Source organism: Sphingomonas sp. T1, assembly GCF_902506585.1.
Taxonomy (GTDB): domain Bacteria; phylum Pseudomonadota; class Alphaproteobacteria; order Sphingomonadales; family Sphingomonadaceae; genus Sphingomonas; species Sphingomonas aerolata.
In genome coordinates, this window is sequence record NZ_LR733875.1 from 2,435,577 (window position 1) to 2,490,672 (window position 55,096).

Here is a 55,096-nt window from a genome sequence, read left to right on the forward strand (position 1 = left end):
GCCCCTCGCCTCCGTCGCCGTCCCGTCCCTCACCCCTCACCCCCGCCGTTCGTGCTGAGCGAAGTCGAAGCACCTGGGCTTGGGGCAGCCCTTCGACTGCGCTCAGGGCGAACGGGAGGGGGGCGGACGTAAGCAGGGTGTGCGCACCAGCCCCCTCCGTCATCCTGGGCTCGACCCAGGATCCAGAGCCACGGACGCCCGGATGCGTGGCTCTGGATCCTGACTTTCGTCAGGATGACGGGAGGGGGGGTTACGCCGCGAAGAGCGCCGGTTCGATCGCGTAGAGCACCGCCGCGCTGGCGCTGGCGGCGGCGACGAGGCCCATGGCTTCGGGGACGATCTGCTCGAGGTAGAAGCGCACCGAGGCTGCCTTCATGCGTCCGAAATCGTCGGTGCCGGCGACCGCACCCTGGCGTTCCATCAGCCAGCCGCAGGTCGCTACCGACAGCATCGTCAGGAAGGGGTAGCTCGCGGCGAGCTTGTCGTCGGCGTCCGCGGTGGCGAGCCGGCGGCCGATCGCGTCGCAGGCGCCGACGAGCGCGAGCAGCCGCTCGTCCCTGGCTTCCGCGCGGATGTCGGCGATCAGCGTGGCGAACGCGCCGCCATTGTCGAGCGCGAGCTTGCGGCCGACCAGATCGGCGGCCTGGATGCCGTTGGTGCCTTCGTAGATCGGCGTGATGCGCGCATCGCGGAAATACTGCGCGGCACCGGTTTCCTCGACATAGCCCATGCCGCCGTGCACCTGGATGCCGAGCGAGGCGACTTCGTTGCCGATGTCGGTGCCGTGCGCCTTGGCCAGCGGGGTGACGAGTTCGAGGCGGTTGCGCGCCGCGGCGTCGCCCATATTGGCGCGGTCGACCTGCCCGGCGGCATAATAGACGAGCGCGCGCGCCGCCTGGGTCTGCGCCTTCATCCGCAACAGCATGCGGCGGACGTCGGGATGCTCGACGATCTTGACCGACTCCTTGTTCGGCGAGCCCGCGCGCGCCGACTGGACGCGGTCGAGCGCATAGGCGACCGCGCCCTGAGTCGCGCCCTCCGCGACCTGGACGCCCTGAAGCCCGACATTGAGCCGCGCATTGTTCATCATCGTGAACATCGCGCGGATGCCGCCGAGTTCCGCACCGATCAACTCGCCGACACAATCGTCATTGTCGCCGAAGCTGAGCACGCAGGTGGGGGACGCATGGAGCCCCATCTTGTGCTCGATCGAGACGACGCGGACGTCGTTGAAGTCGCCCGGCGTGCCGTCGTCGTTCAGGCGGTATTTCGGCACGAGGAAGAGCGAAATGCCCTTGGTACCCGCGGGGGCGCCGGGTGTCCGCGCGAGGACGAGGTGGACGATGTTCGGCGCCATGTCGTGATCGCCGAACGAGATGTAGATCTTGGTACCCTTGATCGACCATTTGCCGTCACCCAGCGGGGTGGCGGTGGCGCGCAGCGCGCCGACGTCGGAGCCGGCCTGCGGCTCGGTCAGGTTCATCGTGCCGGTCCATTCGCCGGTCGCGAGATGCGGGAGGTAGAGCGCCTGCTGCTCCGGGCTGCCGTGATGCGCGAGCGCCTCGATCGCGCCGACGGTCAGCGTCGGGCAGAGCGCGAAGCCCATGTTCGCGCTGCCCAGCGTGTCGAGCACCGCGGTCTGGATCGCAAAGGGCAGGCCCTGCCCGCCCCATTCCTCCTCGACGCCGATCGTGCCCCAGCCGCCCTCGACATAGTCCTTGTACGCCTGCGCGAAACCGTCGGGCATGACGACGCCGTCGGGGGTCCATTTCGCGCCGACAGTGTCCCCTGCGCGGTTGAGCGGCGCCCATTCGCCCGCGGCGAACTGTCCCACGCCTTCGAGCACCGCGTCGACGACGTCGTCGCTGGCGGCGGCGAACCGGTCGGTGGCGGCGAGTTCGCCGATCCGCACGACGTGATCGAGCACGAAACGCTGTTCGGTGGTTGCTGGGGTGAAGGCCATGGCATCCTCTTATCGCTATGCTTTGCGCCCGCTATAGGCCTTCAGAATGACGCGTCCACACCCCCTGATTTTACCCTACGGCACCGCGGCGGTCGCGCAGGCGGCGGCGGTGATTCGCGCCGGCGGACTCGTCGCGGTGCCGACCGAGACGGTCTACGGACTCGCCGCGGATGCGACCGACGCGCAGGCGGTGGCGGGGATCTATGCGGCCAAGGGGCGGCCGAGCTTCAACCCGCTGATCGTTCATGTCGCCGATCTCGCCGCGGCCGAACGGATCGCGGTGTTCGATGCGGATGCGCGCGCGCTGGCCGCGGCGTTCTGGCCGGGGCCGCTGACGCTGGTGCTGCCGGTGCGCAGCGATTCGGGGATCGCCGCGCTGGTGACCGCGGGGCTCGACACGATCGCGATCCGGGTGCCGCGGCACCGGGCGATGCAGGCGCTGATCGCAGCATCGGGGCGGCCGCTCGCGGCACCGTCGGCCAATGCGAGCGGGGGGATCTCGCCGACGACGGCGGCGCATGTCGCGGCGAGTCTGGGGGGGAACGTGCCGCTGATCCTCGACGATGGCGCAACCGAGGCGGGGCTCGAGTCGACGATCGTGGCGGGGCGGACGGTGTTGCGGCCGGGGCCGGTGACGGCGGACGCGCTTCTAGAACACCTCCCCGGCGGAGGCCGGGGCCCAGGTGGAAAGGTCGCTGTAACGGAGGGCGACGTGCACCACGATCGTCCCCCAACTGGGCCCCGGCCTTCGCCGGGGGGGCGTGCGGTTACGGCGCCCGGGCAGCTTGAAAGCCATTATGCGCCGAGCAAGTTGCTTCGGTTGAACGCGCTCGATGCCGAGGCCGACGAGTGGCTGATCGGGTTCGGGGCGATTGCAGGGGATGTCTCGCTGTCGACGTCAGGCGACCTCGTCGAAGCGGCGGCGAAGCTGTTCGACCTGCTCCACGCTGCCGATGCGAACGACCGTCCGAGAATCGCCGTCGCGCCCATTCCGTCCGAAGGCATCGGCGAGGCGATCAACGACCGCCTGCGCCGCGCCGCGCACCGCTGACCTGTTCCCCCGCGCAGGCGGGGGTCCAGGAGTCGCGTTGGCATCCGGTATTTAGCTGGACCCCCGCGTCCGCGGGGGAACGGCACCGTTACGCGCTCACCGCGGCCTTCGACCGTGCGGCGAAGCTCTTGCGGAGCTTCTGCAGCTTGGGGGGGATCACCGCCATGCAATAGGGGTTGGAGCGGCCTGAGGTTTCCCAATAATCCTGGTGATAGCCTTCGGCCTCGTACCAGGTGGTCATCGGCTCGATCGTCGTGACGATCGGCTTGGCGCTGTCCGCCTGTGCACGCTCGAGCGCGGCCTGCATCTCGACCTTCTGCGCGTCGTCGGCGGGGAACATTGCCGAGCGATATTGCGTGCCGACGTCGTTGCCCTGCCGGTTGAGCGTCGTCGCGTCATGCGTCGCGAAGAAGATGTCGAGCAGGTCGCCAAGCTTCAGCTGTTCGGGATCAAAGCCGATCCGGATCGCCTCGGCATGGCCGGTATCGCCGCCGCATACCTGTTTGTACGTCGGATCAGGCACATGCCCGCCGATATAGCCGCTCTCGGCGCTCTCGACGCCGATCACGTCCTTGAACACGGCCTCGGTGCACCAGAAGCACCCGCCCGCCAGCGTTACATAATCCGTCATCACGATCTCCTTTCCGCCAAGATAGGAAGCCGCTACCCCGCAACAAAGAGGAGACGCATGTGATCGACGGTCCAAGGCTTGATGGCAGGGTGATGGTAACGGGCGGCGCCGGCTATATCGGCAGCCATGCGGTCCTGGCGCTGCTCGACGCGGGGCATGAGGTGGTCGTGGTCGACAATCTGGTCACCGGCTTCGACTGGGCGGTTGATCCCCGCGCGACGCTGGTCGAGGCGAACGTTGCCGACGATGCGAAGGTCCGCGCGGCGATCCGCGATCACAAGGTCCGTGCGATCATGCATTTCGCAGGCTCGGTCGTGGTGCCCGAATCGGTCAGCGACCCGCTCAAATATTACCGCAACAACACCGCCGCGAGCCGGTCGCTGATCGAGAGCGCGGTGGCGGAAGGCGTGCCGCACTTCATCTTCTCGTCGACCGCGGCGACCTATGGCACGCCCGAAAAGGTGCCGGTCGCGGAGGGCGATCCGACGGTGCCGATCAATCCCTACGGCATGTCGAAGCTGATGACCGAGGCGATGCTGCGCGACGTCGCGGCGGCGCACCCGATCAACTATGCCGCGCTGCGCTACTTCAACGTCGCGGGCGCGGATCCGCAGGGGCGCAGCGGCCAGTCGACGGTCGGCGCGACTCACCTGATCAAGATCGCGGTCGAGGCGGCGACGGGCAAGCGCAGCCATGTCGGCGTCTATGGCACCGATTTCGCCACCCCCGACGGCACCGGCGTGCGCGACTATATCCATGTCAGCGACCTTGCCGCCGCGCATGTCGCGGCGCTCGACCTACTGGTCGCCGAGCCGGCGAAGAGCCATACGCTCAACGCGGGTTATGGCACGGGCTTCTCGGTGCTCGAGGTGCTGGATGCGGTCGACAAGGTCACCAACATGACGATCGACCGCCGTCTCGAGGGGCGTCGCGCGGGCGATCCGGCGATGCTGATCTCGGACAACAGCGCGATCCTTTCGACGCTCGACTGGACGCCGCGCCATGCCGATCTCGACGGGATCGTCCGCGATGCGCTGGCCTGGGAACGCACGCTCGCCGAGCGCCAGCGCTAGGAACAGGCCCGATCAGGCGTCGGCGGGCGGGCGGCCAAAGGCGTGGCGCTCGCCGCCGATCGCCGCCCGGGCGCGCGCGGTGGCGAGCCACCAACCGAGCGCCCACAGCGTTCCGAAGCTCCACCCGGCGAGCACGTCGCTCGGCCAGTGGACGCCGAGATAGACGCGGCTGCATCCGATCGCCCCGACCATCACGATCGCCATGACGAGGATGTAGCGCCGCGCTGCATTCGACACGGTGACCTGCGATGCGAGCCCGGCGAGCGTGAGATAGACGATCGCGCTGTTCGCCGAATGCCCGCTCGGGAAACTCATGTTCGACACCTGGACCAGATGGTCGACGATGTCGGGTCGCGGCCGGGCGACCTCGGTCTTGACCAGCGCGACGACCATCCCGCCGCTGATACTGGCGGCGAGCGTCGCCGCCGCGCTGAGCCAGAGTCGCTGGACCGCGAGCAGCCCCGCCGCCAGCACCACGATGATCGTCAGCACGACGCCGCCGCCGAGCGCGGTGACGTCGGCGGCGACCTTGGGCAGCCAGGACGGTCCGCCCCAGGCGCGCAGGTTGAGGATGATCGCGCGGTCGAAGTCGAACGGCCAGTGGCCGACCGCAAGACCGATCAGCAGGACGAGCGCGATCGCGACCGCGCCGACCGATGCGCCCGCGAGCACCACCGGCAGACGACGGCGATGCGCCTCGCCCGGGGTGGCGACGCCGGGCCTCACGCTGCGATCACCCTCGCCACGGCCGGCCGACGCCGTCATGCGGAATTATTCCAGATCGCCCTCGTCGATGACGATGAGCGATGCGGATGGCTTCTTCATCGCGGCTTCGGCGCAGACGTCGACGATCTCGTCGCTGAAACGCTCGAACAGCTCGAGCGCGTCGTCCTCGGGCTCGTCGCCGCTGAGTTCCTTCAGCACGGCATATTTCACCGCGAAATCACGGTCGTCGCCGTCGATCTCGGCGGTGAACTCGACCTGCCGCTCGCGGTCGTTGTCGGTAAGGCTGTTCTGGTCGATTACGAGGCTGCTGGCCATGTCTTGAACTCCCGGGGTTACGCGATCGTCCCTGCCCTCGCCCCTCGTGCAGGGCAAGCCGGTAAAACGCGTTTTGCGCTTCGCCGATACAGGGTTGGTCAGGCAGCGATAACCCGTGAGCCCGGCCTTCGATCCGGGAAAGGTCCACGCTGCGGTGTTTCACCACGCCCAGCGATCAGGCGCCCCATTCGGGCCCGTCCTCGTCGCGGTAGAAGCCGTCGTCGCGGTCGGGTTCGGGCGGGGGTGGCGGCGGGCCGGGATCGGCGATCGGCGGCGGCAGCGAAGGGTCGCCCCCGCCGAAGCGGATGCGGATATAGGCACCGCCCTGATGCATCGCCTGGAACAGCGCGCTCGTCTCCTCGGCCTGCAGCCGCCGGCCGATCATCGGCGCGCGTTCGGCGCTGATATAGCCGAGCTGGATGTCGCGTTCGCTCCACACGCCGACCGCATTCGAATCATGCGGATTCTTCGGTTCGCGGCGCAAGGTCACGCGGTCGCCCGGCGCACAGAGCAGGATTTCCATCCGCCGGTTGCTCCTGGTCTTGTCCGCATTGGGGAAGTCGATGCCGACGATCGAGGTGGTGAATTCGTCCATCGCACGACGATGCGCGCGCCGGCGCGGCCGATCAAGCGGTGCGAATGGGGGGGCGAATCGGGGGCTTGCGAGAGGAGGAGGTGCCGATGGTGGGTCCGCCGGGGCTCGAACCCGGGACCTCTCGATTAAAAGTCGCTTGCTCTACCAACTGAGCTACGGACCCGTACATCGGCTGCGAGCCACTAGGGGCGCAGCCGCGGTCGGTCAACCTTGTGCGCGAGATGGCGGACGCTTTGCCCGGTCAGCGGGTCGCGCCAGCGCGGCGCGATGCGCGCGAGCGGTGCCAGCACGAAGCCGCGGTCCCGGTAGGCGGCGTGCGGCACGTTCAGCCCCGGCCCCCGCCAAGCACCCCCCGACCACAGGATGATGTCGAGATCGATCACCCGCGATCCCCAGCGGCGCCCGCGCCGCCGCCCGAACGCGGTCTCGATTCGCTTCAGCCGCGCGAGCAGCACGGGCGGCGAGTCGCGCGTCTCGATCAGCGCGACCGCATTGGCATAGCGGCGGATCGACGGCCCGAGCGGCGCGCTCGCGATGATTGGCGACACGGCGACGACACCGCCGACCGCGGCCAGCGCGGCGCGGATCGTCGCGGCGGGCGCGCCGTGGATCCCGCGCCGATTCGAGCCGAGCGCGATCGCATAGGTTGTCCGCTCCATCCGACCCGCCTAACGCACCGCGATGAACTTCGCACCCTCCCCGCTGCCCGAAACCGAGCCGCCGCACGACTGTCCCAATTGCCCGCGCCTCGTCGCCTTTCGCAACGAACTGCGCGCCGAATTCCCGACCTGGTGGAACGCGCCCGTCCCCGCGTTCGGCGATCCCGATGCGTGGCTTGGCATCATCGGCCTCGCGCCCGGCAAGCACGGTGCCAACCGCACCGGCCGCCCGTTCACCGGCGATTTCGCGGGGCAGCTGCTCTACGACACGCTCGGCAAGTTCGGGCTGGCAGACGGCGTCTTCGCGGCGAAACCCGATGACGGGTTGAAGCTCAACGGCGCGATCATCATCAACGCGGTCAAGTGCCTGCCGCCGCAGAACAAGCCGACCCCGGAGGAAATCCGGACCTGCCGCCCGTTCGTCGAATCACAGCTCGCCGAACTGCCCAAGGCACGGATCTTCATCGCACTCGGCCAGATCGCGCACCAGACCAGCGTCAAGCTGCTCGGCGGACGCCTGCCCAAGGCGAAGTTCGGCCATCTCGCCGAGCATGTCATGCCCGACGGCCGCATCCTGATCGATAGCTATCACTGCTCGCGCTACAACCAGAACACCCGCGTCCTGACCCCCGAAATGTTCGAGGCAGTCTTCGCACGGGCGCTGGAATTGCGGCGCAGCATCGCCGCAGGATAAGCTGCGTCAGACGTCAGCGACCAGCCGTCCGTAAAGCTCAGGTCGCCGGTCGCGGAAGAAGCCGAAGGCGGCGCGGTGGCGCTTGACGATGTCGAGGTCGATCGTCGCGGTGATCACGCCCTCATCGTCGCGGCCGAGTTCGGCGAGGATATCGCCGCGCTCGTCGGCGATGAAGCTGGTGCCGTAGAAGGTCTGGCCATGCTCGACGCCGACGCGGTTGGCGGCGACGATCGGGACGACGTTGCTGACCGCATGCCCGACCATCGCACGCCGCCACAGCCGCGCTGTGTCGAGGCTGGTGTCGTGCGGCTCGCTGCCGATCGCGGTCGGGTAGAACAGGACCTCGGCGCCCATCAGCATCATCGCGCGCGCGGTCTCGGGATACCATTGGTCCCAGCAGACACCGACGCCAAGCGTCGAGCGGCCCTGCGCCGCGGCATGCGGCCAGACCTTGAAGCCGGTATTGCCGGGGCGGAAATAGAATTTTTCCTCATAGCCCGGGCCGTCAGGGATGTGGCTCTTGCGATAGACGCCCTGCACCTCGCCGTCGGGGCCGATCATCGCGAGGCTGTTATAGTGATGCGGGCCATCGGCTTCGAAGAAGCTGGTCGGGATCGTGACCTTGAGCGCCTCGGCGAGCGCCTGCATCGCGAGCACCGCCTTGTGCTCGCCGACGGGGGCGGCGTTGGCGAACAGGCCCTCGTCCTCGACGCGGCAGAAATATTCGCCCTCGAACAATTCGGGCGGCAGGATCACCTGCGCGCCACGCGCCGCAGCTTCGCGGACCAGCCGCGAGACATTGGCGATGTTCTTGTCGATATCGGCAGTGAAACCGAGCTGGAGCGCGGCGACGGTGATCTCGGTCATGCGAATTCCTATAGCGTCACGCCGAAGCGCGCCGCGATTGCGACGACCGCGAGATAGAGAAGGATCGTCAGGACGCAACCGGCAGCGAGCGAAAGCCAGAAGCCGACGCCGTGCCGCAACAGCGCCGGAATCAGCAGGAACATCGGCAGCGACGGCAGCACGTACCAGAAGGTCGCCTCGGCATGCGCGGCCAGCCGGACGCGGTCACCGGTGTCGTGCCACAGCCAGATCATGCCGAGCACCGACAGCAGCGGCAGCGACGCGACCAGCGCCCCTGCCGCCGGACTCCGCCGGGCAACCAGCGCGATCAGCGCGACGATGATCCCGGACAGGACCGCGCGGACCGCGAAGGCGAGCATCAGCCGGGGATTTGCTGGCTGATGCAGTGGAAGCTGCCGCCGCCGGTCAGGATATGATCCGCACGCTGCCCAACGACCTGACGATCGGGGAAGATCGCCTGGATTGCCGCGACCGCGGCGTCGTCATTCTCCGCGCCGTAGAGCGGCACGACGACGGCGGCATTGCCGATGTAGAAGTTCATGTAGCTGGCCGGCACGATCTCCTCGTCGCGCAGCACGCGGCCGGGCGACGGGATGCCGACCACCGTCAGGCCGGCACGTTCCGCATCGCGCTTCGCGAGTTGATAGACCTGCCAGTTGGGGTCGTTCTCGGCTGCCTCGGGGATCGCGACGCGACCCTCGCCGACGAAGCGCGCGAGATTGTCGACATGGCCGTCGGTATGGTCGTTGACGAGCCCGTCGCCGAGCCACACGACCTGGCTGAAGCCGAGGTCGGACTTCAGCCGCGCCTCGATCCCCGCCTTGTCGAGGTCGGGGTTGCGGTTGCGGTTGAGCAGGCACTGTTCGGTCGTGACGACCACGCCGGTGCCGTCGCCATCGACCGCGCCGCCTTCGAGCACCCAGTCGAACGCCGCGAGCGTCTTGCCGCGGCTCTCGGCCAGACGGCGGCCGATCGTGTCGTCGCCGGGCAGGTCGTATTTGCCGCCCCAGCCGTTGAACACGAACTGGTGCGCGGTGCCGTCGCCGACGATGATCGGCGCGGTGTCGCGCAGCCAGATGTCGCCGAACGGCTCGACCACGACCTCGGCGAACGGCGCGAGCCGGCGCGCGGTCCGCGCCGAGCCCTCGTCCGCGGCAACCAGGATCACCGTCTCGCCCTTACCGTCGGCATGGACTGCGGACGCAAAGGCGACCACCTCGTCACGCGCGGGTTCGAGATCGTCGAGCCACAGATCGGCATGGCTCGGAAAGCCGATCCACACGGCCTTGTGATGCGCCCATTCGGCGGGCGGGGGGAGTGTCGTCACTTACTTGGCTCCTGCGCGATCTTTGTCGCGGATGTTGCGGAATTCGGCGGTCTTGTACCAGTTGGGCCACAGCGCGGTGTCGTCGGCGAGCTTGCGGCCAAGCCCGTAATAGATCGTCAGATCCTCGACCGCACCCGACCAGTCCCATGCGGCGTCATATTCGTCCGCGGGCTTGTGATAGCGGTTGGCAACATAGTCCTCGCGCGCGGCATGACCCGCCGCGGTGCCGCCGACGACGAGGTCCTCGCCGCTGCCGCCGTCGAGCATCGGCACGCCAAGCTTGGCGAAGCTGAAATGATCCGAGCGATAATAGCCGCCGCGTTCGGGGTTCGCCTCGACGCCGATCACGCGGCCCTGCGCGGCGACGAACGGCTTGACCAGATCCTCGATCTCCGACTTGCCCGCCCCCGTCAGCACGAAGTCCTTCACGCGGCCGTCGACGTTCAGCACGTCCATGTTCACGCCGCCGACCGTCCGCGCGAGCGGATAGATGGGATGTTCGGCATAATAGCGCGAGCCGAGCAGCCCCGATTCCTCCGCGGTCACCGCGAGGAACGCGAGCGAGCGCTTCGCCGGGCCGGCCTTCACATGCGCCTGTGCGAGCGCGATCAGTCCCGCGGTGCCCGTCGCATTGTCCGCCGCGCCGTTGCAGATGTCGTCGCCACCCACCGCATCGCAGCGGCCGAGATGATCCCAGTGCGCCGAATACAGCACGTAATCGTCCGGTGCGGTCGTCCCCGGCAGCACGCCGATGACGTTCTTCGACGCCTGGCGCCGGATCGTGTTGGCAAAGCCGGTCGACAGCTTGAGGCCGAGCGGTACCGCCTTGAAGCCCTTCACCTTGGCCGCCGCGGCGAGCGCGGCATAGTCCTTGCCCGCACTCGCGAAGACGCGTTCGGCGGCAGGCTTCTGCATCCAGCCGATCACCTGCGACTGGTCGAGATGATCGCCCTTCTCGTCGAGTTCGAGCTGCGGCCCGGTCCAGGACGACTGCACCACCGCCCAGGGATAGGCCGCGGGTTCGGTGTCATGGACGATGATCGCCGCGGCCGCGCCGTGCTTGGCCGCATTCTCGAACTTGTAGGGCCAACGACCATACCAGGTCATCGCGCGGCCCTCGAACGGGCCTTCGCGGCCCATTGTCTGCCAGTCGGCGTCGTTGATGAGGATGACGACGGTCTTCCCCTTCACGTCGACGCCGGCATAATCGTCCCAGCCCTTTTCGGGCGCGGTGATCCCGTAGCCGACGAACACGACGTCGCTGTTCGTCACGGTCGACGTCGGCGCGACGCGGTAGGTGCCCGCGACCATGTCGGTGCGATAGGCGAGACTGACGGGTGCGGTGCCGCCGGTGAAGACGAACGGCCGGACGTCCTTGGCGGTGATCTCGACCATCGGCACGTCCTGCGTCCAGCTGCCCTTGTTGCCGGGTTTCAGCCCCGCGGCCTTCATCTGCGCGACGAGATAGGCGACGGTCTTCGCTTCGCCCGGCGTGGTCGGCGCGCGGCCTTCATAGGCATCCGACGACAGCGTCTGCGTGACGGTCTTGAGCGTTTCGACCGAGATGGCGGGCGCGGTCTGCGCCGAGGTGGCGGTGCCGAGAAGGAGCAAGGGCAGAAGGGCAGCGCGCATAGGGATCTCCCGAGTTACTGCCGCGCGTTCTGGCAGCGTGCCCCCCGCCGCGCAAGGCATGCGCCACCCCCGCGGTGGTCGCCTCGGTCCCCGTCCCCGGTCCGGTGCAAATTGGACGAAAGTGCGCGTTTGTCATCGCATGCGGCGTTGCTAGGTTACGTAGCGGGGCTTGGTTCGGGGGATAAGAATGCGGTTGCGATCGATGATGCGCGTGCGCGCGGGCATGGCGCTGTGCGTGGGGATTTCGACGACGGCGGGCGCCGCGGACCCGGCCGGGCCGATGGCGGCGGCGTTCGGCGCGCGCGAGGCGGTCCAGCAGATGAGCCTGTCGCCCGACGGGACGCATGTCGCGATGATCGTACCCGTTCGCGGGCACGGTGCCGCGCTGCGGATCGCGAACATGACCACGGGCGAGGTGGCACAGCCGATCCTGTCCGCGGCGGGGGATCCCGAAACGCTGACCTCCTGTCGATGGTCCACCGACATCCGCGTGATCTGCCAGATCCGGACCGCGTCGAAGAGCAGTTTCGGGCTGATCGGCTTCAGCCGGACGGTCGCGATCAATCGCGACGGCAGCGCGATGAAGATGCTCAGCGCCCGCACCAACGACCGTTCGCTCGGCATGATGCAGGACGGCGGCAGCGTGATCGACTGGACCGCCGACGGCGTCGCCGGCGCGGTGCTGATGACGCGCAGCTTCGTGCCCGAGATGACGACCGGGATGCAGACCGCGAGCAGCGGCGAGGGCCTGGGCGTCGAACGGATCGACAGCGTCACGCTCGCACGGCGGACGATCGAGGCGCCGCGCGGGACGGCGGACGAGTATATCAGCGACGGTCGAGGCATGGTGCGGATCATGGGGCTGCGCAGCCGAAGCAACTCCGGCTACGAAACCGGGCGGACCGACTATCTGTACCGGAAGCCCGGCGATCGCGCCTGGTTGCCGCTGAGCCGGCTGGAGGGCGATCAGAACGGTACCGGGTTCAATCCCTATGCCGTCGATCCGGCGCTCAACATCGCCTATGGCTTTGACGACAAGGATGGCCGCCAGGCGCTGTTCAAGGTCGCGCTGGACGGCACGCTCAAGCGCGAGCTCGTGCTGGCCCACCCCGATGTCGATGTCGACGGCCTGATCCGCATCGGCCGGCAGAGCCGCGTGGTCGGTGCCACCTATGCGACCGATCGGCGCGAGGTGGCGTTCTTCGATCCTGCGCTGCGCGCGCTGGCGGCGTCGCTCAACGCGGCGCTGCCGGGGAAGCCGATCGTGACGTTCATCGATGCCAGTGCGGATGAGAACACGCTGCTGCTGTTCGCGGGCAGCGACGTCGATCCCGGCCGCTATTACCTGCTCGACCGCAAGACCCGGAAAATGGGCGAGGTGATGCCGGCGCGCGCGCAGCTCGCCGGCATCCCGCTCGGCAGCGTCAAGCCGATCAGCTTTCGCGCGGCCGACGGGACAATGATCCCGGGCTATCTGACGCTGCCCGCCGGCAGCAGCGGCAAGGGGTTGCCCGCGATTGTGATGCCGCATGGCGGGCCGGGCGCGCGCGACGAATGGGGGTTCGACTGGCTCCCGCAATTCTTCGCCGCGCGCGGCTTTGCCGTGCTTCAGCCCAATTTCCGCGGCTCGACGGGCTATGGCTCGGCCTGGTTCCAGAAGAACGGCTTCCAGTCGTGGCGCACCGCGATCGGCGATGTCGACGATGCCGGCCGCTGGCTGGTCGCACAGGGAATTGCCGCGCCCGCCACGCTGGCGATCGTCGGCTGGTCCTATGGCGGCTATGCCGCGCTGCAATCGGCGGTCACCGAACCCGGGCTGTTCAAGGCGATCGTCGCGGTCGCGCCGGTGACCGATCTCGATGCATTTCGCGAGGAAGCGCGCGGGTTTACCAGTTATACGATGGTCGACGCCTTTATCGGTCGCGGTCCGCACGTCCAGGCGGGATCGCCCGCGCGCCATGCCGACCGGATCACCGCGCCCGTCCTGATGTTCCACGGCGACCGCGACCGAAATGTCGGCATCGACGAATCGCGGCTGATGGCATCGAGGCTGAAGGGGGCGGGCGGCAAGGTCGAGCTCGTCGAATTCCCCGGTCTCGATCACCAGCTGGACGACGATGGTGCGCGTACCCTGATGCTTGCCAAGGCGGATGCATTTCTCCGCAACGCGATGGGGATGTAGCGCAACGAAAAAGGGCGGCCCCGGAGGACCGCCCTTTTCCTTTTTCGAACCGCGCCGTGGCGGGGCCACGTCGTCGGACGTCGCCTGCGCGACGCCGGCCGGTCTCGCGTTGCTCGACTTAGCGCGAATAGAACTCGACGACGAGGTTCGGTTCCATCTTCACCGGGTAGGGCACTTCGTCGAGCGTGGGCACGCGCGTGAAGGTGACCTTGGCGGCGCCGTCGGTGGCGACATAGTCGGGGATCTCGCGCTCGGCGAGGGTCTGGGCTTCCATCACCAGCGCCATCTCCTGCGCCTTCGAACCCAGCGTGATCTCGTCACCGACGAAGCAGCGACGCGATGCGACGTTGCACTTCACGCCGTTGACGCGGATGTGGCCGTGCGAAACGATCTGGCGGGCCGCGAAGATCGTCGGCGCGAACTTGGCGCGATAGACGATCATGTCGAGACGCTGCTCGAGCAGGCCGATCAGGTTCTGGCTGGTATCGCCCTTCATGCGTGCGGCTTCGAAATAGCAGGCGCGGAACTGCTTCTCGGTCACGTCGCCGTAATAGCCCTTGAGCTTCTGCTTGGCGCGCAGCTGGATACCGAAGTCGCTGACCTTGCCCTTGCGGCGCTGGCCGTGCTGGCCGGGGCCGTATTCACGCTTGTTGACCGGCGACTTGGGGCGACCCCAGATGTTCTCGCCCATACGGCGATCGAGTTTGTACTTTGCGCTCTGACGCTTCGACATAGTATAACCTTTGCAAATGCAAACAACGTTGGTCCCGGTATCGCTCTGCTGGTCGTCATAGGACCCAAGGGTCCGGACAAGGCAGGGCCACCGCTTCACCGGGGTGCAGGGCCATTGCGAAGGCGGGCGCCTAGACGCCGCGCCTGCCAGAGTCAAGCTGGACAGCGTGCGGGCTGCTCGGCAAGAGGCGGCATGACCATCCTATCCGGCCCCGACTGTACCACCATGACCGAGGTCCGCGCGGGCGTCGACGCGCTCGACCGCGAGCTCGTCGCGCTGCTGGCCAGACGCTTTGCCTATATGGACGCCGCCGCGCGCATCAAGCCCGAGCGGGGGCATGTGCGCGACGAGGCGCGCAAGACTCAGGTGATCGAGAATGCGCGGGCCGAGGCCGCGCGGCTGGGGTTGCCTGACGCGGCGATCGCGGATCTGTGGGAGGGGCTGGTCGAGGCGTCGATCGCGTATGAGCTGGCGGCGTTCGACCGGCGCTAAGTCTTCCCGCGTACGTCCTCTCCTACCCCGTTCGTGCTGAGCGTAGTCGAAGCACCTGCGCTTGGGGCATGCCCTTCGACTTCGCTCCGGGCGAACGGGGGGGGGTAGGGAGACGCGACGGGGGCGACGGCAATGCAACCGCCCCCTCCCCACCCCGTTCGTGCTGAGCGAAGTCGAAGCACCTTCGCTCGGGGCACACCCTTCGACTTCGCTCAGGGCGAACGGGGGGTAGGAGAACGGGCCCGAAGGCACCTCTCGCCCCCCGTCAGGCCCTGGGCTTCTTCCCTGCCAGCGACGAGAGCACGCCGCGCATCGTGCGGATTTCCTGGCTCGACCAGCCGGGCTTGGTCAGCAGCGTGCGCAGCGTGCGGCGCGTCGTCTGGATCTTGTCGGGCGGATAGAAGAAGCCCGCGCCCATCAGCATCGTGTCGAGTTGGCCGATCATCCCGTCGAGCTCCTCCTGCGGCGCGGGCGGCATGATCGGGTTGATCGAGGGCTGGCTGAGCTCGCGCTCCGCGGTCAGCCCCTTCGACCATTCATAGGCGACCAGGATCACCGCCTGGGCGAGGTTGAGCGACCCGAATTCGGGGTTGATCGGCACGGTGATGATCGTCCGCGCGACCGCGACGTCGTCGGTTTCTAGCCCTGAGCGCTCGGGTCCGAACAGGATGGCGGAGCGGCCGGGGGCGGCGTGGATCTCGGTCGCGGCTTGTTCGGGGGTCATGACGGGCTTGGTGACGCCGCGTTTGCGGACCGTTGTCGCGAAGACCTGTGCGCAGTCGGCGGTGGCGGCGGCGACGCTGTCATAGACCTTGGCGTTTTGCAGGACGATGTCGGCACCGCTCGCGGCGGGGCCAGCCGACGGGTTGGGCCAGCCGTCGCGCGGGGAGACGAGGCGCATCTCGACAAGCCCGAAGTTGAGCATCGCGCGCGCGGCCTTGCCGATGTTTTCGCCGAGCTGGGGGCGGACTAGGATTATGACGGGGGGTGGGGTTGGGTCCGCCAAGGTGCTTCGACTTCGCTCAGCACGAACGGGGGGAGGGCGTGAGGCATCAACGCCGGATGGTGGTGCGGCACCCTCCTCTTCCTCCGTTCGCCCTGAGCGCAGTCGAAGGGCACGCTCACGCGGGGGGATCGCCGCATCGTGCAGATCCGCCCAATCGCCCCGCGAGAGCGCCTCTTTCTTGCGCCGCGACCAGCTTTTGACCTGGAACTCGGCCGCGAGGGCCTCCTGTCGGGAGGGGAAGTCCTGGCTCCACATCAGCTCGACCGGGCGGCGCGTCTGTGTGTAGCCGGCCACCTCGCCGAGGTTGTGTTGGCCGATCCGGCGTTCGAGATCGTCCGTATGTCCGGTGTAATAACTGTCGTCGGCGCAGCGCACCATATAGGCCCAGAATGTCATGGCCGGGGCTTACGCGGTGGCGTGGTGGTCAAACAAGTCCTTCGACTTCGCTCAGGACGAACGGAGTGGGGGTGGCGTACCTCCCATCTTTCCGTTCGCCCTGAGCGAAGTCGAAGGGCCCCCGCCAGGGACCCGACCGACGGGCGGATCACTCCGCCCGCCCGACCTCCTCGACACTCCCGGCAAACGCCTCGAAGTCCTTCGCCTCGCTGAAGTCCCGGTACACGCTCGCAAACCGGATATACGCGACCGAATCGAGCCCCTTGAGCCCGTCCATAACCATCTCGCCGATCCGCTTCGACGTAACGTCGTTCTCGCCCAGCGTCTCGAGCCGGCGCTGGATGCCGCTCACGAGCTTCTCGATCCGTCCCGGCTCGATCGCGCGTTTGCGCGTCGCGATCGAGAGCGAGCGGAGCAGCTTCTCGCGGTCGAACGGCTCCCTGCGGCCCTCGCTTTTCAGTACGAACAGTTCGCGCAGCTGGATGCGCTCGAACGTCGTGAAACGCGCGGCGCAGCCTTCGCATTGGCGCCGACGCCGGATCGCCGCCCCGTCTTCGGTGGGGCGGCTGTCCTTGACCTGGCTGTCTTCATGTCCGCAAAAGGGGCAGCGCATTCAGACCTTCTTCTTGCCCTTGTAATAGGCATAGCCCGCGCCCGCGAGTGCGCCGAAGATCGGGCCGATCACCGGCACCGGGATCGCGACGACCGCGCCGAGTGCGCTCCACTTGGCCATGCTCTTGCCGAGACCCGGGGTCGCCTTGATGTCGTTCTGGATGTCATCGATCTTCGACATGCTCGTTATCCTTGATAGATGGGGAAGCGCGCGCACAGCGTGCGAACACGCGTCCGAACGTCCGCCTCGACCTGCGGGTCCCCATGCTCGCCCTTTTTCGCGAGCCCGTCCAGCACGTCGGCGACCATGTTGCCGATCTCGCGGAACTCGGCGGGGCCAAAGCCGCGCGTCGTGCCGGCAGGGGTGCCGACGCGGATGCCGCTGGTCTTCATCGGCGGCAACGGGTCGTTGGGGATGCCGTTCTTGTTGCAGGTGATCCCTGCACGCTCGAGCGCCTCGTCCGCATCGCGACCGGTGATGCCGAGCGGGGTGAGGTCGATCAGCGCGAGATGCGTGTCGGTGCCGCCCGAAACGACGTCCGAGCCACGCTCCTTGAGCGTCGCCGCGAGCACCTTCGCATTCTCGACGACGGCGGCGATATAGCTCTTGAAGTCGGGCTGGAGCGCCTCGCCGAACGCGACCGCCTTGGCTGCGATCACGTGCATCAGCGGCCCGCCCTGAAGCCCCGGGAACACCGCCGAGTTGATCTTCTTCGCGATGGCCTCGTCGTTGGTCATGATCATGCCGCCGCGCGGACCGCGCAGCGTCTTGTGCGTGGTCGTGGTCACGACATGCGCGTGACCGAACGGTGTCGGGTGAAGCCCCGCCGCGACGATCCCGGCGAAATGCGCCATGTCGACCATGAAATAGGCGCCGACCTTGTCCGCGATCGCGCGGAAGCGGGCGAAGTCGATGACGCGCGGATAGGCCGAGCCGCCCGCGATGATCAGCTTCGGCTGATGCTCGACCGCCAGCGCCTCGACCTGGTCATAGTCGATCAGGTGCGTGGTGGCGTCGACGCCGTACTGGATCGCGTTGAACCACTTGCCCGACTGGGCGGGCTTGGCGCCGTGGGTCAGATGGCCGCCGGCATCGAGGCTCATGCCGAGGATCGTGTCGCCGGGCTTGACCAAAGCGAGCATCACCGCGCCGTTCGCCTGCGCGCCCGAATGCGGCTGGACGTTGACGAAGCCGCAACCGAAGATCTGCTTGGCGCGCTCGATCGCGAGCGTCTCGACCGTGTCCGACGGCGCGCAGCCCTGGTAATAGCGCTTGCCCGGATAGCCTTCCGCATATTTGTTGGTGAAGACCGAGCCCTGCGCCTCGAGCACCGCCTTGGAGACGATGTTCTCGCTCGCGATCAGCTCGATCTGGGTCTGCTCGCGCTCGAGCTCCGCCTCGACGCCGGCGAAGACGGCGGCATCGGCATCGGCGAGGCCGCGGGTGAAGAAGCCGTCCGGCTGGACGTCATGGAGCGTATTGGGCTGGGTGCTCATGCGGGGACCTTTAGCTTGTCGACACGGAGTTGATGACGGCCGCCGGCGAAATCGGCGGTCAGGAAGGCTTCGACGCAGGCCTTGGCCATTTCCTCACCGATCAGGCGGGCGCCCATCGCGATGGCATTGGCGTCGTTATGGATGCGTGCAAGACTCGCCGACAGCGGCTCGGAAACGAGCGCACAGCGGCAGGCGGGATTGCGGTTGGCGGCGATCGAGATGCCGATGCCCGATCCGCACAGCGCGATCCCGCGTTCCGCGCGACCGTCGGCGATCGCCGAGGCGAGCTTGAACCCGTAATCGGGATAATCGACGCTTGCGGTGCCTTCGGGGCCAAGGTCGAGCACGTCGTGCCCTGCCTCGCGCAGCCACGCGGCTAGCACCGCTTTCAACGAAACGGCGGCGTGATCGGACGCGATGGCGATGCGCACCTGGCGTAATCCTGTGACGGGGGATCGGGTGCCCAGCCCTTTACCGAGCCGAGCCGGGATTTGCCACACCTGTTCGCGAAGGCGGCGCATAGAGCGTGACGATCCTCCGCCGCCAGGGGGAGGATTGCAATGACCGCCCTGCCGCCTGCAAAGAGATCCCCATGAAAGCTCTCGCCCTAACTGCCGCCCTCGTCCTCGCCGCCTGTTCCGGCCCGGCACCCGAGACGCGCGGCGATGCGAGCATGACGTCGGCGGGCGCAACCGAGACAACGCGGCCGGAAAAAGTGGTGGCAGAGCCAACGCGCGACCTGTCCGGGCGGTGGATCGGCGTCGAGGGCATGGTCCTCGACGTGACGCCGGCGGGCGAACCGGGGCAGTTCCGGCTCGCGATGCAGTGGGACCTCGACCACAAGGCGGTGTTCGACGCGCGCGCGGTGGGCGACACGATCGTCTTCACGCGCGACGGCGTGCGCGAGATCCTGCGGCCGACGAACGGCGACGCGACGGGTCTGAAATATCTGGCCGGCAAGACCGATTGCCTGACGGTCAAGACGGGCGAAGGCTATTGTCGCCGCGGATCAACGCGCTAGTGTCGGCCGCGTGACCCTGTCCAAGCCCCAGGCGGATGCCGCCCGCGCCCATCTCTCGAGCGTCCTGATCCGGACCGGCGAGGAAGACCGTGACGCTTTTCGCGAGCTTTATGCGCTGACCCAGGCGAAGCTTTTCGGGATCACCCTGCGTATCTGTGGCAATGCTCAAGCCGCGGAGGATGTGCTGCACGACGTCTATCTCACGATCTGGAAGCGCGCCGGCGGCTGGGAACCCGGTCGTGCGAGCCCGATCACCTGGCTGGCGACGATCGCGCGCAACCGTGCGATCGACTGGCAGCGCGCACAGGGCGTCCGCCGCGCCTCGCCGATCGACGATGCGCCGGACATTGCCGACCCGCAGCCGAGCGCCGAGGCCTTGCTGCTCGACGACGAGGCGACGCGGCGGTTGCACGCCTGTCTCGAGGGTCTGGAGCAGCAGCAGCGCGACGTGATCCGGACCGCGTTCTTCGATGGCGTGACCTATGCCGAGCTCGCGCTGCGTCGCGCGGTGCCGCTCGGGACGATGAAGAGCTGGGTGCGGCGCGGGCTGGCCCGATTGAAGGATTGCCTCGGTGGCTGATCGTGATCCGCTTGCGGGCGAATTCGCCCTGGGCCTGCTCGAGGGCGACGAGCGGGCCGCGGCGGTGCGTCGCCTGCTCGCCGAACCCGGTTTCGCCGCCGATGTCGAATGGTGGCGCACGCAGTTCGCGGCGCTGTTCGACCTGTGGCCCGAGCATGACGCACCACCGCAGCTCGCGGCGCGGGTCGAGACGAGTCTCGACGCCCTCACCCGCCAATCGGGTCGTGCGACCGACGGCGTGACCACGCTCCGCAGCGGGGCGCGGTCGCCTTGGCCGTGGCTGGCGGCGGCGAGCAGCGCGATCGCCGCCTGTCTGCTGCTGTTCATCGCGGTCGAGCCGCGGTCGGCGCCGCCGGTGTCGCAGCCGATTCCGGCGGCGCGGCCGAGCAGCGTGCTCGTCGCGATGCTGGGCGATGCCAAGTCGCCCGTCGCCGCGGTCTACGACCCGGCGACCGGGGCGCTGCGCGTCGCGGCCGGGCCGGGCGTGCCCGATGCGCGTGTCGCGCAGCTCTGGGTGATCGGCGGCGACGGCGTGCCGCATTCGCTCGGGCTGCTCGCCGCGCGGCCGACGGTGCTGGCGCCGCGGGGCGCGGACCGCGGCCGGATCGCGCCGGGCGCGACGCTGGCGATCTCGATCGAACCGCTGGGCGGCTCGCCGACCGGGCTGCCGACCGGTCCGGTCGTCGCGACCGGCGTGGTCGCGCGGGTCTGATGACACCCGCGCCCGCGCCCTCCGGTGGCATTCCACCGATCGCGCGGCTGCTCGGGCTGTCGGGGCTGTTGCCGCAGATCGGCGCGGTCGCGCTGCTGCTCGGCAACGACCCTGCGAGCCGGTTTTCCGCGCTGGCGGTCGCCTATGCCTATGCCGCGCTGATTCTCAGCTTTCTCGGCGGGCTGTGGTGGGGACTTGCCGCGCGCACCGAGGGCGCACCGCGCTGGCTGTGGTTCGCGAGCGTCGCGCCGTCGCTGATCGCGCTGGTGACCGCCTGGCCGTGGATGGTCGGGCTGCGCTGGCCGGGGCCGTCGCTGGTGGTGCTCGGGATCAGCCTGATCGGCGCGCTGCTCGTCGACCGGGCGCTGGTCCGCGCGGGGATCGCGCCGCCGGGGTGGATGGCGCTGCGCGTGCCGCTGTCGCTGGGGCTCGGTGTCCTGACCCTCGCGGCGGCGGCACTATAGGCCGGTCCGGCTCAGGCCGCCTTGCGCAGGTCCAGACGGCTCCAGATCTCGACCAGCGCGTCGGTCAGTTCGCGCATCATCGCCTCGGTATGCGCGGGGCCGGGCGTGAAGCGCAGCCGCTCGGTACCGCGCGGCACGGTCGGATAGTTGATCGGCTGGACGTACACGCCGTATTCGGCGAGCAGCACGTCGCTGATCTTCTTCGCCTTGACCGGATCGCCGACCATCAAGGGCACGATATGCGTGTCGCCGATCATCACCGGCAGCCCGGCATCCTTCAGCATCGCCTTCAGCATCGCGGCCGACGCCTGCTGCCCGTCGCGCTCGACGCTCGACGCCTTCAGATGCCGGACGCTGGCGAGCACGCCCGCGACGAGCACCGGCGACAGCGAGGTCGTGAAGATGAACCCCGGTGCATAGCTGCGGATCACGTCGACGATCGTTCGATCGGCGGCGATATAGCCCCCCATCACGCCGAACGCCTTGCCGAGCGTCCCCTCGAGGATCGTGATCCGGTGCGCGACCTGATCACGTTCGGAAATGCCGCCGCCACGTGCGCCGTACATCCCGACCGCATGGACTTCGTCGCAATAGGTCAGCGCGTTGTAGCGATCGGCGAGATCGCAGATCGCCGAGATCGGCGCGATGTCGCCTTCCATCGAATAGACGCTCTCGAACGCGATCAGCTTCGGCGCGCTCGGGTCCTCGGCGGCGAGCAGCTCCTCGAGATGCGCGAGGTCGTTGTGCCGGAACACGCGCTTCTCGCAGCCCGAATTGCGGATCCCCGCGATCATCGACGCGTGGTTCAGTTCGTCCGAGAAGATGATGCAGCCCGGCAGAACCTTGGCGAGCGTCGCCAGCGTCGCCTCGTTCGAGACATAGCCGCTGGTGAACAGCAAAGCCGCTTCCTTGCCGTGCAGGTCGGCGAGTTCGCCTTCCAGGTCGACATGGTAATGCGTGTTGCCGCCGATGTTGCGCGTGCCGCCGGAGCCGGCACCGACATCGTGCAGCGCCTCTTCCATCGCCGCGATCACCTTGGGGTGCTGGCCCATGGCGAGGTAATCGTTCGAGCACCAGACGGTGATCGGCTTGGGTCCGTTATGCCCGGCAAAGCAGCGTGCGTTCGGAAACGCGCCCTTGTTGCGCAGGATATCGATGAAGACGCGGTAGCGGCCCTCGGCATGGAGGCGGTCGATCGCCTGCGTGAAGACGCGCGAATAATCGACTCGTGGGCCCGCAATGCCGTCGGCCGTCGTGGAGACATCCGTAATCATGACCTGGGGCACTACGCCTCGCTTTCCGTCTTATCCAGCGCAATACCGTTGTTACGGTGATCGCTTTCCTCGTCCTTCTAGAACATTGCCATGCTGCGCGCATGACGCAAGCGGGCATATTGTCCCAAGCCGCGCGTCAGAGCTGCTCCATCCGGGTGAACCCGTGCCGGGCGAGCGCGGGAGCGAGCGCCTGCTCGTCGGGGCCGAGTCGCGTGAAGACCGCGACCCCTGCACCGGCGCCGGCCCAGGACTGACCGTGCATCAGGTGGACGATCCGGCGCGCGATGCCGGGGCCGCCATCGACGAAGCGGATGTCCCGCGCCCCAGCGGCGGCGGCAAGCTCGGGGGCGACCAGCGGAAAATGCGTGCAGGCGTTGACGATCACGTCGATCGCCTCGCCGCCCGCTTGCGCGAACAGGCCGTCGAGGACGGCGGCATAGCGATCGGGCGCGACCGCGCGGCCGTGGAGCTTGGCCTCCGCCATCTCGACCAGCGCCGCCGAGCCGTGGCGCAGGACGGTGCAGTCGGCCGCGAACCGCGCCGCGAGATCGTCGACATAGACCTGGCGCACGGTCGCCTCGGTCCCCAGCACGCCGATCGTCCGCGTCACCGAGAGCGCGGCGGCGGGCTTGATCGCGGGGACGGTGCCGACCACCGGCAGGTCGAGCGCGGCGCGCACCACCGGCAGCGCGATCGTCGACGCGGTGTTGCACGCGATCACGATCAGCCGCGGCCGATACCGCTCCGCCAGCCGCCCGAGCAGCACCGGTACGCGCGCGGCGATCTCCGCCTCGCTCTTGGTGCCATAGGGAAAGCCGGCCGAGTCGGCGGCATAGACGAACGGCGCGTCCGGCAGGGCGGCGCGCGCGGGGCCGACGATCGACAAGCCGCCGACGCCGGAATCGAAGAACAGGATGGGGCGAACGTCCATCACCGCGCCTTAGGCGGTATCGGTGGCGGGTGACAGCCTGGCCGAGTGGGGGGGCGAAGTGGAAGGATGTGCGCGGCTCATCGCGTCGGCCATCCGCGCGCAACCGCCCGTCATCCTGACGAAGGTCAGGATCCAGAGTTACGGGCGTCGTCCTGCGTGGCTCTGGATCCTGACTTTCGTCAGGATGACGGGGTGGAGGTGCCCGGACGCGCCCCGCGACGCCCACGGACGCGGGATTTGCCGTCCGCCGCGGGTCGTTTATAGCGGGACGGAACGGGGGAGCTTTCTTGCAGACGGACATATTCTGGGTCGCGCCAACGCTGTCGCTGGCGCTCGGCTACCTGCTGGGGTCGATCCCGTTCGGCGTCATCCTGACGCGGCTGGGCGGCGCGGGCGATCTGCGGACGATTGGATCGGGCAATATCGGCGCGACCAACGTGCTGCGGACCGGGCGCAAGGGCCTTGCCGCGGCGACGCTGCTGCTCGACATGGCCAAGGGGCTGGTCGCGGTGCTGCTGGTCGCGCATCTGTTTCCCGGCAACGCGCTGCTCGCGGCCGCCGGCGCCTTTATCGGCCATTGCTACCCGGTCTGGCTGCGGTTCCGCGGCGGCAAGGGCGTCGCGACGCTGATGGGAATCGTCGTCGCGCTCCACTGGCCGCTCGGGCTGGTCTATGCGGTGGTGTGGCTCGGCCTGCTCGCCACGCTGCGGATCTCGTCGGTCGCGGGCATCGCCGCGGCGTTCAGCGCACCGCTCGCCGCCGCACTGTTCGGGCGCACGGATCTGGTCCTGCTGCTCCTCGCGCTCGCGCTGATCGTCGGGTGGAAACACCGCGAGAACGTCCAGCGGCTGCTCGCCGGGACCGAGCCGCGGATCGGTGGCACCAGCCGGCCGCGTGGTGGCTGACACCGCGGTCGCCAGACTTCGGCTCATCCGTACGACCGGGATCGGACCGGTCACCTATCGCCAGCTGATCGCGCGCTTCGGCAGCGCGCAGGCCGCGATCGACGCGCTGCCGACGCTGGCCGCACGCGGCGGCGGGCGCGTCCCTCGGGTCGCGGACCGGACGCTGGTCGACCGCGAGATGGCGGCGACGGCGCGGCTCGGCGCCCGCTACCTCTTTGTCGACGACCCCGATTACCCCCGCCTGCTCGCCGAGACCGAGACCGCGCCGCCGGTGCTGATCCTGCGCGGCGACATCGCGCATGCGACACGGCCGTGCATCGCGATGGTCGGCGCGCGCAACGCGTCGGCCGCCGCCTGCCGTTTCGCGCGCGAACTCGCGCATGCGCTGGCCGAGGCGGGCACGACGGTCGTGTCGGGCGTCGCCCGCGGCATCGACACCGCCGCGCATGTCGGTGCGCTCGGGAAGAACGGCACGGGAACCGGATCCGGCGGCACGATCGGCGTGATCGCGAGCGGTATCGACATCGCCTATCCGCCCGACAACGCCGCGCTGCAGGACGCGATCGCCGCGCACGGCCTGTTGCTCGCCGAACAGCCGCCCGGGACCGAACCCAAGGCGCGCAACTTCCCGTCGCGCAACCGCATCATCGCAGGGCTCTCGATCGGGACGGTGGTGGTCGAGGCGGTGCCCAAATCGGGCTCGCTGATCACCGCGCGGCTCGCCGCCGAGCAGGGACGCGAGGTGATGGCGGTGCCCGGCAGCCCGCTCGATCCGCGTGCGCAGGGGTGCAACCTGCTGATCCGCGAGGGGGCGACGCTGGTCCAGTCGGCCGCGGACATTCTGGAACAGATCCGCCCGTTCGACAGCCGCTCGGTCCGCTCGCCCGTCGACGCCTATACCGGGCAGGACACCGGCGGCGGGCATCTCGACGATGCGAGCGAGGCCGACCGGCGCGCGGTTGCCGACCTGCTCGGCCCCGTGCCCGTCGGGGTCGACGAACTCGTCCGCCAGTCGCGCCGGGCGCCCGCGATCGTCCAGCTGATCCTGCTCGAACTCGAACTGGCCGGCCGGCTGGAACGGCATGCGGGCGGGCGGGTCAGCCTGATCTGGGCCGGGTCCGCCGGCTAGGCGCGGCGCCGGTGGTCGCCAGCGCCAGCGCGATCGCCGCGCGCTGTTTCCGGGCGAGCGCGTCCGCATCGTCGCAGGCCCGCTCGATCGTCGCGATCAGTCCGTCGAGTTCGCGCTGGTCGCACTCGATCAGGAGCGGCGTGGTCGTACGCAGCGCGGCCCGCCGCAGCGTCGCGATCCGTCGCGCCAGCACCGCGCATTTGCGTTGCGCGAGGACAAGTGCCGCGGGGGTCATGCGACGCCCGCCGGATCCAACCGGACACTGGTCAACGTCGCGGCGCGGCAGGACGCGCTTTCCCGGTCGGGGGCGGTGCAGCGTGGCAGAGGGCCCTGATATGTCATGCAATCCGCCGAAATAAGCGCCGATCGATGCGATCTTACACCAACAATTAACCTGATTTGGATCAATTATCCAGCATATGCTCTACCGACATCACTTCGACCAGTCCCGGGCGGGGACGCCATCCGGCCTGCACGATCCGCGCCCGCGATCGCGCACCGCGATGCCGCCACCGCGCCCGCCCCGCCTCTGACAAACGGGCGCGGGCGCCCTATCTGGCGCATTCATGCCGACCAAGCGCCTGCTTGACGGCACCACCCGAACGCCGTCACCCTCGTACGCGTACACGTAAGGATCCCGGTTTCCCCATGCAGCTTGTCATCGTCGAATCGCCTGCCAAGGCCAAAACCATCGAGAAGTATCTCGGCAGCGACTATCGCGTGCTGGCCAGCTACGGCCATGTCCGCGACCTGCCGCCCAAGGACGGCTCGGTGGATCCCGACGACCAGTTCGCGATGACATGGGAGAATTACGCCGACAAGTCGAAGCAGCTGAAAGCGATCACCGATCTCGCCAAGACCGCCGACCGCCTGATCCTCGCGACCGATCCGGATCGCGAGGGCGAGGCGATTTCGTGGCACGTCCGCGAGGTACTGCGCGCGCGCAAGGCACTGCCGAAGGAGGTCGAACGCGTCACCTTCAACGCGATCACCAAGGCGACCGTCACCGAGGCGATGAAGAACCCGCGCGAGCTCGACGACGATCTGATCGATGCGTACCGCGCCCGCCGTGCGCTCGATTACCTCGTCGGCTTCACGCTTTCGCCGGTGCTGTGGCGCAAGCTGCCCGGCGCCAAGTCCGCCGGTCGCGTCCAGTCGGTCTCGCTGCGCCTGATCGTTCAGCGCGAGCGCGAGATCGACGTGTTCAAGCCGCAGGAATATTGGTCCGTCACCGCCGAGATGGAGCATGACGGCACCGCCTTCCAGGCGCGCCTGACGCAGTTCGAGGGCAACAAGCTCGACCGGCTGTCGATCGGCAACGAGGGCGACGCGCTGCGTGCCAAGCAGGCGGTGCTCGACGGCAATTTCTCGGTTCAGACGGTCGAGACCAAGCCCGCCACGCGCAACCCGCCGCCGCCGTTCACGACCTCGACGCTGCAGCAGGAGGCGTCGCGCAAGCTCGGCTTCTCCGCCGATCACACGATGCGGATCGCGCAGGGCCTCTACGAGGACGGCGCGATCACCTATATGCGTACCGACGGCGTGCAGATGGACGGCAGCGCGATTTCAGCCGCACGCCTCGCGGTCGCGAACCGCTTCGACGCGAGCTACGTCCCCGACAAGCCGCGCCAGTACCAGTCAAAGGCCAAGAACGCGCAGGAAGCGCATGAGGCGATCCGCCCGACCGATTTCGGCAAGGACAAGGCCGGCGGCGGCGATCATGCGCGGCTGTACGACCTGATCTTCAAGCGCGCGCTCGCCAGTCAGATGGCGTCGGCACGGATGGAGCGCACGACGGTCGAGATGGCCGACGGCACGGGGCGCAACATCCTGCGCGCGACCGGTCAGGTCGTGCTCTTCCCCGGCTATCTCGCCTTGTACGAGGAAGGCGCCGACGACACGCAGGACGAGGACGCACGTCGCCTGCCACGGATGAAGGAGGGCGATGCGCCGGCCAAGAAGAAGGTCGACGCCGAGCAGCACTTCACGCAGCCGCCGCCGCGCTTCTCGGAGGCCAGCCTCGTCAAGCGGATGGAGGAGCTCGGCATCGGTCGCCCGTCCACCTATGCCTCGATCATCAAGACGCTGAAGGACCGCGCCTATGTGCGGATCGAGAAGAACCGCTTCTTCGCCGAGGAGAGCGGGCGGCTGGTGACGGCGTTCCTCGAACGCTTCTTCGAGAAATATGTCGGCTACGACTATACCGCCGAGCTCGAGGAGGAACTTGACGACGTGTCGGGCGGCCGCGCGCAGTGGCAGTCGGTACTCGACGCGTTCTGGCGCGATTTCAAGCCGCGCACCTCCGAGGTGATGGAGCAGCAGCCCAGCGCGATCACCGCCGAACTCGACACCTTCCTCGCGCCCTACCTGTTCCCCGCCAAGGCGGACGGCGGCGATCCGCGGCTCTGCCCGAATTGCGGCGAGGGGCAGCTCGCACTGCGCGGCGGCAAGTTCGGCGCGTTCATCGCGTGTTCCAACTATCCCGAGTGCAAGTACACCCGCCGCTTCGCGCAGCCCGGAGGTGACGCCGAGGCGGATGCGGGTCCGTCGACGCTCGGTACGCATCCCGACACCGGCCAGCCGATCGAGCGCAAGTCGGGACGCTTCGGCCCGTATCTGCAGATCGGCGAGGGCGAGGATCGCAAGATGGCGTCGATCCCGAAGGATATCGGCGAGCTCAACCTCGAATGGGCGGTCAAGCTGCTCTCGCTCCCGCGGACGGTCGGCAATCACCCCGAGACCGGCGAGCCGATCATCGCGACGATCGGCAAGTTCGGGCCATATCTGAAGCATCAGGGCAAATATGCGCGTCTCACCACGACCGCGGACGTGTTCGAAACGGGCATGAACGCGGCGGTCGTCAAGCTGGCCGAAGCGGCGGCCGGCGGCGGTCGCACCGCGCGCGGGGCGCAGGCGCCGCTCAAGGTGCTCGGCAACCATCCGCGCACCGAGGCGGAGATCAAGCTGATGGAGGGGCGTTACGGCCCCTATGTCACCGACGGCACGACGAATGCGACGCTGCCCAAGTCGATCGAGAAGGACCAGCTGACGCTGGAGGAAGCGGCCTCGCTGATCGACGCGCGGGCCGCGGCGGCGCCTGCGACGAAGAAGAAAAAGGCGCCCGCCAAGAAGCCCGCGGCGAAGAAGGCACCGGCCAAGGCCGCGGCGGCCAAGGACGGGGAGGCGAAGGCGGCGCCGGTGAAGAAGGCTCCGGCGAAGAAGGCGCCGGCCAAGAAGGCGCCTGCGAAAAAGGCAGCGCCCAAGAAGAAGGCCGCAGCCGAATAACGCCCTGATCCTCCCCCGTCAGGGGGAGGATTCAGACAGAAGGCTTACGCCGCGCGGCGCTGCGTCAACTGCATCCAGTCGCGCGCGGCGCGCTGCGCCACCGCAATGTCGCGCGGGCTCATGTCTTCGGCGATCTGCGCGCGGCATTCCTGCGCCGCGTGATTGCCCGACACCGCCGCCAGGTTGAACCATTTATGCGCCTCGATCAGGTCGAGCACGACGCCCGCGGTGCCGGTCGAATACACCATCCCGAGTTCGTAACACGCCCGCCCGTCGCCGCGCGCGGCATCGGCAAGGCGCCGTTCGATCAGGAAATTCTTGGTCTTGAGCCTGCCAGCCATTGTCGGTCCCCGCTGTTCCTGCCGACAGACTGGACCGACTCGGCCTGCACAATGGTTAACGGGGCATTCCGTAGGATTGCCTAGTCGACCGCGATATTGTCGATCAGCCGGGTCGTGCCCATCCGCGCCGCCGCCAGCAGGCGCCGCGGGCGGCCCGCGCCGGGCTGTTCCGCCCCCGTCTGCTCGACGAGGGTCTCGGCATCCGCGAGCGCGACATAGTCGATCGCGAAGCCCGCGCCGACCAGCGCGGTCCGGGCGTCGTCGAGCACGGCGGCGACATCCTCGCCGCGGGCGATCGCGCGCGCGGCGACGCCGAGCGCACGCGGCAGCGCGACCGCCTGCCGGCGCTGGTCGTCGTCGAGATAGATGTTGCGCGACGACATGGCGAGGCCGTCATCGTCGCGCTGCGTCGGGACGCCGACGATCTCGATCGCGAAGTCGAGATCGGTGACCATCCGGCGGATGACGGCGAGCTGCTGGAAGTCCTTTTCACCGAAATAGGCGGCATCCGCGCCGACCTGGTTGAACAGCTTGGCGACGACGGTCGCGACACCATCGAAATGGCCGGGACGCGCGGCCCCGTCAAAGCCCTCGCTCACCCCGGCGACGCTGACTTTGGTGGCAAAGCCGTCGGGATACATGACCTCGACGCCCGGCGCCCAGAGCAGGTCGCAGCCGACCTCGTTCAGCAGCCTGATGTCCGCCATCTCGCGCCGCGGATAGCGCGCGAGATCCTCGTTCGGGCCGAACTGTTTGGGGTTCACGAAGATCGACGCGACGACCTTCGTTCCCGGGCGTTTCGCCGCCTCGATCAGCGCGACATGGCCGGCGTGGAGCGCCCCCATCGTCGGGACGAGCGCGACGCGCTGGCCGGCCGCGCGGAACGCGGCGACGCTTTCGCGCAGCATATTCAGGTCCCTGACGGTGTCCACGTGAAACTCCCACTCGATAAGTACGGTCGCGGCTTCTATGAAGGGCGTCACTCACGATCAATAAGGAAACGCGCGTTGGCCACGGGCCCGGATTCCCCTCACGCTTCGACGCACGTCATCGTGTTCGCCAACGAGAAGGGCGGCACGGGCAAATCGACGACCGCGGTCCATGTCGCGATCGCGCTGGCCGCCAGGGGCGCGCGCGTCGCCTGTCTCGACCTGGACCACCGCCAGCGCACCGTCGGCCGCTATCTCGACAACCGCGCCGAGACGATCAAGCGCACCGGCTCCGCGCTGCCGATGCCGCGTCACGCGACGCTGTCGGCGCAGACCGAGGACCAGTTCGAGGATCTGTGGCATTCGCTGTGCGCGGAGTCGGATTTCCTCGTCGTCGACACGCCCGGCCGCGACGATCCGTTTGCGCGCACCGCCGCCGCGCTCTCGAACACGCTGGTCACGCCGATGAACGACAGCTTCGTCGATTTCGACCTGATCGGGCAGGTCGATCCCGAAACCTTCCAGGTGACGCGGCCGAGTTTCTATTCCGAGCTGATCTGGGACGCGCGCAAGCAGCGTGCGCGCGCGGACGGGACGACGATCGACTGGGTCGTGCTGCGCAACCGCCTCCAGCATATCGAAGCGCGCAACATGCGTCGCGTCTCGGATGCTCTGGTCCAGCTGTCGAAGCGGGTCGGGTTCCGGATCATTCCGGGGCTCGGCGAGCGCGTCATCTACCGTGAGATGTTCCCCGCCGGGCTGACGATGATCGATGCGAAGGAATTCGGCGGCATGGGGCTGGCACACGTCGCCGCGCGCCAGGAACTGCGCGAGATGATGGCGGCGCTGCAGCTGCCCGAGCTGGTCGCCGAAACCGCGCCGCGCGCCGCCGCGCCGTCGTCGCCCGGCCCCGTGTCGGATGTCGCTGCATGACGGACCGCACCACGGTCCGCCGCAGGGCCGCGGCGTGACGTGGATCGCCACCGCGCTGCTGATCTGGCTGGCCTGGCGGTATCTGCGCCCCAAGCCGAAACAGCGCGTGGTGACCGACGAGGCGGAAGCGCGCGCGATCCTGGGGATCGACGCGTACGCGGATGCCGACGCGGTCCGCAGCGCGCACCGGCGGCTGATCGCCTCGGTCCATCCCGACCGCGGCGGCTCGACCGACCTCACGCGGCGGGTGAACGCCGCGCGCGACCTGCTGCTCAAACGCACGCGATAAGCCGACACAGAGACGTATGACGCATCAGTTCGACCCCAGCGCGCTGCGCGAATATGACGTTCGCGGGATCGTCGGCAAAAGCCTCGGCCCTGCGGACGCCACCGCGATCGGCCGGGGGTTCGCGACGCGCGTGCGCGGCATCGGCGGCACCCGCGTGGCGGTCGGCTATGACGGCCGCCTGTCCTCCCCCGCACTCGAGGCGGCGCTTGTCGCGGGGCTGGTCGCGGGCGGCGTCGACGTCGTCCGGATCGGTCTCGGCCCGTCGCCGATGCTCTATTATGCCGAGGCGACGCTAGAAGTGGATGGCGGCATCCACGTAACCGGCAGCCATAATCCCGCCGAGTATAACGGCTTCAAGATGGTATTGCGTCACGCCCCATTTTTCGGTGACGACATCCAGGATCTTGCCGCGCTTGCCGCGTCGGGCGCGTGGAGCGAAGGCGCCGGCGTGGTTACCACCGTCGACCTGCGCGACGCCTATGTCGGCCGGCTGATGGCGGGCTATGCCGGCGGCGCCTTCCGGATCGGCTGGGATACGGGCAACGGCGCCGCGGGCCCGGTGATCGAGGCGCTGGTCAAGCTGCTCCCGGGTGAGCATCATGTGATCTTCGCCGAAGTCGACGGCAATTTTCCCAATCATCATCCAGATCCTACCGAAGAATCCAACCTTGCCGATCTGAAGCGGCTCGTCACGAAAAACAACCTCGACTTCGGACTGGCCTTTGACGGCGATGGCGACCGGATCGGTGCGGTCGACGCGCTCGGGCGGGTGATCTGGGGGGATCAGATCCTCTCCATCTTGGTCGAGCCCGCGCTGCGCGAGCATCCCGGCGCATCGATCGTCGCGGACGTGAAGTCGTCCCAGGCACTGTTCGACCGGATCACCGCGCTTGGCGGCGAGGCGGTGATGGCGCCGACCGGACACAGCCTGATGAAGACCGCGATGACGCGCACCGGCGCCCCGCTCGGCGGCGAACTGAGCGGGCACCTGTTCTTCGCCGGCGACTATTACGGGTTCGACGACGCCGCCTATGCCGCGGTCCGCCTCATTCGCGCGGTGCATCTGTCGGGACAGTCGCTGACCGCGCTGCACGATGCGATGCCGGCGCTGGTCGCGACGCCCGATCTGCGCTTTCCGGTCGACGACGCGGAGAAATTCGCGGTGGTGGACGCGGTCGTCGCACGGCTGGCGCGCGAGGGCGCGGTGGTCGATCTGACCGATGGCGCGCGTGTCACCACGCCCGAGGGCTGGTGGCTGCTGCGCGCGTCGAACACGCAGGCGATGCTGACGGTGCGCGCCGAGGCACGCACCGACGACGCGCTTGCCAACCTGCTCGCGGCGGTCGACGCGCATCTCGCGGCCTGCGGCGTGACGCGGGCCTGATCCCCGCGCGTACCGCGCGCGGCGATTGACTCGGGGCCGCGCGACCCTACCCTCCGCCATCATCCCAAGGAGTGCCGCGTGGAGCGACCCATCGACGAATTCCGGTCCAGCACGCGGCGCTGGCTGCTCGGCAGCTTTGCCGGCTGGGGAACGCTGCTGACCTGCCTGGTCGGCGTGGGTTTCGTGCTGATCGGGCTGCGCTGGCTCCGGAACCGGAGCACGACCTTCGAGATCACCGACCAGCGGCTGATCGTGAAGCGCGGCATCCTGTTCAAGACGATCGACGAGATCGAGCTCTACCGGATCAAGGACGTCCGGCTCGGCTATTCGCTGCTCAACCAGATGACCGACATCGGCACGATCGTGCTGACGTCGACCGATCGCACGACCGGCGGCGGCGAATTCGTCCTGCGCGACGTGCCGATGGCGCGCGACCGGCGCGAAGGGCTGCGCACGCTCGTCGACCGTGCGCGCCAGCGGCGCGGCGTGCGCGAGGTCGATATCGACCGGGATGGTGCATACGCGCTGGATTAGCCGCGCTTTTGTCCCCACATGGCAGTCATGGCGCCATCTTATGCAAAGCCCAAGCCCCAGCCGCAGATGATCCGGGTCATCGACCTCGAGACCACCGGATCGGCTCCCCCCGCGCACGGCGTGTGCGAGATCGGCTGGCAGGACGTCGCGCTGGGCGAGGACGGGCGCTGGGAAATCTACGGCGAGGGCGGCAGCCTGCTGGTCAATCCCGGCCGGCTGATTCCGCCGGTAACGCAGGCGATCCACCATATTCTCGACGAGCATGTCGCCGATGCGCCCTTGTGGCATGATTGTGCACGTCAGGTGCTCGATCCCTGGCCGCGACGGCTCGCGCTGGCCGCGCACCGCGCCGATTTCGAACAGAAATTCTGTACTCCCGCGCTGACGCGCGACGCCGAATGGATCTGCACGTGGAAATGCGCGCTACGGCTGTGGCCCGATTCGCCGAGCTTCTCGAACCAGGTGCTGCGCTATTGGCGCAAGCCCGCGGGGATGGAGCATGAGCGCGGCCTGCCCGCGCATCGTGCCTTTCCCGACGCCTATGTCACCGCCTTCCATCTGCGCGACATGCTCAACGAGGCGAGCCTGGCGCAACTGATCGAATGGTCGCGCGATCCCGGGCTCATCCCGCGCGTGCGCTATGGTCCCGACCGCGGCAAGGAATGGTCCGAACTGGATCACGAGACCCTGATGGCATTCCTGACCGATCGCGATCCCGATATCCGCTTCACCGCCAATCACGAGATGGATCGGCGCAGTGGTGGCGGCCGTGTCGGCAAGGCGAGCGCGCAGGAACTGTTGCTTTAGCGCGACTTCGCGGCGGATACATATAATACGTACCAAAACATTGCGCACGTTTATATTATTCGTGAATTGAACTATGATCGTGTCTCCTTCGGTGAAGTGGAGACCCCTTCATGCGCAAGTTCATCGTCACTGCTGCAGCATTTGCAATCGCTACGATGCCGGCCACCGCGAATGCAGCCACCAACGCAGCGGCGCCATTGTCTGTCGCCAAGTCGGTGCGTGTATCGACGCAGACCGTCAGGAAGACCAAGCTTGCCGGTCCGAGCCTGATCGTCCCCCTGCTGGCAACGGTTGTCATCGTGGGCGGCGCCATTCTGCTCGCCTCGAGCGACGACGATGATTCGGACAGCAACTGAGCAAACGAACGGCGTAGCGATGTCATCCGCTCGAACGGCAGCGGTCTCGCCTTGTCGGGCGGGTTAGAGGGCCTGCCAAAGTCGAACCATGACGACGATATCACCGGGTCATGATGATCCGTGATCTTGATGGCCATCCCGACCGATCGCGATTGCGATCTCCGGGTCTCGGCCAATCCCGCGATCGATGCGGCACAGTGGCGACCGCCGCGTTGGCAAGGCCAGCACCCGAAAACTGTTGCCCTAGGGTCACGGTCGGCGACCGATAATTGCCCCCGATTGGTTTAGACGTTGCTTCATTTTTAATACAAACGCCTATACTGTGCGCTCTTCTCATAAAGTTACGGAGTTGTTCTCATGCGTAAGATCCTTCTCACGGCTGCTGCCGTTGCCGTCTCGGCCATGCCCGTCGCGGCGAATGCTGCTGCAAATTCCGCAGCGTCGCTGTCGGTCGCCAAGTCGGTGCGCGCTGCATCGCCGACTGCCAAGAAGAACAAGGTTGCCGGTGCCGGTCTGGTCATCGTCGCCGTCGCTGCCGTCGCCGTGGGCGGCGCGCTGTATCTCGCGATCGACGACGACAACAACTCCGACAGCAACTAAGACATAACGGGGTCGGCGCTGGCGCCGGCCCCACCCTGGCGGGCCGGTGTCGATGCCCATCCGGCGCGGCCGGACGCCCCGATCCTCGCAATCGCCGTCGCGCAGCCGCCGGTATCCACCCTCTCCGGCCGCCGTCCGTCAGTATCGCTGGCGTAACGATAGGCGGTATCCTAGACGGGTCGCATATGGCGCGTATCAGCTTGAAACTCCCCCAGTCGGAAGGGCGCATCGCCCGCTGGCTGGTCGCGTTCATGACGCTCGGCTTCGTCGCGCTGGCCGCTGCCGCGGTCGCGATCGGCTGGATCACGGTACGTAACGCGCGCTACACCGCCGATATTCTTCATACGCAGGACGTCCGCCAGGCGATCGCCACGTTGCAGGTCGAGATGGAGCAGTCGGAAACCGCGCGGCGCGGCTATCTTCTGACCGGCCTGCCCCTGTTCTCGACGGCCTATGAGACGACGGCCCAACGGCTCGCGCCGGCGCTGACGGCGCTGCGTTCCTCGACCCACGACAATCCACGCCAGACCGCGCGGCTCGACCTGATCGAACCGCGGGTGGGCCAGTTGCGCAGCCTGCGGACGCAGTCGATCGCGCTGGTCGACGCGGGCCGGATCGGCGAGGCGCAACGCCGGTTCACGGTCGATGCGAGCGTTCCGCTGATGCGCAGCATCCGCTACCGGCTGCGGGCGATGGCTGCCGAGGAAGTTCGCCTGCTCGAAATCCGCAGTGACCGCCAGCAACGGTCGAACATGCTGTTCCTGTCGGTGGCGGGCATCGCGGCGCTGCTGCTGCTCGTCGTGGCGATTCTCGCGATCCTGGTGATCCGGCGCTACACCGCCGATCTCGGTGCGTCGCGCGACCGGCTGCACCTGCTCAACGAGACGCTCGAGGATCAGGTGGTCGAACGGACCGCGGATCTCAGCCGGGCGAATGACGAGATCCAGCGTTTCGCCTATATCGTCAGCCACGACCTGCGCTCGCCGCTCGTCAACGTGATGGGCTTTACCGCGGAGCTGGCCGAGGCCGCCGCGCCGCTGGCGGCGCTGATCGACCGGGCGGAGGCGATCGCGCCGGAGATCGTCACGCCCGAGGCGCGGATCGCCGCGCGCGAGGACCTGCCCGAGGCGATCGGCTTCATCCGCGCCTCGACGCAGAAGATGGACCGGCTGATCAACGCGATCCTGAAGCTGTCGCGCGAGGGGCGGCGGTCGATCACCCCCGAACCGGTCGACCCGGCCGCCGTCGGCGACGCGATCGTCGCGTCGATCCAGCACCTGATCGACGATCGCGGCGCGACCGTCACGATCGACCGACCGCTGCCCGTACTCGTCACCGACCGGCTCGCGCTCGAGCAGATCCTGTCGAACCTGATCGAGAATGCGACCAAATATCTCCAGCCCGGGCGGCCGGGCACGATCCGGCTTGCCAGCACGCGCGAACGCAACCGCGTGATCCTGTCGGTCATCGACAATGGCCGCGGGATCGCGCCGGGCGATCACCAGCGCGTCTTTGACCTGTTCCGGCGTGCCGGGCCACAGGACCAGCCCGGCGAGGGCATCGGCCTCGCGCATGTCCGCGCGCTGGCCTATCGGCTCGGCGGGACGATCGACGTGGTCTCGACGCTCGGCGAAGGCGCGACCTTCCGGCTCAACCTTCCCTTCGACCTCAGGTTACAGGATCCCGTGGCATGAACGATCACAAATCCGTCGGCATCGTGATGATCGAGGATGACGAGGGCCATGCGCGCCTTATCGAGAAGAACATCCGTCGTGCGGGCATCCTCAACGATATCCGCCACTTCACCGATGGCACGACCGCGCTCGACTTCCTGTTCGATGCGGCCGACGGTCCGGCGAAGAGCGGCCCCGCGCTGATCCTGCTCGACCTCAACCTGCCAGACATGAGCGGCACCGACATCCTCGCGCGGATCAAGGCGGAGGGCAGCCCGCTCCGACGCGCGCCCGTCGTCGTGCTGACGACCACCGACGACAAGGTCGAGATCCAGCGCTGCTATGATCTCGGCTGCAACGTCTATATCACCAAGCCGGTGAATTATGAGAGCTTTGCCCAGGCGATCCGCCAGCTCGGCCTGTTCCTGTCGGTGATCCAGGTCCCCTCGGCCGAGAGTTGAATGACCGGCAAACGCGTTCTCTATATCGATGACGATGCGGGTATCCGGCGGCTGGTCGGGCGCGCGATGGAGCGTCGCGGGTACCATATGACGCTGGCCGAGTCGGGCGCGGACGGCATCGCGATGGCGCGCGCCGAACCGTATGACCTGATCGCGGTCGATCATTACATGCCCGGGATGGACGGGCTTGAGACGCTGAACGTGCTGCGCGCGCTGCCGGATGCGCCGCCCGTCGTCTATGTCACCGGGTCAGACGAGGGACGGATCGCGGTCGCCGCGCTGAAGGCGGGCGCGGCCGACTATGTCGTGAAGACCGTCGGCGAGGAGTTTTTCGAGCTGCTCGATGCGGCGTTCGAACAGGTCGGCGCGCGATCGGTGCTGCAACAGGCCAAGGCCGTCGCCGAGGCCGATCTGCGCGCGACCAATGCGCGGCTCGAGGCGCTGCTTGGCGAGGTGAACCACCGCGTCGCCAATTCGCTGCAGCTGGTCTCGGCGATGGTCAGCCTGCAGGCCGGCGCGCTGACCGACCCGGCCGCGCGCGAGGCGCTCGAGGATACGCAACGGCGGATCCAGGCGATCGCGCAGGTCCATCGCCGCCTGTATACGAGCAACGATGTCGAGAGCGTCGACATGCGCGAATATCTCGGCGCGCTGGTCGACGAACTGGCGGAGACCTGGTCGAGCGAGGCGCTGCCACGCGCGTTGCGGCTGGTCGCCGAACCGATCCGGCTGGCGACCGATCGCGCGGTGTCGCTGGGCGTCATTGTCACGGAACTCGTCACCAATGCCTGCAAATACGCCTATCCCGCGGGATCGGGCGAGGTCCGCGTGACGCTGTCGCAGACCGACGACGGCCAGTTCCTGCTGGCGGTCGAGGACGATGGCTGCGGAATGCCCGCCGACGCCACCCCGCGCGGTACGGGGCTCGGCACCAAGCTGATCCGCGCGATGGCGCAGAGCCTGCATTCGATCGTCGAATATGACCGCGCGCATCGCGGCGTCCGCGCGACGCTCCGCGCCGAGGTGCGCTGACCGCCGTCAGTTGCGAGCAGGATTGTCGATGGTGGCGCGCACGTGCGGCTCTGGACAGCGGCGACACGCGCTCCTATTTGTTTATCGCGATAAGCAAATAGGAGATTCAGCATGTCGGTCGATGTGAAATACAGCACCACGGCAACCGCCACCGGCGGTCGTGACGGTCAGGCACGGTCGGAGGACGGCCGGTTCGCGGTGGCCCTGTCGACGCCCAAGGAGCTCGGTGGTGCCGGTGGTGACGGGAGCAACCCGGAACAGCTGTTCGCGGCGGGCTATTCGGCCTGCTTCATTGGCGCGCTGAAGGTCGCCGGGCAGCAGCTGAAGGTGAAGCTGCCCGACGATGTGTCGGTGACCGCCAAGGTCGGCATCGGTCCGCGCAGTGCGGGCGGGTTCGGCATCACCACCGATCTGACCGTCGCGCTGCCGGGTCTCGACCGCGAGCAGGCGCAGAAGCTGGTCGATACCGCGCACCAGATCTGCCCCTATTCGAACGCCACGCGCGGCAATGTCGATGTCGGCCTGACGCTCGCCTGACCCACGGGGTGGCCGGCCGCGCGAGCGGCCGGCCGTTCCGTCACGCGCCTGCGGCGTCGACCTGATCGAGATAGTCCGCATACCCCTCGGCTTCCATCGCGTCGCGCGGGACGAAACGGAGTGCGGCCGAGTTGATGCAGTAGCGCAGCCCGCCGCGGTCGCGCGGCCCGTCCTCGAAGACATGCCCCAGATGGCTGTCCGCGCCTGCCGAGCGGACCTCGGTGCGGACCATGCCGTGGCTGCGGTCATGCAGCTCGGCGACATGCGCGGGGGTGATCGGCCTGGTGAAGCTCGGCCAGCCGCAGTGCGAGTCGAACTTGTCGGCCGACGCGAACAGCGGTTCGCCCGAGACGATGTCGACATAGAGCCCGGGTTCGCGGGTGTTGAGATAGGATCCCGTCCCGGGCCGCTCGGTGCCGCTTTCCTGCGTGACGTAATATTGCTCGGGCGTCAGCTTGGCGAGCGCGGCGTCGGTCTTCTTATACTCTGTCATGCTGTCCTCTCACGCGGCGATCCGCGTCGGTTGGCCGGCCGGGATGCGCGAAAGCTGCGTCCGGTCAGCAGGGTGCCGACGGGATATAGGAGGCGTTGGCGCTATAGGAATGGCCGCGCGACGGTGACGGCCAGCCCTATGAGCCGGTGCCCGGGCCGCGATCTTCGCAATCCCGGGGCATGTGGCGCCCCTGCGCACTGCACGCCTTGCCAGCATTCAGTCTTTCACCTAGTATTAACCATCGAAACTCATTCCGTTTACCATGATGCGTCATGATGTACGGCAATGATCGACGATTATCCCAAGGCAAGGCCATGCATGTCCACGTAGATCTACGTGAGAAATATTGTACATTTGTTCAGGTCTTCGCAATGCCATTGGCGTAGAACTGCATTGATGAGGCGGCATGTTTTCAAGAAGCCTCTTGATGACAGATACGGCTCGACATGAGTGGCGCAAGGTATGTCCTGCTGCGCCCAGTCCTGGGAATTACCAATGGCTATCAACAACATGCGCGTCCAATTCGCGCTGGCGTCCGCGCTTGGCCTGACCGCTTTCGTCGGCCTTCCGGCATCGGCGCAGACCACCGGCACGACGATCGCCGCCAACGCTGAAGTCACCGAGAGCTGCGTGGTCACCTCGACCGCCCTGCAGTTCGGCGGCGCCGATGTGACCGATGGCGCCGCGCATGCGGGCACCGGTGGTCTGAACGTCATGTGCACGATGGACACAGGATGGACCGCAACGGCAGATATCGGCACCGGCACCGGCGCAACGATGGCCTTGCGCGGGATGACCTCGACCGCCGGGGGCGGCCAGCCGCTGAACTACGTCCTGTACAATGACAACACCACGACCAGCCCATGGGGTGATGGCACGGGCGGCACCTTGCCGATCACCGGCACCGGCACCGGCGCCATTGTGCCGATCGTGCTGGCCGGCAGCATCCCGGCTGGCCAGACGGGCATACCAGCAGGAACCTATGCGGATGTCGTCCAGGTCACGGTTAACTACTAAGCTCTTCAAGCAATGCGCTTTATAAGCCTCTTGCAGACCGGTCGCCTCACGGCGGCCGGTCTTTGCATGGCCGCCGCCATCGCCCTGCCCGGCGATGCGGTCGCGAGCAACTTCCGCGTCAGCCCGGTCACGCTCACCCTGCCCGCCAACCGCCCGATCGGATCGCTGACCATCACCAATGGCGAGGATGTACCGGTATCGATCCGGGTGTCCGCCTTTCGCTGGACCCAGGTCGACGGCAAGGACGTCTATACGCCGACCGACGACCTGATCGCGTCGCCCCCCATCTTCACCGCCGCGACGCGGGCGCCGCAACTCGTCCGCATCGGCGTGCGGCACCGCGTGCCCAATGCCGCCTATCGCGTGATGCTGCAGGAGATCCCCGGGCCGGCGACGGCGAACGGCGTGCGCATCGCGGTCAAGCTGAACCTGCCGCTCTATATCGTCGCCGATCCGGCCGCCAAGGCTGACGTCGCCTGGACCGCCTGGCGGCGTCCGGCCGGCGACATCGTGCTCGAGGCGCGCAACACCGGCGGCGCCATCGCGCAGGTCACCGGCATCGCACATCGGACGGGGACGGGGACGGGCGGCACATCGACCGTGTTGAGCAACGCGATGGGCGTCGTCCTGCCGCAGAGCATGCGCCAATGGGAGATCGGCAAGCACCCCGAACTCACGACCGGGACGCCGCTGACGCTCGCGATCCGCACCGCCGATGGCGAGCACGAAGTCACGGCGAATCTGGCCGCGCGCTAGTCTGGCAATCGTGCTTCTGGCCGCGGGTTCGCCCGGCATCGCTGCCGACCCCGCGCCCATCCCGGCTGCGGGGCAGGCCGCGGCGCCGGCGGACCTGCGTCTGGCGTTGCTCGCGATCCGGATCAACGGCATCGATCAGCCCGATCCGGTCTGGGTGCTGTACGATGCGGATGCGCTGTACGTCACCGGAGACGCGGCGCTCGCCTGGCGGCTGGTGCTGAAAGAGGACGATACGCGGCTGTTCGAGGGCGAGACCTATCTTCGGCTCGACACGGCGGAAGGACTCGTCGCCGGCCTCGACGATGCGACGCAGACGTTGTCGATCACCGCGCCGGCTGCATTGTTCATGCCGTCGAGCGCGCTGCTGTCGGGCCGGACCGACGGGCCGATGACGCGCAGCGGGATCGGCGGCTTCCTCAATTACGACCTGTCTGCACAGACCGCGTCAGGCGCGTCTTCGCTCGACGGCCTGTTCGAGCTGGGCGCGTTCAGCGGCGCAGGGACGATGGGGACGGGCTTCATCGCCGGCACGGGGAACAGTGGCGACGGGCGACGCAGCCTCGTCAGGCTGGATACCAACTGGACGATCGACGACCCGGCGCGGTTGCGATCGCTGCGGATCGGCGACGGCGTGACGCGCGGCAGCACCGGGACCGGTGCGCTGCGGTTCGCGGGCTTTCAGCTCGCGACCAATTTCGCGACGCAGCCAGGCTATCTGACGATGGCGCTGCCGACGCTGAACGGCAGCGCGGCCGTCCCCTCGGTCGTCGACCTTTATGTCAACAACATCCTCCAGAACCGCCAGACGGTCGCGTCCGGACCGTTCGCGCTGACCGACGTCCCGGTGGTCAATGGCAGCGGCGATATCCAGCTGGTGGTGCGCGATGCACTGGGGCGCGAGACGCGGGTGACGCAATCCTATTATGCCGCGCCGCAGATCCTGCGCCGGGGGCTGCATGATTTCTCGTACGAGATCGGCGTGCTGCGGCGCAATTTCACGCGGGCGAGCTTCGACTATGGCACGCCAATCCTGTCGGCGACGCATCGTTACGGCGTGACCGAGCGGCTGACGGTCGAGGCGCATGGCGAAACCACCCGCAAGATGCAGGCGACCAGCATGCAGGTCAGCGCCTTGTGGCCCGCGGTCGGGATCTTCTCGCTCTCGGCCGCGGGCAGCCATTCGGACCGGGGCGGCGGCGGCCTGTTCGGGATCGGATTCGAACGCCAGACGCGCGGCCTGTCGCTGGGCGGCAATGGCGAGATCACCACCGCGGACTATGCGACGGTCGGCGATTCGACAGCCTATCGACGCGCGCGCAGCACGGTGACCGGCTTTATCGGCACGCCCACGCCCTATGGATCGGTCACCGCTTCGGTCCTGTGGCGCCGCAGCCGTGACCAGCGGGGCGATATCCTGTCGGGCAATGCCAATGCGTCGATGCGGCTCCGTCGGATCGGCGCGCTCAGCCTAAATGCGAGCCGGAGCTTTGCCGGCGCGCGCGACACGACGGTGCAGTTCCGCCTCACCGTCCCGTTCGGCCAGCGGACGAGCGCCACCGCCGGCGTGCAGCTGCGCGACGGCGAACTGGGCGCGACGACGACGCTGCAACGCAACCTCCCTTATGGAGACGGCGTCGGATACCGGCTGCAGGCGGAAACCGGGGCGATCGAGCGGCTTGATGCAGAGGTCAATGCCCAGAGCGGCATCGGCCGTATCGATGCGCAGGTGACCCGGCTAAACGGGGCGTCGGGCGGGCGGCTGCAGCTGGTCGGATCGGTCGCGACGGTCGATGGCGCGGTGTTCGCCGCACGCCGGATCGAGCAGAGCTTCGGGACCGTGCGTGTCGGCCCCTACGCCAATGTCCGCGTCTATTCGGACAACCAGCTGGTCGGCCGCACGAACGCGGCGGGCGTGCTGGTCATCCCGCGGCTGCTGCCGTTTCAGGACAATCATATCCGGATCGAGGCCGAGGACCTGCCGCTCGACGCGATCATCGACGAGACCAAGCGTACGGTGCGGCCCTATGATCGCAGCGGCGTCGCGGTACGGTTCGGCGCGCGCGCCGCAAGCGATGCGCGGCTCCGGGTGGTCGGTGCGGACGGCAACCCGCTTCCCGCCGGCACCGTGCTTCACCTGAACGGCGCGGGCGAAGCCTTTCTGCTGGCGCCCGGCGGCGACGCCTATCTGACCGGGCTGGCCACGCGCAATCGCGTATCCGCCACCTTTGCCGGCGGCGGGTGCGCTTTCGCCTTCGACTTCGTCCCCGCGGGACAGACCCAACCCGATCTCGGAACCTTCACATGCACCTCATGACCGGTCGCAGCGCGATCACCGCCGCGTTTGTCTTCGCGCTACTCGCGACCGCGGCGCCGGCAGCGGCAGCCAGTTGCAGCGTCAGTCCGCAGCAACTGAGTCTGGGCCGCTATGATCCGTTCGCATCGGCGCCACAGGATGCCGTCACCAGCATCGCGATCAGCTGCGACGTCGAAACCAGCGTCGTCATCGCGATCGGCCCGGGCAATGGCAATTATGGCGCGCGCACCATGACCGGCGGCGCCCAGGCGCTGCTCTACAATCTCTATATCGATCCTGCGCACTCCAGGGTCTGGGGCGACGGCACCAATGGCAGCAGCACCGTCAGCAGCACCGCGGTGGCGACCAGCACCGCGATTCCCGTCTATGCCCGCGCACCGGCCCGCCAGACGCAGCTGAAGCCGGGATCCTACACCGACATCCTCTGGGTCAGCATCACCTATTGAACGCCCGCGACAGCCCTCTCGAACTCTTAAACTTTACCGTGTAACGCCGAATTTCATCGTCCCGGCCGCGGCACCATTTTCGGGCCCCTGGCACCGCCACCGACCGGAGCAGCCATGATCCTATACGTCATCGACGACGACAGCGGCACGCGGCGGCATCTGCAGGCCTGTCTGAAGCCGTCGGGCATCACGGTCTGGCCTTTTGCCCATGCCGACCTGTTCCTCGAGCAATTGCCGACGCTCAAGCCCGCGCCGATCCTGATCGAACTGCGGACGCCGCCGGCGCACGGCCTGGGGCTGCTCTCCGCGCTGGCACAACGCGACATCCGCTGGCCGGCGATCGCGATCACGGCGCGGACCGATGCGACGGTCACCGTCGAGGCGATGAAACTGGGCGCGACCGAGGTGCTCGACATGCCGCTCGAGCCCGAAACGCTGGCGGCCGCGCTGGACCGCGCGTTCGAACGGGTCGCGACGCTGGTGAACTGGACGCTGCAGCGTGGCGCGGCGCGCGCGCGTCTCGACCTGCTGACCGAGCGCGAGCGCAATGTCGTGCGCGCGATGATCGTCGGCCAGACGAACAAGGCGATCGCGCAGGCGATGGCGATCAGCCCGCGCACGGTCGAAGGGCACCGCGCACAGGCGCTGCGCAAGCTGAACGTCAGCAGCGTGGCGGAGATGGTCTATGTCGCGGTCGATGGCGGGCTTGCCCCCCGCGAACGCTGGCTCGACACGCCCGAACTTGCGCGCAGCCTGCGTGAGGGGTCGCCGCTGGCGAACCACGTGCCGCAGCTGCCCGACCCGGGCCGGTCCCGCTTCGACAATTTTGCCGCGACCTCTCCCGATGGCATTCTATGTGCGGATCATGACGGCCGGATCATCGTCTGGAACGCGGCGTGCGAGACGCTGTTCGGTTTCAGCACCGACCAAGCGCTGGGTCAGACGATCGCCATCATCGATCCGCGAGAACGGGGTAATCCCCTGAGCCTGCAGCAGCTCGCGGCCCGCGGCGCGGCACATCTGGTCGGGGCGACCGTCACCCTCGAGGCGACGCACCGCGGCGGGTCGAAACTGAGCGTCGCCCTGTCGCTGTCGATGTGGCGCGAGGACGGCCAGACGCATTTCGGCGCGATCATCCGCAAGACCGACGCGCCACGCCTTGCCAAACCGGACTGACGCACCCGGATCGGACGATCCCTGCGCGTCGGTCCGGCCGGGCGGCGCGCCCTAGACGTCGAGATTGGCGACGTTGAGCGCGTTGTCCTGGATGAACTCACGGCGTGGCTCGACGACTTCGCCCATCAGCTGCGTGAAGATCTCGTTCGCGCTCTCGGCATTGACCGCGGTCACGCGCAGCATCGAGCGGACCGACGGATCGAGCGTGGTTTCCCACAGCTGTTCCGCATTCATCTCGCCCAGCCCCTTGTAGCGCTGGATCGCGAGGCCCTTGCGGCCGGCGGCGAGGATCGCGTCGAGCAGATGGCTCGGGCGCGACACCTGCGTCGAACCGCGCGTCGCGACCGCGGTGGCGGACCCGATCACGCCGGCCCCAGTCTCTGCGGCGTCCTCCGCTTCGGGCTCGTCGGCGTGCGCCGCCTTGCTCGCGGGGACGAGGTTCGAGGTGCGCGCATAGCTGTCCGACTGCTCGGCCGACAAAGCGTGCAGCTTGCGCGCCTCGGCCGAGACGAGGAAGCTCGCCTCGATGATGTGGTGATCGGTCACCCCGCGCCACGCGCGCTGGAAATGGATGCCGCCATCCTGCGTCAGCTCGGCGGTCCAGCGCGCATCGCCGTCGTCGAGTTCGAGGCGCCGCGTGACGATCTCGAGCCGCGACGTGCGGTCGGCGACCGATGCCTCGGGATCGAACACGCCGCCCAGCGCCAGTGCCTCGATCATGCCCGCGTCATAGCGCTTGGGGACGTAGCGCATCAGCGTGCGCATGCGGCGCGCGTGATCGACCAGATCCTTCAGATCGCGACCCGAGCGGGCGCCGCCGGGCCCTTCGAGGACCATCGACCCGACGCCCGCATCGACCAGATATTCATCGAGCGCGGCATCGTCCTTCAGGTACATCTCGGACCGGCCCTTGGTCGCCTTGTAGAGCGGCGGCTGCGCGATGTAGAGATAGCCGCCTTCGATGATCTTGGGCATGTGACGGTAGAACAGCGTCAGCAACAGCGTGCGGATGTGCGCGCCGTCGACGTCTGCGTCGGTCATGATGACGATCTTGTGGTAGCGCAGCTTGTCCGCGTTGAAGTCGTCGCGGATGCCGGTGCCCATCGCGGTGATGAGCGTGCCGATCTCGCGGCTCGACAACATGCGGTCCTCGCGCGCGCGCTCGGTGTTGAGGATCTTCCCGCGCAAGGGAAGGATCGCCTGGAAATGGCGATCGCGGCCCTGCTTGGCCGAACCGCCAGCCGAGTCACCCTCGACCAGGAACAGCTCGGACTTAGCAGGATCGCGCTCCTGGCAATCGGCGAGCTTGCCGGGCAGCGAGGCGATGTCCATCACGCCCTTGCGGCGGGTCAGTTCGCGCGCGCGCTTGGCGGCTTCGCGCGCGGCGGCGGCGTCGATGATCTTGGCGACGATCGCCTTGCCGTGCGCGGGGTTCTCTTCGAGCCATTCGGCCATCTTGTCGGCCATCAGGCTTTCCAAGGGCTGGCGGACTTCGGACGAGACGAGCTTGTCCTTGGTCTGGCTGCTGAACTTCGGGTCGGGCAGCTTGACCGAGACGATCGCGGTCAGCCCCTCGCGCATGTCCTCGCCGGTGAGCTGGACCTTTTCCTTCTTCAACAGGCCCGACTTCTCGGCATAATTGTTGAGCGTGCGCGTCAGCGCGGCGCGGAACGCGGCCATGTGCGTGCCGCCGTCGCGCTGCGGGATGTTGTTCGTGAAGGCGAGGACGTTCTCGTAATAGGAGTCGTTCCACTGCAGCGCGACGTCCATCGTGACGTCGTCGCGCGTACCCGAAATCGCGACCGGCTCGGGCATCAGCGGCAGCTTGGCGCGATCAAGATACTTCACGAACGCGGCGATCCCGCCTTCGTAATAGAGCTCGACGGTCTTCAGTTCCTCATGCCGTGCGTCGGTCAGGAACAGGCGCACGCCCGAATTGAGGAAGGCGAGCTCGCGGTAGCGATGTTCGAGCTTGTCGAAGTCGAAATCGGTGATCTTGAAGGTCGCGGGCGACGGGAAGAAGGTGACTCGCGTCCCCTTCTGGCCCTCGGCCGCGTCGCCGACGATCTTGAGCGGGAGCACCGCGTCGCCGAACGCGAAGCGCATGTAATGCTCCTTGCCGTCGCGCCAGATCGTCAGGTCGAGCCATTCGCTGAGCGCGTTGACAACCGAGACGCCGACGCCGTGCAGGCCGCCCGAGACCTTGTACGCGTTCTCGTCGCTCGTGTTCTCGAACTTACCGCCGGCGTGGAGCTGGGTCATGATGACCTCGGCTGCCGACACGCCTTCCTCGGTGTGGATGCCGGTCGGGATACCGCGGCCATTGTCGGTGACGCTGACCGATCCGTCGGCGTTCAGGACGATGTCGATCCGGTCGCAATGCCCGGCAAGCGCCTCGTCGATCGCGTTGTCGCTGACCTCGAACACCATGTGGTGGAGGCCCGACCCGTCGTCGGTGTCGCCAATATACATGCCGGGGCGCTTGCGGACCGCGTCGAGGCCCTTGAGGACCTTGATCGAGTCTGCGCCATAGTCGCCCTGGTTGGGCAGGTTGGGATTGTTGGATTCAGGGTTGGATGCCATGCCCAGCATATAGGCATCGCACGCCCGAAACGGAAGCGAAATGGCCCTGTGGCGCGGGGGTCGGGTCGTGAGGCGTAGGACAGCGGTCGGCTCTGGCCTTGCTCCAAACACGCCGCCTCCCCGGCGGAGGCCGGGGCCCAGTTGGAAAGGTCGTTGTAACGCAGCGACCCCTTCCGTTTGAGACGTCCCCCACCTGGGCCCCGGCCTTCGCCGGGGTGGTGGAGGCGGGCCTGCCCCTCTCCCCTCGGGGGAGAGGGAGGGAGGAGCCGCAGGCGACGGAAGGGTGAGGGGGTGTCGGGGCGCGCTCCCGAGCCTCACTTGCCCTCACCCTTCCCACGGCAAGGGCCGCGGGCCCCTTCCCTCTCCCCCGGGGGGAGAGGGAGTTGGTGGTCAGAAGCGGTCGGCGCGCTGGCCGAGCAGGGTAACTTCGACCCGGCGGTTGAGGCGCATGCCGGCGGCGGTGCCGTTGGTCGCGACCGGCTGGCGCTCGCCGTGGCCGACGACGCTGAAGCGGGCGCGGACGACGTCCATGTCGTCGAACGCCTGACGGACGCTCGCCGCGCGACGCTCGGACAGATCCTGGTTGTGCGCATCGGACCCGCGCGAATCGGTGAAACCGTCGATCGCGACGCGGACGCCCGGATTGCCGCGCAGATAGCCGGCGAGCGGGCGCAGCTTCTCGATCGCTCCGGGGCGCAGCACCGCGCTGTCGGTGCGGAACAGCACGTCCTCCAGCAGGGTCAGCGTCGCGCCGCGTGGCGTCTGGCGGAAGCCATAGTTGCGCATCGCGCCGCGGTCCCACGTCGTGGTGGTCTCGACCACAGTGGTGCCGCCGCCGCGGTCACCGCGATATCCTCCCGGGTCGCGGCCATAGGCGTTCCAGTCGAACCGGTCGCGACGCGGCCCGGCGATGCGGGCGAATTCGCGGTTGGCGTCACCGGCTTCCTGCCGGTTGATCCGACCATCGCCGTTCGCGTCGAAATTGGGCATCACGAACGTGCGACCGCGCGGCGTATTGCGCAGCTCAGGGAACAGGATCGGCACGCCGGCACCCGCCAGCCTGTAACCGGGGCGCGACCAAGGCGGGTTGCTCATGTCATAGCGCGCCTGCGCGAATGCCGGTGTGGTGGTTGCCGCGATCATGACCAGTCCGAATGCGGCGCGTGCGATAGTCGTCTTCATCATGTCTCTCCGTCGCCCCCGCTATGGACCGGGGCGCGATGGACCAGGATTTGCCCGCGCCCGCTTGAACCCCTCGTGACGCGCATCGACAGCGCGCGTTCAGCCAGGCCCGACCGCGATCCGCGTCGCCTGCGCGTCGATCGCATCGAACAGTGCGTCCTCGGTGCCGGTCATCCACACCTGCCCGCGCCCCGCCAGCCGATCGAACAGCGCCGCGCGGCGGGCCGGATCGAGATGTGCCGCGACCTCGTCGAGCAGCAGGACCGGGGGCTGGCCAGTCCGCTCGGCGACCAGCTCGGCATGCGCGAGGACGATGCCGAGCAGCAGCGCCTTCTGCTCGCCGGTCGAGGCGAGCGACGCGGCGCGTGCCTTGTCGTGGTGCGTGACGATAAGGTCGACACGGTGCGGCCCGACCAGGGTCCGCCCGGCAGCGGCATCGCGCGCGCGACCCTGCGCGAGCGCGACCGCGAGCGGCGCGGCATCGCCGGCCCAGCCGTCGAGCGCGAGGCCTGCACGCGGAAATGCGCCGTCCGTCCCGCCCGCCAGCCGCGCGCCGAGCAGGTCGACCGTTTCGCGGCGCGCGGCATCGAGCGCGTCGCCATGGTCGGCCATCTGCGCCTCCAGCGCGGACAGCCAGTCGCCATCGGGACGGCCTTCGTCGCCGAGCAGCCGGTTGCGCGCGCGCATCGCCGCCTCGTAGCGCGCGGCATGATGCGCGTGCCCGGGTGCGAGCGCGAGCGTCAGCCGGTCGAGAAAGCCGCGGCGTTCGCCCGCGGGGGCGACGAACAGCCGGTCCATCGCGGGGGTGAGCCACAACACCGTCAGCCACTCGGCGAGCGTATTGGCGGTGGTGGTCGCACCCTGGACGCGGACGATGCGGCGCTCAGGCGCCGATGTCAGCGCGCCGGTCGCGATATCGACATCGCCGATGTGGCTACCAGCGTCGGCATGTTGGTCGCGTTCGTCCCCAGCTACGGAAGTCTCACCTCGCGCGGAGGGGCAGAGCGTCGTCGCGACGCCGAAACCGCCCGCACCGCCCTGCCGCGCCATCTCGCCGAGCGCCGCCCGGCGCAGCCCCCGGCCGGGGGCGAGCAGCGAGACCGCCTCGAGGATGTTGGTCTTGCCCGCGCCGTTCGCGCCGGTCAGCACCACGAACCCCGCCCCCGGCTGGAGCGTCAGGTCGGCATGATTGCGGAAATCGGTGAGGACGAGGCGCGACAGCATCGCACCGGCCTTAAAGGAGTTTTGCAGCCGAGTGCATCGCCCTTTTCCGTTCGCCCTGAGCGGAGTCGGCGATCGGTCTGGTCAGGACCGCCCGCGACAGACCCGGTGCGCTGTCAGCCTTCGCGTCAGGCGGCGATCCGCTCGGGCCCGGTGCCCGCCCCCGCCTTCTGCGCGCTCAGATAGGAGGCGAGCACGGGACCGAGTTCGCGCTGCGCGTGCAGATAGGCGACCGGCGTCGCGATCCCGAGCCGCGCGCGTGCCGCATCGAGTGGCTCGTGCAGCAGGGTCAGATAATCCTCGCCCGAAATCCACTTTGCCTTGCGGCCATTGCGATAGCCTTCCCAGACCGCCTTGGCGAACAAGGCGTTGCCGGTGACGCGGAGACTCTTGAGCGCCGCCGCCGACCCGATCAGCGCCCAGCCGAGCCCGCCGACCTGCGCATAGCTGAACGCGACGAGCGCCGCCTCACCGAGACTCTCGTCCGCCTTGTAGCCGGTCAGCACGTGCCAGATGTCATGCGTGTCGCGCACCCGCCGGCCGAACCACGCATAGGGATGCGCCAGATCGTCCTCGCTCGGCACCAGCCGCGACACCTCGACCAGCCCGTCCGCCGAATAGCCCGTCGTCTCGAGGAAATGGCGATAGGCCGCGCCGACCGTGCCGGGTGCAAAGCTCGCGACGAATGCCGGATCGGAGAAGCGCCGTGCGAGCTCGACTTGCTCATAGGCGATCCGCCCGCCCCGCTCGGTCGCGATCAGCCGCGCATAGTTCATCGGCGCGTTGCCGACGTTCAGCGCACGCATGATCCGGAACACCTGAGTCGTGTCGTCGCCATTGGCGAGGAGCTTCCGGATCGCATCCATCGCGGTCCGCCAGTCGCGACGACCGGTCGTACCAGGAAAGGGAGGAAGCTTCGCCATCGAGTCGACTCCTTACTAACAGCAATGTCAGTATCAGATCCGCTCGAGCCTTCAAACGAAAAAGGCCACCCCGCAGGATGGCCTTTCGATCGATCGCCAGCGTGCGCCGGTCAGACGCGCATCGGCATCAGCACGTAGAGCGCGGGCGACTTGTCGTTCTCGCGGATCAGCGTCGGGGCGGCGGCGTCGGCGAGGTGGACCTCGACCATGTCGCCGTCGATCTGCGCGAGGATGTCCATCAGATAGCGGCTGTTGAAGCCGATCTCGAACGGGAGCGCGACATAATCGCCGGGGACTTCCTCCGCAGCGGTGCCGTTTTCGGGCGAGGTCACCGACAGCGTGATCTTGTCGCGGTCGAGCGCCATCTTGACCGCGCGGGTCTTCTCGGTGGCGATGGTCGACACGCGGTCGACGCCTTCCATGAAGCTCTTGGGGTCGATCTTGAGGATCTTGTCGTTGCCGGTCGGGATCACGCGGCTGTAATCGGGGAAGGTGCCGTCGATCAGCTTTGAGGTCAGGATCGCCTGGCCGAGGTCGAAGCGGATCTTGGTCGGCGACAGCGACACGCCGACCGAGCCGTCGACCTCGTCGAGCAACTTGCGCAGTTCGGCGATGCATTTGCGCGGCACGATCACGTCGGGCATCGATTCGGCGCCCTCGGGCCGCGGCAGCGTGACGCGCGCGAGGCGGTGGCCGTCGGTCGCGGCGGCCTTCAGCACCGGGTTCGCGCTGTCACCGTCCGCGACGTGGAGGAAGATGCCGTTGAGATAATAGCGCGTCTCTTCGGTCGAGATCGCAAAGCGAGTCTTGTCGATGATCTGCTTCAATGTCTCGGCGGGCAGTTCGAACTGGGTCGGCAGCTCCCCTTCCGCGATCACCGGGAAATCGTCGCGCGGCAGCGTGCCGAGCGAGAAGCGTGCGCGGCCCGCGATGATGCTCATCCGGCCTTCGGAGGCGGCGAGCTGGACCTGGCTGCCCTCGGGCAGTTTGCGCGCGATGTCGAACAGCGTGTGCGCGGACACGGTGGTCGCGCCGGGCTGGTCGACCGCGGCTGCGATCGATTCGTTGATCTGCAGATCCAGATCGGTCGCCATCAGCTTCAGCGTGCCTTCGGCAGTCGCCTCGATCAGCACGTTCGACAGGATGGGGATGGTGTTGCGCCGTTCCACCACGGACTGGACATGGCTCAGCCCCTTGAGGAGCGTTGCGCGTTCGATCGTCGCCTTCATCAAAATTCCCCCGGCCTCCACAGCCGGATTCGGGGCTGGGGGCAATCCGCAGATGGCTTACCCAACAATAAAGGGTCGGAGCAAGCGCCCCGACCCTTCTTTGATCACGGTAAACGTCGCGTTAAACCGCAATCAGAAGCGGAAGCCATAGCTGGCAACGACCTGATGACGATCGGTGTCGACGTCGAATCGGCCGCTGGTGCCGCCGGTCGCATAGTCGATGTTGCTGCGCTCATAGTTCGAATAGCGATATTCGAGCTTGGCATAGCTGTTCGGGCCGACCGCATGCTCGGCACCCGCGCCGATGCGCCAGCCGTCGAGGTTGAAGTCGGTGTCGGTGGTCTGGTTGGTGTCGCCCGCCAGAACGTTCAGCTTGGCGTTGGTGTAGCCGCCCTTCGCATAGATAATGGTCGTCGGCGCGACGACATAGCCGACGCGACCTCCGACATAGATGTCGCGGCCCTGCTTGACGCGACCGAAACCGAAGTCGCTGGTATAGTCGTTGCGGTCGCTCTTCGCGGTCGAGCCGGTCAGTTCGGCCTCGGCGCCGAGCACGATGTTGCTCGAGGTCGCGATGTCGTAGCCGATGCCGCCGCCGTAAAGCAGGCCGTCGATCTTCTGGTCGTCGCGCCCGTTGTTGTTGGACACGCTGCTGCCGGCGCCGGTGTGGTCGTAGCCGAGCGTGGCCTCGACGCGCGGGCCGGTGAAGGTCGGGTTGGTCTGTGCCAGCGCGGGGGCGGCAACGGCGGTGGTCGCGAACAGCGATGCGGCGATAAGCTTACGCATTGGGATACTCCATTGATCTTCGTCACCCCCGAACGCGGGGTGGATGGCTCCAATGGACCAATCCGACAGGCGTTGCATGAACCCCAGATAAACACGGAAATCCGTTGCTTTTGCGCAACAGGGGGTTGAAATGCGGGCCATGATTCCAAGCCCTCGGCAAAGCGCAGCGGACCCCGGTCCAACCGGCAAACCGCCCGTCAGGCTTGGCCGGGATTTCGTCGCGCGGCACGGCGAAACCGTGTTCAACGCCGCGCACCGGTTGCAGGGTAATGCCGCGCACACGCCGCTGACGCGCGCCGGATTTGCGCAGGCCGACGAGCTTGGCCGTGCGCTGCGGGACGTGCTCGGGGCCAGGCCTGCGCTGACGCTGTGGGCGTCGCCGACCGGGCGCGCGCTGCAGACGCTGGCGGTGATCTGCGAGCATCTCGAGCTCGACTGGCACGATGCGCGCACCGACCCGCGGCTGGTCGAGATCGACATGGGGTCGTGGGGGGGCCGCTATTATGCCGATGTGGTCGACGAGGTCGGGCCGGTGATGATGCCCGGCGGCACCCTGAAGCCCGCGCCCGACGGAGAGACCTATCCCCAGATCGCGGCACGGGTCGGCGGCTGGCTGGCGGACACCGCGCAGGATCCGGGCGACCGGCTGGTGATCATGCACGGGATTTCGAGCCGGGTGATGCTGGGCGCGATGACGGGTGCGCCGGTCGATCCGGTGCTCGGCACCGCGGTTGCGCCCGGGTTGCCGCAAGGGTCGGTGACGCTGGTCGAGCAGGGCCGCGCGACCGTTCCGCACCGCGGCACCGGCTTCGCCCCCGCGTGAGGCTGGCGGTGCTGCTGGCCTTCGCGGTCGCGACACCGGCGACGGCGCGCGACACGATCGGCATCTACCGGGGATGGGGCGCGTTCCGCGACGCGGCGCCGCCGCGCTGCTACGCGATCGCGCGGCCGGTGATGGCGGGTGGGCGCACGACGGGTTTCGCGACCATCGCGACCTGGCCGAAGCGCGGCCTGCGCGCCTCGCTGTACATCCGCCTGAGCCGCGAGCGCGATCGCTCCGCCGGGGTGACGCTGACGGTCGGCGAACGCCGGTTCGCGCTGGTCGCGAACGGGCTGGACGCATGGGCGAGCGATGCCCCTAGCGACCGCGCGATCGTCGCCGCGCTGCGATCGGGGCGGAGCATGAGCGTCGAGGCGGTCGGCGTCGGTGGTCGGCCGTTCGCGGATGTCTATGCGCTGTCGGGCGCGGCGACCGCGATCGATGCCGCGGTGCTGGCGTGTCGCGGGGGATAAGAGCGCGCCCAACATCTGCGCCTCCCCGGCGGAGGCCGGGGCCCAGGTGGAAAGGTGGTCGTAACGACGGGCTGGCCGTCCTTACCTCCGTCCCCCAACTGGGCCCCGGCCTTCGCCGGGGAGGTGTTATTGTGTGGGGCTATGCGTGGTGATCATGGCGGCAACGCTTCGCTCCACGCAGCCTGTAGAAAAATCGGCAAAATTCCGCTATGCGCCCGGCCATGCAGACCGCCGCGAACCTCATGCCCATCCCCGGGCACATCGATCCCGTGCCCGTTCCCCGCAGCTTCGTGCCGCGCAGCGACGGGCGTATCGACCTGCTCGGGCTGTCGCTCGCCGATCTGCGCATGGCGCTGGAGACGTCGCAGCTCGAGGAAAAACAGGCCAAGCTGCGCGCGAAACAGCTGTGGCACTGGATCTACAATCGCGGCGCGACCGAGTTTTCGGCGATGACCGACATCTCGAAGACGATGCACCCGTGGCTCGAGCAGCGCTTCGTGATCAGCAGGCCCAATGTGGTCGAGGCGCAGGTGTCGACCGACGGCACGCGCAAATGGCTGCTGCGCTCGGACGACGCGCAGGATTACGAGATGGTGTTCATCCCCGACGCGGATCGCGGCACCTTGTGCGTGTCGAGTCAGGTTGGCTGCACGCTCAACTGCACCTTCTGCCACACCGGCACGATGCGGCTGGTGCGCAACCTGACGCCCGCCGAGATCGTCGGCCAGGTGATGCTCGCGCGCGATTCGCTCGGCGAATGGCCGAGCCAACCCGAGGGCCGCATGCTCACCAACATCGTGATGATGGGGATGGGCGAGCCGCTGTATAATTTCGAGAATGTCCGCGACGCGCTGAAGCTGGTGATGGACGGCGCAGGGCTCGCGCTGTCGCGGCGCCGGATCACGCTGTCGACCAGCGGCGTGGTGCCGATGATGGCGCGCGCGGGCGCGGAGATCGGCGTAAACCTCGCGGTGTCGCTGCACGCGGTGACCAAGGAGGTGCGCGACGAGATCGTGCCGCTCAACCGCAAATACGGCATCGAGGAACTG

The 55,096-nt window shown here is 67.9% G+C and carries 59 protein-coding genes and 1 tRNA gene (1 of these 60 running past the window's edge); 31 read left to right on the forward strand and 29 right to left on the reverse strand.

Translation table 11 applies throughout. The features are described from left to right. Window positions 1-250: 250 nt before the first annotated feature. A complete protein-coding gene (locus tag GV027_RS10905; RefSeq protein WP_159511892.1) occupies window positions 251-1,963 on the reverse strand; it encodes an acyl-CoA dehydrogenase in 1,713 nt (570 codons plus the stop codon). 46 nt (window positions 1,964-2,009) lie between these two features. Between GV027_RS10905 and GV027_RS10910 the strand changes: the two genes are divergently transcribed. Further along, on the forward strand, window positions 2,010-3,014 hold the full coding sequence (locus tag GV027_RS10910) for an L-threonylcarbamoyladenylate synthase (RefSeq protein WP_159511893.1): 1,005 nt from the start codon (window positions 2,010-2,012) through the stop codon (window positions 3,012-3,014). A gap of 88 nt (window positions 3,015-3,102) precedes the next feature. Here the strand turns inward: GV027_RS10910 and msrA are convergent, their stop codons facing one another. Beyond that, complete coding sequence (gene msrA / locus GV027_RS10915; protein WP_159511894.1) at window positions 3,103-3,645, reverse strand: peptide-methionine (S)-S-oxide reductase MsrA; 543 nt, start codon at window positions 3,643-3,645, stop codon at window positions 3,103-3,105. Between the two features lie 92 nt (window positions 3,646-3,737). On the opposite strand from msrA, the gene galE reads away from it, so the two are divergent. Beyond that, window positions 3,738-4,718 carry a UDP-glucose 4-epimerase GalE gene (galE, locus tag GV027_RS10920; RefSeq protein ID WP_107930795.1) on the forward strand — a complete coding sequence of 327 codons (981 nt, stop codon included), beginning with the start codon at window positions 3,738-3,740 and terminating at the stop codon, window positions 4,716-4,718. Between the two features lie 12 nt (window positions 4,719-4,730). On the opposite strand, the gene GV027_RS10925 is transcribed toward galE, so the two are convergent. The 5 genes from GV027_RS10925 to folK all read right to left on the reverse strand — a co-directional run bounded on the left by GV027_RS10925 (window position 4,731) and on the right by folK (window position 7,013). Beyond that, window positions 4,731-5,483 (reverse strand): phosphatase PAP2 family protein, encoded by a 753-nt coding sequence (locus GV027_RS10925; protein ID WP_159511895.1) that lies wholly within the window; start codon window positions 5,481-5,483, stop codon window positions 4,731-4,733. 6 nt (window positions 5,484-5,489) lie between these two features. Then, window positions 5,490-5,759, reverse strand: coding sequence for a DUF1488 family protein (locus GV027_RS10930; protein WP_031395725.1), 270 nt, complete (start codon window positions 5,757-5,759; stop codon window positions 5,490-5,492). A 175-nt stretch (window positions 5,760-5,934) separates the two neighbouring features. Beyond that, the gene (locus GV027_RS10935; protein WP_107930800.1) at window positions 5,935-6,354 is read right to left on the reverse strand and encodes an HIRAN domain-containing protein; all 420 of its coding nucleotides are present in this window, start codon (window positions 6,352-6,354) and stop codon (window positions 5,935-5,937) included. An 87-nt stretch (window positions 6,355-6,441) separates the two neighbouring features. Beyond that, window positions 6,442-6,517, reverse strand: a tRNA-Lys gene (locus tag GV027_RS10940). Between the two features lie 19 nt (window positions 6,518-6,536). Further along, window positions 6,537-7,013, reverse strand: a complete 477-nt coding sequence (gene folK, locus GV027_RS10945; RefSeq protein WP_159511896.1) for a 2-amino-4-hydroxy-6-hydroxymethyldihydropteridine diphosphokinase — start codon at window positions 7,011-7,013, stop codon at window positions 6,537-6,539. 22 nt (window positions 7,014-7,035) lie between these two features. Here folK and GV027_RS10950 point away from each other — a divergent pair, with 22 nt between their 5' ends. Beyond that, window positions 7,036-7,707: a uracil-DNA glycosylase gene (locus tag GV027_RS10950; protein ID WP_159511897.1), complete on the forward strand. Its 672-nt coding sequence runs from the start codon at window positions 7,036-7,038 to the stop codon at window positions 7,705-7,707. 6 nt (window positions 7,708-7,713) lie between these two features. On the opposite strand, the gene aguB is transcribed toward GV027_RS10950, so the two are convergent. Genes aguB through GV027_RS10970 form a run of 4 tightly spaced genes read right to left on the reverse strand, consistent with a single transcriptional unit; the run spans window position 7,714 to window position 11,533 of the window. Beyond that, window positions 7,714-8,574, reverse strand: coding sequence for an N-carbamoylputrescine amidase (gene aguB / locus GV027_RS10955; protein WP_159511898.1), 861 nt, complete (start codon window positions 8,572-8,574; stop codon window positions 7,714-7,716). An 8-nt stretch (window positions 8,575-8,582) separates the two neighbouring features. Next, the gene (locus GV027_RS10960) at window positions 8,583-8,933 is read right to left on the reverse strand and encodes a DUF3147 family protein (RefSeq protein WP_159511899.1); all 351 of its coding nucleotides are present in this window, start codon (window positions 8,931-8,933) and stop codon (window positions 8,583-8,585) included. Further along, on the reverse strand, window positions 8,933-9,901 hold the full coding sequence (locus GV027_RS10965) for an agmatine deiminase family protein (protein ID WP_037529911.1): 969 nt from the start codon (window positions 9,899-9,901) through the stop codon (window positions 8,933-8,935). The genes GV027_RS10960 and GV027_RS10965 overlap by 1 nt, the downstream gene beginning before the upstream one ends. Next, entirely contained in the window at window positions 9,902-11,533 is a 1,632-nt protein-coding gene (locus tag GV027_RS10970; RefSeq protein ID WP_159511900.1) for a M28 family peptidase, read from the reverse strand. Between the two features lie 187 nt (window positions 11,534-11,720). Here GV027_RS10970 and GV027_RS10975 point away from each other — a divergent pair, with 187 nt between their 5' ends. Continuing rightward, window positions 11,721-13,715: an alpha/beta hydrolase family protein gene (locus GV027_RS10975; protein WP_236559177.1), complete on the forward strand. Its 1,995-nt coding sequence runs from the start codon at window positions 11,721-11,723 to the stop codon at window positions 13,713-13,715. 118 nt (window positions 13,716-13,833) lie between these two features. Here GV027_RS10975 and rpsD read toward each other — a convergent pair whose 3' ends face one another. After that, window positions 13,834-14,448 (reverse strand): 30S ribosomal protein S4, encoded by a 615-nt coding sequence (gene rpsD, locus GV027_RS10980; RefSeq protein WP_107930814.1) that lies wholly within the window; start codon window positions 14,446-14,448, stop codon window positions 13,834-13,836. Between the two features lie 192 nt (window positions 14,449-14,640). Here rpsD and GV027_RS10985 point away from each other — a divergent pair, with 192 nt between their 5' ends. Then, window positions 14,641-14,940 (forward strand): chorismate mutase, encoded by a 300-nt coding sequence (locus tag GV027_RS10985; RefSeq protein WP_031394943.1) that lies wholly within the window; start codon window positions 14,641-14,643, stop codon window positions 14,938-14,940. Window positions 14,941-15,205: 265 nt separating this feature from the next. On the opposite strand, the gene GV027_RS10990 is transcribed toward GV027_RS10985, so the two are convergent. The 5 genes from GV027_RS10990 to rpiB all read right to left on the reverse strand — a co-directional run bounded on the left by GV027_RS10990 (window position 15,206) and on the right by rpiB (window position 18,882). After that, complete coding sequence (locus GV027_RS10990) at window positions 15,206-16,342, reverse strand: TrmH family RNA methyltransferase (protein WP_159511901.1); 1,137 nt, start codon at window positions 16,340-16,342, stop codon at window positions 15,206-15,208. A gap of 148 nt (window positions 16,343-16,490) precedes the next feature. Next, window positions 16,491-16,955 carry a transcriptional regulator NrdR gene (gene nrdR, locus GV027_RS10995; protein ID WP_056053297.1) on the reverse strand — a complete coding sequence of 155 codons (465 nt, stop codon included), beginning with the start codon at window positions 16,953-16,955 and terminating at the stop codon, window positions 16,491-16,493. Beyond that, a complete protein-coding gene (locus GV027_RS11000) occupies window positions 16,956-17,135 on the reverse strand; it encodes a hypothetical protein (protein ID WP_031394946.1) in 180 nt (59 codons plus the stop codon). 5 nt (window positions 17,136-17,140) lie between these two features. Beyond that, the gene (locus GV027_RS11005; RefSeq protein WP_159511902.1) at window positions 17,141-18,451 is read right to left on the reverse strand and encodes a serine hydroxymethyltransferase; all 1,311 of its coding nucleotides are present in this window, start codon (window positions 18,449-18,451) and stop codon (window positions 17,141-17,143) included. Then, window positions 18,448-18,882, reverse strand: a complete 435-nt coding sequence (rpiB, locus tag GV027_RS11010; RefSeq protein ID WP_159511903.1) for a ribose 5-phosphate isomerase B — start codon at window positions 18,880-18,882, stop codon at window positions 18,448-18,450. Before rpiB ends, GV027_RS11005 begins: the two co-directional genes overlap by 4 nt. A 161-nt stretch (window positions 18,883-19,043) precedes the next feature. On the opposite strand from rpiB, the gene GV027_RS11015 reads away from it, so the two are divergent. Genes GV027_RS11015 through GV027_RS11030 form a run of 4 tightly spaced genes read left to right on the forward strand, consistent with a single transcriptional unit; the run spans window position 19,044 to window position 21,228 of the window. Further along, entirely contained in the window at window positions 19,044-19,472 is a 429-nt protein-coding gene (locus tag GV027_RS11015; protein WP_159511904.1) for a hypothetical protein, read from the forward strand. A gap of 10 nt (window positions 19,473-19,482) precedes the next feature. Then, window positions 19,483-20,052, forward strand: a complete 570-nt coding sequence (locus GV027_RS11020; RefSeq protein WP_031441039.1) for a sigma-70 family RNA polymerase sigma factor — start codon at window positions 19,483-19,485, stop codon at window positions 20,050-20,052. Then, complete coding sequence (locus GV027_RS11025) at window positions 20,045-20,764, forward strand: anti-sigma factor (RefSeq protein WP_236559178.1); 720 nt, start codon at window positions 20,045-20,047, stop codon at window positions 20,762-20,764. The genes GV027_RS11020 and GV027_RS11025 overlap by 8 nt, the downstream gene beginning before the upstream one ends. After that, window positions 20,764-21,228 (forward strand): DUF3429 domain-containing protein, encoded by a 465-nt coding sequence (locus GV027_RS11030; protein WP_107045449.1) that lies wholly within the window; start codon window positions 20,764-20,766, stop codon window positions 21,226-21,228. The genes GV027_RS11025 and GV027_RS11030 overlap by 1 nt, the downstream gene beginning before the upstream one ends. 11 nt (window positions 21,229-21,239) lie before the next feature. Here the strand turns inward: GV027_RS11030 and hemA are convergent, their stop codons facing one another. Beyond that, window positions 21,240-22,502 (reverse strand): 5-aminolevulinate synthase, encoded by a 1,263-nt coding sequence (gene hemA, locus GV027_RS11035; protein ID WP_042466797.1) that lies wholly within the window; start codon window positions 22,500-22,502, stop codon window positions 21,240-21,242. A 136-nt stretch (window positions 22,503-22,638) separates the two neighbouring features. Next, window positions 22,639-23,433 carry a glutamate racemase gene (gene murI / locus GV027_RS11040; RefSeq protein WP_159511905.1) on the reverse strand — a complete coding sequence of 265 codons (795 nt, stop codon included), beginning with the start codon at window positions 23,431-23,433 and terminating at the stop codon, window positions 22,639-22,641. 287 nt (window positions 23,434-23,720) lie between these two features. On the opposite strand from murI, the gene plsY reads away from it, so the two are divergent. Continuing rightward, a complete protein-coding gene (gene plsY, locus GV027_RS11045; RefSeq protein WP_159511906.1) occupies window positions 23,721-24,338 on the forward strand; it encodes a glycerol-3-phosphate 1-O-acyltransferase PlsY in 618 nt (205 codons plus the stop codon). After that, a complete protein-coding gene (gene dprA, locus GV027_RS11050) occupies window positions 24,331-25,467 on the forward strand; it encodes a DNA-processing protein DprA (RefSeq protein WP_159511907.1) in 1,137 nt (378 codons plus the stop codon). Before plsY ends, dprA begins: the two co-directional genes overlap by 8 nt. Here the strand turns inward: dprA and GV027_RS11055 are convergent. Next, window positions 25,436-25,702 (reverse strand): hypothetical protein, encoded by a 267-nt coding sequence (locus tag GV027_RS11055; protein WP_159511908.1) that lies wholly within the window; start codon window positions 25,700-25,702, stop codon window positions 25,436-25,438. The two genes, dprA and GV027_RS11055, sit on opposite strands and share 32 nt — an antisense overlap. A gap of 413 nt (window positions 25,703-26,115) precedes the next feature. Between GV027_RS11055 and topA the strand changes: the two genes are divergently transcribed. Then, on the forward strand, window positions 26,116-28,752 hold the full coding sequence (gene topA / locus GV027_RS11060; protein ID WP_159511909.1) for a type I DNA topoisomerase: 2,637 nt from the start codon (window positions 26,116-26,118) through the stop codon (window positions 28,750-28,752). A 44-nt stretch (window positions 28,753-28,796) separates the two neighbouring features. Here the strand turns inward: topA and GV027_RS11065 are convergent, their stop codons facing one another. Further along, window positions 28,797-29,093: a sel1 repeat family protein gene (locus tag GV027_RS11065; RefSeq protein WP_159511910.1), complete on the reverse strand. Its 297-nt coding sequence runs from the start codon at window positions 29,091-29,093 to the stop codon at window positions 28,797-28,799. An 80-nt stretch (window positions 29,094-29,173) separates the two neighbouring features. Next, window positions 29,174-30,025 carry a pantoate--beta-alanine ligase gene (gene panC, locus GV027_RS11070; protein WP_159511911.1) on the reverse strand — a complete coding sequence of 284 codons (852 nt, stop codon included), beginning with the start codon at window positions 30,023-30,025 and terminating at the stop codon, window positions 29,174-29,176. Between the two features lie 75 nt (window positions 30,026-30,100). Here panC and GV027_RS11075 point away from each other — a divergent pair, with 75 nt between their 5' ends. The 11 genes from GV027_RS11075 (at window position 30,101) to GV027_RS11125 (ending at window position 38,628) form a co-directional block, all read left to right on the forward strand. Next, window positions 30,101-30,955: a division plane positioning ATPase MipZ gene (locus GV027_RS11075; protein ID WP_236559179.1), complete on the forward strand. Its 855-nt coding sequence runs from the start codon at window positions 30,101-30,103 to the stop codon at window positions 30,953-30,955. A 34-nt stretch (window positions 30,956-30,989) separates the two neighbouring features. Then, window positions 30,990-31,244, forward strand: a complete 255-nt coding sequence (locus GV027_RS11080; protein WP_159511912.1) for a J domain-containing protein — start codon at window positions 30,990-30,992, stop codon at window positions 31,242-31,244. 16 nt (window positions 31,245-31,260) lie between these two features. Continuing rightward, window positions 31,261-32,628: a phosphoglucomutase/phosphomannomutase PgmG gene (gene pgmG / locus GV027_RS11085; protein WP_159511913.1), complete on the forward strand. Its 1,368-nt coding sequence runs from the start codon at window positions 31,261-31,263 to the stop codon at window positions 32,626-32,628. A 78-nt stretch (window positions 32,629-32,706) separates the two neighbouring features. Then, on the forward strand, window positions 32,707-33,162 hold the full coding sequence (locus tag GV027_RS11090; protein WP_031440476.1) for a PH domain-containing protein: 456 nt from the start codon (window positions 32,707-32,709) through the stop codon (window positions 33,160-33,162). Between the two features lie 27 nt (window positions 33,163-33,189). Further along, window positions 33,190-33,969: an exonuclease domain-containing protein gene (locus GV027_RS11095; protein WP_159511914.1), complete on the forward strand. Its 780-nt coding sequence runs from the start codon at window positions 33,190-33,192 to the stop codon at window positions 33,967-33,969. Between the two features lie 110 nt (window positions 33,970-34,079). Then, window positions 34,080-34,325 (forward strand): hypothetical protein, encoded by a 246-nt coding sequence (locus tag GV027_RS11100; protein WP_159511915.1) that lies wholly within the window; start codon window positions 34,080-34,082, stop codon window positions 34,323-34,325. Between the two features lie 357 nt (window positions 34,326-34,682). Then, the gene (locus GV027_RS11105; RefSeq protein WP_031394821.1) at window positions 34,683-34,925 is read left to right on the forward strand and encodes a hypothetical protein; all 243 of its coding nucleotides are present in this window, start codon (window positions 34,683-34,685) and stop codon (window positions 34,923-34,925) included. A gap of 185 nt (window positions 34,926-35,110) precedes the next feature. After that, window positions 35,111-36,619, forward strand: a complete 1,509-nt coding sequence (locus GV027_RS11110; RefSeq protein WP_159511916.1) for a sensor histidine kinase — start codon at window positions 35,111-35,113, stop codon at window positions 36,617-36,619. After that, entirely contained in the window at window positions 36,616-37,059 is a 444-nt protein-coding gene (locus GV027_RS11115) for a response regulator (RefSeq protein ID WP_031394819.1), read from the forward strand. Before GV027_RS11110 ends, GV027_RS11115 begins: the two co-directional genes overlap by 4 nt. Then, on the forward strand, window positions 37,060-38,091 hold the full coding sequence (locus GV027_RS11120; protein WP_056673507.1) for a sensor histidine kinase: 1,032 nt from the start codon (window positions 37,060-37,062) through the stop codon (window positions 38,089-38,091). It begins immediately after the preceding gene. A 111-nt stretch (window positions 38,092-38,202) separates the two neighbouring features. Continuing rightward, the gene (locus tag GV027_RS11125; protein WP_159511917.1) at window positions 38,203-38,628 is read left to right on the forward strand and encodes an organic hydroperoxide resistance protein; all 426 of its coding nucleotides are present in this window, start codon (window positions 38,203-38,205) and stop codon (window positions 38,626-38,628) included. 40 nt (window positions 38,629-38,668) lie between these two features. Here the strand turns inward: GV027_RS11125 and msrB are convergent, their stop codons facing one another. Then, window positions 38,669-39,121 (reverse strand): peptide-methionine (R)-S-oxide reductase MsrB, encoded by a 453-nt coding sequence (msrB, locus tag GV027_RS11130; protein ID WP_159511918.1) that lies wholly within the window; start codon window positions 39,119-39,121, stop codon window positions 38,669-38,671. Between the two features lie 495 nt (window positions 39,122-39,616). On the opposite strand from msrB, the gene GV027_RS11135 reads away from it, so the two are divergent. From GV027_RS11135 to GV027_RS11155, 5 genes are all read left to right on the forward strand, one after another. After that, window positions 39,617-40,138: a Csu type fimbrial protein gene (locus GV027_RS11135; RefSeq protein WP_052380908.1), complete on the forward strand. Its 522-nt coding sequence runs from the start codon at window positions 39,617-39,619 to the stop codon at window positions 40,136-40,138. A gap of 66 nt (window positions 40,139-40,204) precedes the next feature. Continuing rightward, window positions 40,205-40,894, forward strand: a complete 690-nt coding sequence (locus GV027_RS11140) for a fimbrial biogenesis chaperone (RefSeq protein ID WP_159511919.1) — start codon at window positions 40,205-40,207, stop codon at window positions 40,892-40,894. 10 nt (window positions 40,895-40,904) lie between these two features. Beyond that, the gene (locus GV027_RS11145) at window positions 40,905-43,208 is read left to right on the forward strand and encodes a fimbria/pilus outer membrane usher protein (protein WP_159511920.1); all 2,304 of its coding nucleotides are present in this window, start codon (window positions 40,905-40,907) and stop codon (window positions 43,206-43,208) included. Next, a complete protein-coding gene (locus tag GV027_RS11150; RefSeq protein WP_159511921.1) occupies window positions 43,196-43,654 on the forward strand; it encodes a Csu type fimbrial protein in 459 nt (152 codons plus the stop codon). The genes GV027_RS11145 and GV027_RS11150 overlap by 13 nt, the downstream gene beginning before the upstream one ends. Window positions 43,655-43,768: 114 nt before the next feature. Next, window positions 43,769-44,830: a LuxR C-terminal-related transcriptional regulator gene (locus tag GV027_RS11155; RefSeq protein ID WP_159511922.1), complete on the forward strand. Its 1,062-nt coding sequence runs from the start codon at window positions 43,769-43,771 to the stop codon at window positions 44,828-44,830. A gap of 51 nt (window positions 44,831-44,881) precedes the next feature. Here GV027_RS11155 and gyrB read toward each other — a convergent pair whose 3' ends face one another. The 6 genes from gyrB to GV027_RS11185 all read right to left on the reverse strand — a co-directional run bounded on the left by gyrB (window position 44,882) and on the right by GV027_RS11185 (window position 52,754). Then, entirely contained in the window at window positions 44,882-47,413 is a 2,532-nt protein-coding gene (gyrB, locus tag GV027_RS11160) for a DNA topoisomerase (ATP-hydrolyzing) subunit B (RefSeq protein ID WP_031440465.1), read from the reverse strand. Window positions 47,414-47,803: 390 nt separating this feature from the next. Next, entirely contained in the window at window positions 47,804-48,595 is a 792-nt protein-coding gene (locus tag GV027_RS11165; RefSeq protein WP_236559180.1) for an OmpA family protein, read from the reverse strand. Between the two features lie 99 nt (window positions 48,596-48,694). Then, a complete protein-coding gene (recF, locus tag GV027_RS11170) occupies window positions 48,695-49,819 on the reverse strand; it encodes a DNA replication/repair protein RecF (RefSeq protein WP_159511924.1) in 1,125 nt (374 codons plus the stop codon). Window positions 49,820-49,944: 125 nt separating this feature from the next. After that, on the reverse strand, window positions 49,945-50,739 hold the full coding sequence (locus GV027_RS11175) for a Coq4 family protein (RefSeq protein WP_159511925.1): 795 nt from the start codon (window positions 50,737-50,739) through the stop codon (window positions 49,945-49,947). A gap of 110 nt (window positions 50,740-50,849) precedes the next feature. Further along, entirely contained in the window at window positions 50,850-51,968 is a 1,119-nt protein-coding gene (dnaN, locus tag GV027_RS11180; RefSeq protein WP_031395114.1) for a DNA polymerase III subunit beta, read from the reverse strand. A 132-nt stretch (window positions 51,969-52,100) separates the two neighbouring features. Next, the gene (locus GV027_RS11185; protein ID WP_159511926.1) at window positions 52,101-52,754 is read right to left on the reverse strand and encodes an outer membrane protein; all 654 of its coding nucleotides are present in this window, start codon (window positions 52,752-52,754) and stop codon (window positions 52,101-52,103) included. Between the two features lie 139 nt (window positions 52,755-52,893). Here GV027_RS11185 and GV027_RS11190 point away from each other — a divergent pair, with 139 nt between their 5' ends. From GV027_RS11190 to rlmN, 3 genes are all read left to right on the forward strand, one after another. Then, complete coding sequence (locus GV027_RS11190) at window positions 52,894-53,577, forward strand: histidine phosphatase family protein (RefSeq protein WP_159511927.1); 684 nt, start codon at window positions 52,894-52,896, stop codon at window positions 53,575-53,577. Window positions 53,578-53,588: 11 nt separating this feature from the next. Beyond that, window positions 53,589-54,047 carry an invasion associated locus B family protein gene (locus GV027_RS11195; protein ID WP_442800382.1) on the forward strand — a complete coding sequence of 153 codons (459 nt, stop codon included), beginning with the start codon at window positions 53,589-53,591 and terminating at the stop codon, window positions 54,045-54,047. Window positions 54,048-54,268: 221 nt separating this feature from the next. Further along, on the forward strand, window positions 54,269-55,096 hold the 5' portion of the coding sequence (gene rlmN / locus GV027_RS11200) for a 23S rRNA (adenine(2503)-C(2))-methyltransferase RlmN (RefSeq protein WP_201302611.1). The gene runs 363 nt beyond the window's last position; the window shows 828 of its 1,191 coding nt (coding positions 1-828); the start codon lies at window positions 54,269-54,271; its stop codon lies off the right edge, out of view.

Excerpts from the sequence above, each read along its gene's own strand:
- GV027_RS11140 (WP_159511919.1), top strand. The coding sequence starts at position 40,205 with ATGGCCGCCGCCATCGCCCTGCCCGGCGATGCGGTCGCGAGCAACTTC.
- nrdR (WP_056053297.1), bottom strand. The coding sequence starts at position 16,955 with ATGCGCTGCCCCTTTTGCGGACATGAAGACAGCCAGGTCAAGGACAGC.
- aguB (WP_159511898.1), bottom strand. The coding sequence starts at position 8,574 with ATGACCGAGATCACCGTCGCCGCGCTCCAGCTCGGTTTCACTGCCGAT.
- GV027_RS11005 (WP_159511902.1), bottom strand. The coding sequence starts at position 18,451 with ATGAGCACCCAGCCCAATACGCTCCATGACGTCCAGCCGGACGGCTTC.
- GV027_RS11175 (WP_159511925.1), bottom strand. The coding sequence starts at position 50,739 with ATGGCGAAGCTTCCTCCCTTTCCTGGTACGACCGGTCGTCGCGACTGG.
- recF (WP_159511924.1), bottom strand. The coding sequence starts at position 49,819 with ATGCTGTCGCGCCTCGTCCTCACCGATTTCCGCAATCATGCCGACCTG.
- GV027_RS11155 (WP_159511922.1), top strand. The coding sequence starts at position 43,769 with ATGATCCTATACGTCATCGACGACGACAGCGGCACGCGGCGGCATCTG.
- GV027_RS10960 (WP_159511899.1), bottom strand. The coding sequence starts at position 8,933 with ATGCTCGCCTTCGCGGTCCGCGCGGTCCTGTCCGGGATCATCGTCGCG.
- GV027_RS11015 (WP_159511904.1), top strand. The coding sequence starts at position 19,044 with ATGAAAGCTCTCGCCCTAACTGCCGCCCTCGTCCTCGCCGCCTGTTCC.
- GV027_RS10990 (WP_159511901.1), bottom strand. The coding sequence starts at position 16,342 with ATGACATTCTGGGCCTATATGGTGCGCTGCGCCGACGACAGTTATTAC.
- GV027_RS10905 (WP_159511892.1), bottom strand. The coding sequence starts at position 1,963 with ATGGCCTTCACCCCAGCAACCACCGAACAGCGTTTCGTGCTCGATCAC.
- topA (WP_159511909.1), top strand. The coding sequence starts at position 26,116 with ATGCAGCTTGTCATCGTCGAATCGCCTGCCAAGGCCAAAACCATCGAG.
- GV027_RS11125 (WP_159511917.1), top strand. The coding sequence starts at position 38,203 with ATGTCGGTCGATGTGAAATACAGCACCACGGCAACCGCCACCGGCGGT.
- GV027_RS11055 (WP_159511908.1), bottom strand. The coding sequence starts at position 25,702 with ATGACCCCCGCGGCACTTGTCCTCGCGCAACGCAAATGCGCGGTGCTG.
- GV027_RS11110 (WP_159511916.1), top strand. The coding sequence starts at position 35,111 with ATGGCGCGTATCAGCTTGAAACTCCCCCAGTCGGAAGGGCGCATCGCC.
- GV027_RS11115 (WP_031394819.1), top strand. The coding sequence starts at position 36,616 with ATGAACGATCACAAATCCGTCGGCATCGTGATGATCGAGGATGACGAG.
- hemA (WP_042466797.1), bottom strand. The coding sequence starts at position 22,502 with ATGATTACGGATGTCTCCACGACGGCCGACGGCATTGCGGGCCCACGA.
- GV027_RS11000 (WP_031394946.1), bottom strand. The coding sequence starts at position 17,135 with ATGTCGAAGATCGATGACATCCAGAACGACATCAAGGCGACCCCGGGT.
- gyrB (WP_031440465.1), bottom strand. The coding sequence starts at position 47,413 with ATGGCATCCAACCCTGAATCCAACAATCCCAACCTGCCCAACCAGGGC.
- GV027_RS11030 (WP_107045449.1), top strand. The coding sequence starts at position 20,764 with ATGACACCCGCGCCCGCGCCCTCCGGTGGCATTCCACCGATCGCGCGG.
- GV027_RS11135 (WP_052380908.1), top strand. The coding sequence starts at position 39,617 with ATGGCTATCAACAACATGCGCGTCCAATTCGCGCTGGCGTCCGCGCTT.
- GV027_RS10930 (WP_031395725.1), bottom strand. The coding sequence starts at position 5,759 with ATGGCCAGCAGCCTCGTAATCGACCAGAACAGCCTTACCGACAACGAC.
- folK (WP_159511896.1), bottom strand. The coding sequence starts at position 7,013 with ATGGAGCGGACAACCTATGCGATCGCGCTCGGCTCGAATCGGCGCGGG.
- GV027_RS11095 (WP_159511914.1), top strand. The coding sequence starts at position 33,190 with ATGGCGCCATCTTATGCAAAGCCCAAGCCCCAGCCGCAGATGATCCGG.
- GV027_RS11065 (WP_159511910.1), bottom strand. The coding sequence starts at position 29,093 with ATGGCTGGCAGGCTCAAGACCAAGAATTTCCTGATCGAACGGCGCCTT.
- GV027_RS10925 (WP_159511895.1), bottom strand. The coding sequence starts at position 5,483 with ATGACGGCGTCGGCCGGCCGTGGCGAGGGTGATCGCAGCGTGAGGCCC.
- murI (WP_159511905.1), bottom strand. The coding sequence starts at position 23,433 with ATGGACGTTCGCCCCATCCTGTTCTTCGATTCCGGCGTCGGCGGCTTG.
- GV027_RS11190 (WP_159511927.1), top strand. The coding sequence starts at position 52,894 with ATGATTCCAAGCCCTCGGCAAAGCGCAGCGGACCCCGGTCCAACCGGC.
- GV027_RS10975 (WP_236559177.1), top strand. The coding sequence starts at position 11,721 with ATGCGGTTGCGATCGATGATGCGCGTGCGCGCGGGCATGGCGCTGTGC.
- rpsD (WP_107930814.1), bottom strand. The coding sequence starts at position 14,448 with ATGTCGAAGCGTCAGAGCGCAAAGTACAAACTCGATCGCCGTATGGGC.
- GV027_RS10910 (WP_159511893.1), top strand. The coding sequence starts at position 2,010 with ATGACGCGTCCACACCCCCTGATTTTACCCTACGGCACCGCGGCGGTC.
- GV027_RS11165 (WP_236559180.1), bottom strand. The coding sequence starts at position 48,595 with ATGAAGACGACTATCGCACGCGCCGCATTCGGACTGGTCATGATCGCG.
- msrB (WP_159511918.1), bottom strand. The coding sequence starts at position 39,121 with ATGACAGAGTATAAGAAGACCGACGCCGCGCTCGCCAAGCTGACGCCC.
- GV027_RS11100 (WP_159511915.1), top strand. The coding sequence starts at position 34,080 with ATGCGCAAGTTCATCGTCACTGCTGCAGCATTTGCAATCGCTACGATG.
- msrA (WP_159511894.1), bottom strand. The coding sequence starts at position 3,645 with ATGACGGATTATGTAACGCTGGCGGGCGGGTGCTTCTGGTGCACCGAG.
- galE (WP_107930795.1), top strand. The coding sequence starts at position 3,738 with ATGGTAACGGGCGGCGCCGGCTATATCGGCAGCCATGCGGTCCTGGCG.
- pgmG (WP_159511913.1), top strand. The coding sequence starts at position 31,261 with ATGACGCATCAGTTCGACCCCAGCGCGCTGCGCGAATATGACGTTCGC.
- GV027_RS10935 (WP_107930800.1), bottom strand. The coding sequence starts at position 6,354 with ATGGACGAATTCACCACCTCGATCGTCGGCATCGACTTCCCCAATGCG.
- dnaN (WP_031395114.1), bottom strand. The coding sequence starts at position 51,968 with ATGAAGGCGACGATCGAACGCGCAACGCTCCTCAAGGGGCTGAGCCAT.
- GV027_RS10950 (WP_159511897.1), top strand. The coding sequence starts at position 7,036 with ATGAACTTCGCACCCTCCCCGCTGCCCGAAACCGAGCCGCCGCACGAC.
- GV027_RS10970 (WP_159511900.1), bottom strand. The coding sequence starts at position 11,533 with ATGCGCGCTGCCCTTCTGCCCTTGCTCCTTCTCGGCACCGCCACCTCG.
- GV027_RS11185 (WP_159511926.1), bottom strand. The coding sequence starts at position 52,754 with ATGCGTAAGCTTATCGCCGCATCGCTGTTCGCGACCACCGCCGTTGCC.
- GV027_RS10985 (WP_031394943.1), top strand. The coding sequence starts at position 14,641 with ATGACCATCCTATCCGGCCCCGACTGTACCACCATGACCGAGGTCCGC.
- GV027_RS11105 (WP_031394821.1), top strand. The coding sequence starts at position 34,683 with ATGCGTAAGATCCTTCTCACGGCTGCTGCCGTTGCCGTCTCGGCCATG.
- GV027_RS11120 (WP_056673507.1), top strand. The coding sequence starts at position 37,060 with ATGACCGGCAAACGCGTTCTCTATATCGATGACGATGCGGGTATCCGG.
- GV027_RS11150 (WP_159511921.1), top strand. The coding sequence starts at position 43,196 with ATGCACCTCATGACCGGTCGCAGCGCGATCACCGCCGCGTTTGTCTTC.